This window comes from Sideroxydans lithotrophicus ES-1, from assembly GCF_000025705.1.
Taxonomy (GTDB): Bacteria; Pseudomonadota; Gammaproteobacteria; order Burkholderiales; family Gallionellaceae; genus Sideroxyarcus; species Sideroxyarcus lithotrophicus.
Window position 1 is genome coordinate 2,382,769 of the sequence record NC_013959.1, and the last position, 55,510, is coordinate 2,438,278.

The window sequence follows — 55,510 nt, forward strand, 5'->3', positions numbered from 1 at the left end:
CCAGCAACAAGATCGGCAACCAAAGGAAACGACGCATCAGGGAATGAACCGCTTCATCACCGCCTTGAGCGCTTCGCTGTCGGGATTGGCTTTCGCGCTGTCCGTCCATATCTTGCGTGCGCCGGCTTTATCGCCATGCATCCACATCACCTCACCCAGGTGGGCCGCGATCTCCGGGTCGGGATTCGCCGCAAACGCCCGGTTCAGGAATTTCAGGCTTTCGTCCAGGTTGCCCATCAGGTAATAGCCCCAGCCCATGCTGTCGGTGATCGCCGCGTCGTCCGGCTCGAGCTGGTAGGCCTTCTCCACCAGTTTCATCGCTTCCTTGATGCGAACTTTGCGATCAAGCAGGCTGTAGCCCAGCGCGTTGTAGGCATGCGCATTGTCCGGAGATATCTTCATCAACTTGCGGATCAGCTTTTCGAACAGCTCCACCTTGTCCAGCTTGTCGGCCGCCATCGCTGTCTGATACAGCAAATCAGGATTCTCCGGGAATTTCTTCAGTCCCTCCGCCAGCACCTGATAGCTTGTTTCGTATTTCTTGTTCTCGCGCAGCAACTGCGCATCGATCATGATCAACTGCACGCGTTGTTCATCGTTCTTGGCCACCGCACGGTGCAATGCATCCAGCGCCTCGTCCAGCTTGCCTGCCTTGTCCAATAACGCGACCTCGCGCAGGCGGGCGGCATAGCCATATTCGCCCTCCTTCACCAGACGGTAATGCTCCAGAGCAGCCGCATCGTCTTTTCTTGCCTCGTTCAGCTGGGCGAGATAGTAATGCACCGTGCTCTCATCCCTGCCGCCCTTGTTGAGTGCCTGCTGCAGCTCCTTCTCGGCGCGGTCGTATTCGCCCATCTGCATGGAGATCAGCGCCACGGCAAAAGCCAGGTCGGGACTGTCGGGTCGATCGTCGAGCAGGCGCTGGAACTCGTCGCGTGCAGCGGCGAATTGTTTCTGGTTGAGCAGCGCACGAGCGTAGTACAGGCGCAGCTCCCTGTTTTCCGGATGTGCATCCAGAAACTTCTTCAGCAGATCCAGCCCTTTTTGCGGCTCGCTGTTCAGATACAACTGAGCTTCGAACACCGCCGCCACATCCCAGTCCGGGCGCAAGGTCACAGCCCTGTGTATTTCCGCCAGCGCCAGGTCCTGCTTCCCTGCCGCCGCTGCAGCTTGCGCCACTGCCCAATGCCCTTCCGCCACATCGGGGTACGGATGGGTCACTGCTATCGTCCAGGCCAGGATGGCGGATTTGTCCTGCGTGCCATGGGCGGCCATCGGATAGGTACTCGTGAATGTGCGCCCTGCGCTTGCCGGGTCGGCCCGCAGCACCTCATCCAGAAGCGGGCGAGCCTCCTGCAGCTTGCCGCCGCTCAGCAACAGGGAAAGGTACAGCTGTTTCGCCAGCGGCGAGGCGGGTTCCAGCTCTTCCCACAACTTGAAGGATTCCACCGCAGTGTCGTAGTCGCGTGACTCGTATGCCAGTTGCGCGGCACGCCTGGCCACACGCGGATCGCGCGTTGTCTTGGCCAGATCGAGATAGGCTTGTGCCGCCAGTTTCGGCTGGTTGCGTTGTGCTGCGATATCGCCCAGCAGGAATTCGTACAGCATGTTGTCGGTCATCGCTACCTTGGGCAAGGCAAGCTTGGGCGTTTCGACGATCTGGTCCAGACTCGCCCGGCTGGCTGGAGTCGGCGTAGTGGCGGCAACCTGTTGCGGCGCGTGTGCACATGCGGCCAGCAATGGGATAAGTGCGAGGGCAAAATTGCGTCTGGGAAATTTCATCATATCGACTTGTCTGTGGCAGGGTGACATATTAGCCGAACTCTACCCGTATCGGGCAACGCCTTACTCGGCAGTAAGCGGCTGCTCGCCCTTGATGCGCCGTTCTTCGGAGAATGCAGGCGAAGCCGTAACAAGCTAAAGCTAAATCAACTTCGACAATCAGGATTGAAATTATTTCTTCAAGGTTATCCGGTTCTTAACTTTGGCCGGTTTGTCGTAGCCCCACCAGCCGCCGCCCAGCGCTTGAAACAATGCAACCGCGTCGCCAAAGCGGTTGGTTTGGGCCTGCACCAGATTGATGATGGCAAGTTGTTCGTTCTGTTGCGCAACCAGCAAACCCTGGAAATCCACCGAACCTGCTTCATATTGATTGCGCGTCTGTTCGCCCATTTTGCTCGCAACCTGTGCAGCCTTTGAAGCCGCCTTTAAGGCTCGATCGTCGGATTGGATGACGTAAAGGATATCCGCGACGTTCTGCAACGCAGCCATCACCACACTGCGGTATTGCGCGCCCGCCAGAATCAAATCCTGTCTGGCTACCCGCGTTTTGGTGCGCAACGCCGCATTGTCAAAGATGTGATTCGAGCCTTTGGCGGCCAGATCGAAAAAACTGCCTCCGTTCTTGACCATCCATTTCGGTGAAGATGCCATCCCGCCAATCGCGCCAGAAACGGTGAACTGCGGCATCATCCTGGTAATGTTCACGCCGTACCGCGCACTAACTTCATGCAGTTGCATCTCTGCCATACGCACATCGGGACGTTGCTCGACCAGTCTGGACGGCAGACTCAACGGCAATTCTTGCTCCAGATGCAGCCCATCCAGGATGATCGCCTCATCGATATCCTGATCGAGATCGTGATCCATATCCTGGGCAGAAGTGTTGCCTGCCAGCGCATGCATCAGATCGCGCGTCTGCTCCAATTCCTCCTGCAGCGGCGCCAATTCCCGTTGGGCCAGCGCAGAAGTCATCTCCTGCTGCCTCACATCCAGTTCTTTGACATAACCGAGTTTGAGCTGATTGCGCACGATCTCCAGCGCTTGCTGATCGAGACTTACGATCCTGAGTTGAGCCTCGATCTGCGCACGCAACGAAGCTTCCTGTATGGCAGCGGCAACCACGTGGGAGGCAAGCGTGATATAGGTTCCGTCGGTCCGAGCTTGTGCGGATTCCACCTGCCCGTGATTCGCCTCGAACATGTCGGGCATATAGCCCACTGTCAGTTGTACGGCTTGGAAGCTGTAATAAGCCGGGCCTTCGCGTTTTACCCCCCCATTGGAATCGGCCTGAATGACCGGCCCATTATTTTCCTGCCCGGTCGAGCCACTACCAAAGCTGCGGGCCATTTTATTGCGTGAAGGGGGATAACTGGCGCTGACCTTGGGATAGAAAAAACCCTGTTGCGCTGCCGCGTATTCCTTGGCCCGCTGCAACGCAGCCTGCGCAGCTTCGAAATCCGGGTTCGTCTTGAAAGAACGCTTGATCAAGGTATCGAGTTGTGGCGACTGAAACAGCTTCCACCACTCAGCGGAGATATCTTCGGCCGAAACGAATCTCTGCGGCACCCCAAGCTGCACTTTTGCCGATGCGCTCTCCTGCATCGATGATGGCGCCGCATGAGGAGCAGATGAGAGTACTTCAGTCCGCTTGGTAACCAGTCCGGATGTGCAGCCACACAAGGTAGCCAACAGACAAAGCGGTATCAAATTTTTTTGCAGTTTTTTCAAAAACTCACCCTGAAAACCAGTCGAAACATTACCGGGAACAGATGAAACCTGAATAGTGTGGCTTGGGATTCTATCCGAGTTTTGATAAATATCTTGGATATTCTCTCGAACCCAGCAATCACAAGTTCTTCACTCAGCAATAATTTTCATTGGATACACGTATTCCCAAACATCCCCATCTACTGATCCATCCATATGCCATCGATATCGTAACTTACCCAGCAAAGAGATGCGCACCTGTCCAACCACACTGATATGGGAATAACCATCGCAGCTTTGGTGCGGCGCCGGTTATTGGGTTATATTCCGTTCAACCCACACATTTTGAACGCCGCTTTCTGCGATGAATGCTCCCATCACCCTTTCCGCCCATGATCTGACGCGCCGCCACGACAACCGGCTGGTGGTGGACAACGTGTCGCTGGAGTTGCGCCGCGGGGAAGTACTGGGTCTGCTGGGACACAACGGCGCCGGCAAGAGCACCACGCTGCAGATGCTCACCGGCGCATTGCCGCCGCATAGCGGACAGATCACGGTGTGCGATTTCGACTTGCGGGACCAGCCGATGCAGGCCAAGGCCTGCATCGGCTTCCTGCCGGAGCACCCGCCCTTGTACCGTGACATGCGTGTCGACGACTACCTGCTGTTCGCCGCCCGCCTGCACCGCATACCCCCAGCCAAACTCGCCGATGCGCTGGCACTGGCCAAACAGCGCTGCGGTTTGCAGACCAGCGGCAGGAAGATCATCGGCACGTTGTCCAAAGGCTACCAGCAGCGGGTCGGCATCGCGCAGGCCATCATCCACGATCCAGCCGTGGTGGTGCTGGACGAACCCACGGTCGGCCTCGATCCGGCACAGATACGCGACGTCCGCGCGCTGATCCGCGAACTCGGCGACAGCAATAGCGTGATCCTTTCCACCCACCTGCTCAACGAAGTGGAGAGCCTGTGCGACCGTGTGGTCATCCTGCAGAAGGGCCGCCTGATCTACAGCGGCAGCAGTGCCGAGATGCTGTCGAATGGCAATATGGAAGAAGCCTTCCTGCTCATCACCGAAAACGAGGATGCCACCGCATCATGATCCTCACCATCGCGAAAAAAGAATTCCGCAGCCTGTTCGCCGCACCATCCACCTGGTGGATGCTTGCGCTGATGCAGTTCCTGTTCGCCTGGTTCTACCTCGGGCGCATCGACGATTACCTGCGAGTGCAGACGCAAATGGCGCAGCTCGACAATGCGCCGGGTGCGACGATCTCGGTTGCCGCCCCATTGTGCAGCGTGCTTGCATTGATGCTGATGATGCTGGTCCCGCTCTTCACCATGCGCCTCATCGCCGAGGAACGCCGCAACCAGACCTGGGTGCTGCTGCTCACCTCGCCCGTCTCGGCGACGCACATCGTGTTGGGAAAATTCCTCGGCCTGCTGCTGCTGCTCGTGCTCATCGTTGCGGGCAGTGCCGCCATGCTCGCGACCTTGCTGCTCGGCACGCATGCCGACATCGGCCTCATGCTCGCCAACATCCTGGGCGTGCTTCTGCTCGCCGCCAGCTACGCCGCACTGGGCTTGTATTTCTCTGCGCTGAACAAACAGCCCATCATCTCCGCGACCAGCACGCTGGGAGTCTCGTTCGGTCTGTGGCTGATCGAGATGAGCGCCAGCGATAACAGCAGTTTCCTGCGCGCTGTCTCGCCGAATTCGCATTTCCAGAACCTGAACACGGGATTGATCAACAGCGCCGACCTGATCTATTTCACGCTGTTCATCGCCACCCTGCTGTGGCTGACAATACGTCACCTGAACGACGAACGGCGCAACGCATCATGAAACGGTTTTTACCCCTGCTCAAACGGATCGTTACGCTGCTGCTGGTACTGGCGACCGCAGGTGCATTGTTCCAGCTGGCCGCACGCTACCCGGCGCAATGGGACGTCACGCAGAACGCGCTGAACAGCCTGGAACCCGGCAGTGTGGATGCCTTGGCGCTGCTGAAAGGCCCGGTGAAGATCACGGTATATGCCACCGAACGGGATGCGCAAGTCGGCGATATGCGCAAACTGATCCGCGACTTCGTCTCGTTGTACCAGCGCTACAAACCGGACATCTCGCTGAGCTTCGTCGACCCGGTGAAAGACCCGGAAGCGATGCGCAAGGCCTCGATCCAGGGCAACGGTGAAATGGTGGTGGAATATGCCGGGCGCAGCGAGCACATCACCACGCTCAACGAGCAGACGCTCTCCAGCGCCCTGCTGCATCTGGCGCACACCAAGGATCAGCTATTGATGTATCTGAGCGGTCATGGCGAACGCAAGCTGGACGGCATCGCCAACCAGGATCTGGGCGAGCTCGGCAAACGTCTGCAGCAACTCGGTTATCGCACCTCCAGCCTCAATCTGGCGCTGGCGCAGGATGTGCCGTCGAACGTCAGCCTGCTGGTGGTCACCCAGCCGCAAACCAGACTGATGCCGGGCGAAGTGAAAAAACTGCTGCGCTACATCGACAATGGCGGCAACTTGTTGTGGCTGGTGGATGCCGAATCGTTGCGCGGACTGGAGCCGCTGGCCGAGAAACTTTCCCTGACCATCATGCCCGGCATCGTGATCGACCCTGCCGCGCAGGAGATGAATGCGCCGCTCAACTGGGTGCTGGGCGCAGGCTACCCGCCGCATGCCGTGACCCGCAACTTCGACCTTATTACGGTCTATCCCGATGCTCGCGCATTGAGTGTCGAACAGAACGATAGCTGGCAGGCGCACACACTGGTTGAGGGCGCGTCGCGCGGCTGGGTCAGCGATCACGGGATCGGCAAGAGCTTCGACAAGAACCGCGACATCCCGGGACCGGTCAATCTGGCTGTCGCTCTGCATCGCAACATCAACGATCGCGAACAGCGCATCATCGTGGTGGGCAACGGCGCATTCCTGTCCAACGTCTATTCCGGCAACGGCGGCAACCTCGACCTCGGCATCAACATGGTGAACTGGCTGGCAAATGAAGAGCGCCTCATCACCGTACAGCCGCACGCGGCGAAAGACGGCAAGATCGTCCTGAGCAAACGGCAGCTCACCGCGATCAGCGTGACTTTGATCGTCGCATTCCCGCTGCTGCTTGTCGGTGCAGGCGTGTTCCAATGGCGGCGCAGGAAGCGCTAGGCGATGCCCGAATTACCGGAGGTCGAAACCACCCTGCGCGGCATCGCGCCGCATCTCAAGCAACGGCGCATCGTTGATGTCGTCATCCGCAATCCCGACCTGCGCTGGCCCATCCCCGGAAATCTGCCCGAGCTATTGCGCGGCCACATCGTGCAGGATCTGCAGCGTCGCGCAAAGTATCTGCTCATCTCATTCGGTCACGGCACTCTCATCCTGCACCTTGGCATGAGCGGCAGCTTGCGTATCCAGCCACTCGACACCTCCGCAGAGAAACACGACCACTTCGATCTGGTCATGGATAACGGCCAATTGCTGCGTTTGCGCGATCCTCGCCGTTTCGGTGCAGTGTTGTGGCACCAGGGCGATGTCGCGCAACACCCGCTGCTGGCATCGCTCGGTCCCGAACCGCTGCTGGCAGGGTTCGATGCCGACACGCTTTATGCAGCCACAAGGAAGCGCAAAGCGGCGATCAAGCTGGTCATCATGGACAATCATGTGGTGGTCGGCGTGGGCAACATCTACGCCAACGAAGCGCTGTTCCGCGCCGGGATCAGGCCGCAACTGGCCGCAGGCAAGATCAGCAAGGAACGCTGTGCGCGTTTGACCGTGACCATCAAGGAGGTGCTGCGAGCGGCGATCAGGAAGGGCGGCAGCAGCTTGCGCGACTACGTGGATAGCAACGGCAAGCAAGGCTACTTCCAGCAGCATTATTTCGCTTATGGACGGACAGGAGAACCCTGCCGCGTATGCGCAACACCCATCAGGCAGATACGCCAGGGACAGCGCTCGACTTTCTATTGCCCCCGCTGCCAGAAGTGAGTCATTTCAGGCCTTGATGTTGCAAATAGGCAGCCAGCTTCTTGTCGGAAAAAGCGATATGGCTGAGCAGCCAGTCCTTGACTGACTGCAGCACCAGCAGTTCGCGTCCCTCGCTGATCTGCTCCTTGAACCGCTGAGCCTCATTCAGCAGTTGCGCATGCTCCAGTTCATGATCTCTTTGTTCCGGGTAATTGTAGGTGAGCATGTAGCGGTTCTCGGTATCGAAATGGTGCCTGGTCGCCACCAGCAACTCATCCAGCATCTGCTGGATGGACTCCATCGATTCGTCGCGTTTCAATGCTTCGTTCAGGCGATTGACCAGATAGGCCAGGTTGCGATGCTGTTCGTCGATCTCGCCCACACCCACCAGCATGCTTTCATCGAAGAGGAACCACTGGGATTCACTGCCAAGTGAAGACTTGCCTCTGTAAAACGTATAGGTGTTCTTGCCGTGGCGCTTGCTCTCGTACATCGCCTGATCGGCCGCAGTCATCAGATTGTCCATCGCGCTGCCATGGTCGGGATAGATGCTGATGCCCACGCTTGCACCCACGGTGCACTCGCGCCCGTCTGAAAGCGTGATGCTCTGGGCGAACGCCTGCACGATCTTCTCCGCCACGCCTTTTGCCTGTAGCGGATCATCCAGGTTCCCCAGGATGATGGCGAATTCGTCCCCGCCAAAGCGCGCCACCGTGTCCACTGCGCGCACACAGGCCAGGAAACGCTGGGCCGCCATCTTCAGCACATTGTCCCCCGCCTCGTGTCCATACAGGTCATTGACTGCCTTGAACCCATCCAGATCGGCGAACAGCAACGCCACATATTTGGCATCGCGCTTGGCCTGCGACATGGCTTGCGCCAGGCGGTCGAACAACAGGGCACGATTGGGCAGGCCGGTCAGCTTGTCGTGATAGGCCATGAAGTTGATGGTCTTTTCCGTCAGCTTGCGCTCGGTGATGTCCTGGATGGCGCTGATGACAAACTCTGGCACTCCCTGTTCATCACGCACCAGTTTCACCTGCACGCTTCCCCACAGCACCTTGCCATCCTTCTGAAGGTAGCGTTTCTCGATCTTGAAATCGGAAATCTCGCCGGCGAGCATCTGTTTCACCAGCGTAGCACCGGGTTCCATATCGTCGGGATACGTGACCTGCTGCCAGTCAAGGTGTTTGGAAGAGACTTCGTCCCTGCTGTAGCCGAACATGTTGCACCATGCATCGTTGACTTCGATGAACTCACCCGTGAGCGAGTTGCGCACCATCGGCAACGCAGTATGCTCGAAGGCAGTGCGGAAACGCTTTTCGCCTTCCATCTTCAATGCATCTGCCCGAACCCGTTCTTTCAGAATGGCCGCTTCTGCTTCCGCCAGATCGCGCCGGCGCCATTGCCGGAACCAGGCGGCAATCAGTCCCGACGTGAACAGGAACAGCAATCCTGCCAGCCATCGGACCTGATCGACCATCCGGTAGGCCTCTGCTTCGTCTATCTTGGAGACCAGCACCCATGGCGTTCCTGCGATTTCACCGGCGTAAGAAAATACCGGCCGCCCCCGATGGTCGTTCGCCCCCTCGATCAGTCCCTGCTTGCCGCGCAGCGCGATGGCAACCGCCAGTCCTGGCGTACTCAAAGGCAACCGGTAACCCAATGGCGGATCGTCACGATCGCGCAGCTGGTTCAGATACAGAACGTCATTGCCTTCTGCGCGCACCAGTTGTGTATCTGCCGTCTCGCTCCCACCGGGCCTGCTATCCACCAGAGGCAACAGATAACTCGCAGGATCCTCGACCAGATAGACCGCTCCTGCGTAGCTCAAACCTTCATGCAACGGGCTGATGAACCCCATTTCGACGGCATTGGATGGGGGCCGATCACGATGCAGATCGACGAATCTGAATTGGCCGGACTCGACGGCACGCCGTGCTTCAATTCCGATCTCTTTATCGTCAGCAAACAGATCCCCGACGTTCAACAGCACGCGGCCGGTTGAGTCGTATAGCACGATGGCACGGAAATGATGGGCATTCAGAAATGACTGCAGGCGATCGACGATGAGCCTGCGCCTGACCGGATCTTTGGCCCCACCGCGGATCCAGCGTATCGCCTCGCGGGAAAAGAATGAATTGTCGGAAAGTGTTTTTACATCGGATTCGTGCTCGTGCAGCCAATCGCCGATCTGGCTGGCCTTGATGGAACCGATCGCCACAACGTTCTGCTGAGCAACATTCTTTAGTCCGGCACGCAAGTTACTGAACAGATGATCACCCATCAGCAAAGCAACGATCACCAAAATCACAAAGGCCGATATTGGATAGATGGCAAAATGATCTGAGCTTGACCTGCCGCTTTGAGAGTCCATGTAGACTTTTATCGTTGTTATGAGGTACCAGATCCTCCGGGGTCAACATTACACTGGTCCAGCATGGATTTGAAGCATCGCAAAGACAAAAGCCCGCAGCTAATGCGGGCTTTAAGTGTGTCGGCAAACGTGATTCTTTCGCTTTACGCCTTGGCAGCCATCAGCTTTTCATACTTGGCCTGCAGCTGCTCCTTGGTTTCCACATGCGCGGGGTCGTGCGGAATGCAGTCGACCGGGCATACTTCCACGCATTGCGGCGTATCGTAGTGGCCTACGCATTCGGTGCACTTGTTGGGATCAATGATGTAAATTGTGTCGCCCTGCGAGATGGCTCCGTTCGGGCACTCAGGTTCGCATACATCGCAGTTGATACATTCGTCAGTAATTATCAGTGACATTTCCACTCTCCTTATCGTTGATATTTTTTTTCCAGTTCCGCCATGACCAGCGGCGAAACGAACTTGCTCACATCCCCGCCGAAACGCGCAATCTCGCGCACGATGCTGGCTGAGATGAAGGTATATTGCTCGGCCGGCGTCAGGAACAGGGTCTCGACATCCGGATGCAGCGCCCGGTTCATGCCCGCCATCTGGAATTCGAATTCGAAATCCGATACCGCACGCAATCCGCGCAATACCACACGGGCATTCTGTGCACGCACGTAGCTCATCAACAGCGTGTCGAAGCCCTCGACCTTGACGTTGTCGAAACCGGCGAACACCTCGCGCGCCATTTCCACCCTTTCTTCCAGCGTGAACAGTGTCGCGCTGCGACTGGCGGCCACGGCCACCACCACTTCGCCGAACAGCCCGGCGGCACGACGCACCACATCCTCATGTCCGCGCGTGATGGGATCGAAGGTTCCGGGGTAAACCACTTTGATCATGCTTGCACACGCTCCAATAGTTGATAATGCACAACGCCAGCTCTGGCGCGCTTGACCACTCGCCAGGCATCGCCCGGATCGAGGACCATCCCGCTTTCCATATATATCTTTCCGTCTTGCGCCAGACTGTTTTCCAACAGCGGAAGTAGTTGGGACAGGAAATCGCTCTTAAAAGGGGGATCGAGAAAGATCACATCGAACAAGCCGTTATCTTGCCGGGCGAATTTTAGCCCATCCTCACAACGCAAGGCTACATTGCCGAGCCCTAATTTTTTGGCATTTGCCTGCAATGACTGGAATACGGGACGGCTGGCCTCGACCAGCAGCACCTGTTCTGCGCCGCGGGAAGCCGCTTCGAAACCCAGTGCACCGCTGCCGGCGAACAGGTCCAGACAGCGTTTGCCATAGAGTGTCTGCCCTAACCAATTGAACAAGGTTTCGCGCACCCTGTCTGGAGTCGGACGCAGTCCCTCGGCATCGGGAAATTCGATCAGGCGGCTGCGGTGCGTGCCGCCAATGATGCGAACCTTGTTTATTTCGCCGCTCCCGCTTTTTCCTCGGACGGTGCCATCTCCGCGCGACCGGTGGTTGGTTGCGGATTTGCTTCAACAGGAGCACCCACGATCACTGTCGCCAATGCATCAGGGTCGATACGGCGCTTGAAGGCATCGTGTATCTGTTTTGTCGTCACCTTGTTCACTTTGTCAGTGAAATCGTCCAGGTAGGTCAGCGGCAGTTCGTAGAAACCGATCACGCTCAAGTAGTCGAGTATTTTCCTGTTGCTGTCGATGCGCAGCGGAAAGCCACCAGTGATGTTCTGTTTGGCAGCACGCAGTTCTTTCTCGGTCACACCCTTATCGATGAAAGTGCGCAGCGTCTCGCGCACCAGGCGCAGCGATTCGTCGGCCTGTTCTTTCTTGGTTTGCAAGCCGATCTGGAATGCGCCCGGTTGCTGCATCGGCATGAAATAGCTGTATACACTATAGGCCATCCCGCGTTTTTCACGCACTTCGTTCATCAGCCGCGAGACAAAACCGCCGCCGCCCAGTATGTAGTTGCCGACATACAGCGGGAAATAATCCTCGTCGTTTCTCGCGATGCCTGGCGTGCCAATCAGGATATGGCTCTGGGTAGCCGGATGGGGAATGCGCTGTTCACTGGGTTTGATACGGATCAACACCGGCGCTATCTGCGCGCTTGCACCTCCCGCAGGCAGATTGGCCGTCAATTGTTGCGCGATGGCTTCGGCCTGCGCGCGCGTCACGTCGCCCATCAAGGCGACCACTGCGTGCCTGGCGCTGTAGTGGTCGTGATAAAAACTTTCCAGTTCGTCGCGCTGTATCTTTTCCACATCGGCGACTTCCATATGCCAGCCATAGGGATGGGCTCCGAACACTGCTTTGCCGAATGCCTTGTCCGCGATGCTCTCGGGGCGCGTCTCTTCCTCTTTCAAGGAAGCGATCAGACGGGCCTTCTCCCGCGTCAGGATAGTCTCGGGAAACAGTGGTTGTTGCAGGCAACTCCCCATGATGTCCAGCGCTGCGTTGCGTTCTGCCGCACTGCTCAACGTGCGCATGGTCAGTCCGGCACGATCCGGATCGAATTGCCCGCCCATCTGTGCGCCGATGTCAGCCAATTTGCGCGAGATATCATCTTCGCTCAAGCCCTGAGCCCCCAGGTCGAGCATGCCAAAGGTGAGGCTGGACACCCCGACCTTGCCCGCGACATCGAAGCCGCTGCCCGCCGGGAATGACACCGCCACATCCAGCATCGGCAGGCCGTGGTCCTCGACGAAGTACACGCGGGCGCCGCTGGGGGCATGCCAGTGCTGGATCTGCGGCGTGGCGAACGCGCCAGTCGCCACGCACAACAGAACTGCCGTAGTAAGGAATCTAGTGAACATGCGCTGCTCCTGCTGGAATATGTTGGGGTCTGCCGGAGAGCGGTTGCGGGTCGAGCGTCGCAACCGTCAACTGGTCATCGTTGAATATCTCACGCGCCACATCCTGCACCTGCTGCGCGGTGACTGCCTGCAACTTTTGCAGCATCACAGGGATATCCTTGTACGAGAGGCCGTCGCTCTCCATCTGGCCGATCTGCATCGCCTGGTAGAACACCGAATCACGCTTGTAGACTTCAGCCGCCATCACCTGCGCCTTGACGCGCTTCAGCTCATCGGCATTCACCCCATCGCGCACCAGCAACGCCATCTGTTCGCGCAAGGCTCGCTCCACATCTCCCACCGTCTTGCCTTCACTGGGCGTGCCTTCGAGCACGAACAGGCCGGGGCCACGCGCCACACTGTCGTAACCCGCATCCACATCGATCGCCACTTGCTGGTCGCGCACCAGCGCTTTGTTCAGCCGCGCAGAACTGTTGCCGTCCAGCACGCCAGCCAGCATTTCCAGGGCATATGGTTTCCAGTCTTTCCCGGCATCGCGCAAGGTCGGCGCGTGATAGGCCATGATCAGATAGGGCAGCTCTGCCGGCGCCTTGACCACGATACGCTGGATGCCGAGCTGTTTCGACTCACCCACCGCTTTGCGAAACGGCAATTTCACGGCAGGTATTCCGCCGTAATAACGCTGTGCAAGCGCAAACACGTCGTCAGCCTTGACGTCGCCAGCGATGACCAGTGTCGCATCATTGGGGGCATACCATGTCTTGTACCAGTTCAATGCATCGGCTGCCGTCATGTTCTGGATATCAACCATCCAGCCGATCACCGGATTATGGTAGGGATGTTCCGGGAACGCCGTCGCCATCAGCTTCTCGTTCATCAGCGCATGCGGGTCATCGTCGGTACGCCAGCGGCGCTCTTCCATCACCACCTTGATCTCTTTGTCGAATTCTTTTTTCGCCATCTGCAGGTTATGCATACGGTCGGATTCCAGGCGCATCGCCAGCGGCAGCCTGGATTTGTGCAACTGCTGGAAATACGCGGTGTAATCGTAGCTGGTAAAGGCGTTCTCCCGTCCTCCTGCCGCCGCGATGATCTTGGAGAACTGCCCGACCGGGACGTCTTTGGTGCCTTTGAACATCATGTGTTCAAGCACATGGGCCACGCCAGTGGTGCCGGTACGCTCGTCCATGCTGCCTACGTGGTACCAGACCTGCTGCACCACCACCGGCGCCCGATGGTCTTCCTTGACGATGACCTTGAGTCCGTTGCCCAACGTCTTTTCATATATGGCATCCGCGTGCGCAACGGACGAAATTTGAAGCAATAGTGCGATGACAATTAATTGGATTCTCATTACCTTATCCCATGGATGCGCAATTCGGCATAAAATGAACGCGCATTATGCGACATTTCATCCACACCAGAATACCCTTGCATGTTTAGTTTCCTGAAAAATACTCCAGCCTCCGCCGAATCGAAAAGCTGGCTGTCCCGGCTGACAGGCAGCCTGGCGAGGACAGGTGGACAGCTCTCGTCTTTGCTGGTTCCCGGCGGCAAGATAGACGATGAGCTTTATGAAGAGCTCGAAACCATTCTCATTACTGCAGACGTGGGCATGGATGCCACGCGCTCGCTGCTGGCAGATGTGCGCCGTCATGTGAAGGAACAGCGCCTGACCGAGGCCGGCCAATTGAAAGAAGCGCTGGCGCATGCCTTGCTCAAGCTTCTGCAGCCGTTGGCAAAACCGCTCGATGTCGGCGCATCCCGGCCTTTCGTCATCATGCTATGCGGCGTCAACGGTGCCGGTAAAACCACTTCCATCGGCAAACTGGCCAAGCATTTCCAGAATCAGGGCAAGTCGGTGCTGCTGGCGGCAGGCGACACTTTCCGTGCCGCAGCACGCGAACAACTCATGGAATGGGGAAGGCGCAACGATGTCACCGTCATCGCCCAGCAGAGCGGCGATGCTGCCGCAGTGATCTACGACGCCGTGCAGGCAGCGCAAGCACGCGGCATCGATGTGGTATTGGCCGACACCGCCGGGCGCCTGACCACCCAGGCGCACCTGATGGAAGAGATCAAGAAGGTGAAGCGTGTCATCGCCAAGGCGCTGCCCGGTGCGCCGCATGAAGTGCTGCTGGTGCTGGATGCCAACACCGGGCAGAACGCGCTGTCGCAGGTCAAATCCTTCGATGATGCGTTGCAGGTGACCGGCCTGGTGCTGACCAAGCTTGACGGCACCGCCAAGGGGGGCGTCATTGCAGCCATCGCCAAGGCACATCCCATCCCCGTGCGATTCATCGGCGTTGGTGAAGCGCTGGACGATCTGCGGCCTTTCGTGGCCGAGGATTTCGTTGCCGCATTGCTGGGCATGCAGGTATGACACAACATAACACCGGCCATTTTCGCGGGGGCAGTGAATGATCAAATTCAATCAGGTATACAAGCGATACCCTGGCGGGCATGAGGCGCTGAAGAATCTTTCCTTCGAAGTCGCCGAGGGCGAGATGGTATACCTCACCGGCCATTCCGGCGCTGGCAAGAGCACGCTGCTCAAACTCGTCGCCGCCATCGAAAGACCTAGCAGCGGAGGGGTGCTGGTCAAGGGACAGAACATCCGCTCCATCAAGTCTGCCGCCATCCCGCATCTGCGGCGCAATATCGGATTGATCTTTCAGGACCACAAGCTTCTGTTCGACCGTAGCGCCTTCGACAACGTGATGCTGCCATTGCAGATATGCGGCTTTGACCATCGCGAAAGCGCCAAGCGCGTACGTGCGGCACTGGACAAGGTCGGCCTGCTCGACCGCGAAAAAACCAACCCCATTGCGCTCTCCGGCGGCGAACAACAGCGCCTGTGCATCGCCCGCGCCATCGTGAACCGTCCCACCATCCTGCTGGCGGACGAACCCACCGGCAATCTCGATACCGAGTATTCGAATGAGATCATGAACATCTTTAAATCATTCCACCAGGTCGGCGTCACGCTGCTCATTTCCACCCATGATGAGGGCATCCTGCGCCAGTTCCCGGCACGCGCATTGCATCTCAAAAAAGGTGAACTGCAGGCCGCTGTTGCCGGCTCGGGACAAGCATGAAAACACTCATCGAACACCTGCGTGTGCTGCACCATACCCTGCGCCGGCTGTTGCTTACCCCGAACGCCACACTGCTCAACATCCTCATCATCGGCATCGCCCTGAGCCTGCCGGTAGGCGGTTATGTGCTGCTGAAGAGCGCGCAAAAACTTGGCTCTCAAATAGCGGGCACGCCGCAGATCAGCGTGTTCCTCGCCAGTGGAACCAGTGCCAGCGACATAGGGCACATCGGCGAAAAACTCAAACAACACGCCGGAATCAAGCGCATCGAATTCGTTTCGCGCGATATGGCACTGAAGAAACTGCAGCAAACCACCGGCTTGGCGGACGTGATCAATAGCCTGTCGCAGAATCCGCTGCCGGATGCTTTCGTGATCTACCCCACTGACGGCGATCTGGCGTCACTGGAGTCCTTGCGCAACGAATTGAAGACCTGGCAGCATTTTGATTATGTGCAGCTCGACTCCGCCTGGATACATAAACTTGAAGCGTTGCTGGACTTCGGTCGTATGGCGGTCGCTATCCTTGCCGCACTGTTGAGTTTTGCCCTCATCGCAATCACATTCAACACCATCCGCTTGCAGATACTCACACGCCGCGAGGAGATCGAAGTGGCAAAGCTCATCGGAGCAACCGACACGTTCATCCGCCGCCCCTTTCTTTACTTTGGTCTCACACAAGGACTGCTGGGAGGAATAGCGGCATGGCTGCTGGTCGCCGGCAGCCTGCAACTGCTCAACCACCAGATCGGTACGCTCGCCCAACTTTATGCCAGCGATTTCAGCCTGCAACACCTCTCTATTGGCGACAGTCTGGCACTGTTGGGATTCTCGGCCTACTTGGGCTGGCTGGGGGCATGGTTCTCGGTATCGCAACACCTGTGGCAGATTGAGCCACGCTGAACAAACAGCTTGCCGCGCCTAACCCTCCGGGCCGCAATTTGTCGCGCGAACACACATTGGATTACTGGCACAAAATCAGGTATCTTTCTTAAATCAGGCGTTGCACTCAAAACAATAACCAGCAGGCTTGCAAGGGGAGAACCATGGCATACATGGAATGGACGCGGGACCTGGAATCTGGCATTCCGGTCATTGATGCACAACACAAGCGCATCATTGAATTCATCAACGAACTGGATGATGCATGCCAAACCGGCAACACCGAAGAGACCAGCCACGTGATGGAAGGGTTGCTCAATTACACGGTGACCCACTTCGAGTTTGAAGAAGATCTGCAGGAAAAAGCGGGATATCCCTTCCTCAAGGCGCACCAGCGAATACACGAAATTTTCATGAAAAAGGTCTCCGACATCAGAGGGCGAGCCGCCAAGGGAGAGGATGTCGCGCCTGAGCTGTTGCGATTATTGAAGGGGTGGCTGGCAAGCCACATAAAAGGGGAAGACCGGGACTATGTCGAGTCAGTCAAGAAAGTTCTTGATAGTGACGATCAGGAGGTTGCTGGCTGGCTGAACACATTACTCAAGAAATTTGCCAACTGAAAATTGCCACGTTTGTGGCAAACTGCCAATTTCTGCAACAGCCTGCTGGGCGGTGAATTCGCTGCGGAACCTAGCGCCGCAGATTCGAGACATCCACAACCACGGTCTTGCCTGATCTTGCTTGAGCTAGCGGTCTTGCTGCATCCGCAAGCGTGTTTTTCTCCAATACAGCCATGAAGGCCGACCGCCCTTCATACAGCATCGACTTCAGTCGGCAAGCCGAGCTGATCACGCAGTTGTCTGTACTTTCATTGAAGCATTCCAGCAGATCCATATCGGGCTCAGTTTTCCTGACCACATCGCTCAATAATATTGCTTCGGCCGCACGAGCGAGCTTTATCCCACCATTCTTGCCGCGGCTGGTGATGATGAACTCATTCAGCCCGAGGTTATGCACCACCTTTACCAGATGATTGCGCGAAATGTTGTAGAAGTCGGAGATCTCGGTGATCGTGGCCGTTTCCCCCGGCTTGGAAGCCAGGTACAAAAGCACTCGTAGCGAATAGTCTGTGTAAATAGTGAGTCTCACAATATTTAATTTCCGCAGTTTATTAATTCACGCTTGACAAAGAATAATGCCCGAACATAAGATGTATTTGGAATACATATTATGCGCTTTTGAGCTTAACTACACATCAAATGTTAAGAAAGCGTTAAGAATGTATACCATTTTCGTTCTTTAAGTAAAGACCGTTTTGTTTATAAACGGACATTGTAGGCTATCAAAATTTGGAGGGAGTGAGAAATGAGCAGTTTGTACGAACAAATTGGTGGTGAAGGCGCAGTCAACGCTGCTGTGGACATTTTCTATCGCAAAGTGTTGCAAGATGCCCGTATCAAACGTTTTTTTGATGGTGTCGACATGGAGAAGCAAGCCGCCAAGCAAAAAGCGTTTTTGACGATGGCATTCGGCGGACCGCACAATTACACCGGCGAAGACATGAGAAAGGGCCATGCACACTTGGTCAAGCAAGGTCTGAATGATTCGCATTTTGACGCAGTAATGGAAAACCTGGGCGCAACACTGACAGAACTCAATGTTCCCGGCAATCTCATTGCTCAAGCCGCAGCAATCGCCGAAAGCACCCGCAACGATGTTCTAGGCAAATAAGCAGGAATCACATCATGTCCAGTATCACTTATGGCGGGCAGTCATTTCAGTGCAAAGCGCAAGAATCCGTGCTCGACTGCATGACTGCCCATGGTGTGATTATTCCCTCATCATGCCATGCGGGTCTTTGCCAGACCTGCCTGATGCAGGCCGTCAAGGGAAAAGTGCCAGCATCCGCACAAGCCGGGTTAAAAAGCACGCTTGTTGCCCAGAATTTTTTTCTCGCCTGCGCCTGCCACCCCGAGGAGGATATCGAGATAGCCCTCCCCAAAGCTGGCACGGGTAAATTTTCAGCCACTGTCACGGCAATAAAACCGCTGAATACAGAAATCGCCTGCCTGCAGCTGCGTCCAGACATAAAACTGGACTACAAAGCCGGCCAGTTCATCAACTTGTATAAAGACACTTCGACGGCGCGCTCGTATTCCCTGGCGAGCGTGCCGGAAATTGACGAGCACTTGCAATTCCATATCAGGAAAGTACCCAACGGCCTAGTCAGCCAATGGATTCATCAAGGATTGAATGTCGGGGACAACATAGATATTTCGGATGCCTCCGGGGATTGCTTTTACACGCAAGGCCGTCCCGACCAGAATATATTGCTGATCGGGACCGGCTCGGGTTTGGCCCCGCTGTATGGAATCATCCGGGATGCGCTTTTACAAGGGCATCAAGGCTCGATCAAGCTTTATCACGGCAGTGAGACCGTCGCATCGCTCTACCTGTCCAAAGAATTGAGATCTTTGGAGTCGAGCCACCCCAATTTTGTCTATACGCCTTGCATTTCCGGCAATGATGTTCCGCAAGGCTATGCCTCGGGAATGGTGCTTGATGTGGCGCTGAAAGACAATCCGGGACTCACCGGTTGGCGGGTTTTTCTGTGCGGCCATCCCGAGATGGTCAAGGCCGGGAAAAAGCAGGTGTTTTTTGCCGGAGCATCCATGCGCGATATTTATGCAGATCCATTCTTGTCCGCGCCGGTAAATTTGCCGCTTGTGGCTGAACTGCAAACTTGAAACTTGATTCCATCTGGAGTACTTCGGCCGATTTGGCGGCTATTGCAAAATGGCAAGGCGAACTGAAAGTTGGACTTCCTCTTTTGGCCAACTTTGGTTACTCTTCTTGTCAGGCCTCGGCTGATAACCGAATTAACTGAATTTTAACAAGAAAGGTTTATAAATGGATTCCAAGACGCGCACTCTCGTACTCTCGATCATCGCAGCAGTTGCCCTGTGGCTGGTCGGTGGCTTTGTGTTCAACATGTATATTGGGATGATTTGCGTGATGGCTGGCATCGCCCTCGTCGGATTGGCTGCCGGCAACATCATGAATTCGCCGGAACCTGAACATACCAAGGCCCCATAGTATTTTGGTATCAACAATAGATGCCTGATCGACTGCGGACAACTCTACAGCAGATGCACGCAGAAGCCATGTTCATGGCTTCTGCGTAATATCGAAGCCGACACAAGGAATGGGATTCCGGCTGCTTACTCCTCTTGCAGCATCATGGGCATACCCACAATCCCCACTTACATATCAGACTGTTGCAGATGTTTGTTCAGCTCAGTCAGGTCCTGGATGACATCGCGGGAGGCACGCGCATACTCGCTCTTCAGTAGCGCATCCGAACCTGCCAAATCTTTTTCCTGCACCTTTTTCACTATCGAGCCCGCCACAAAATGGAAGTTCGCGTGATCGGAACGTAATTTATGGAAACCTTCATCGTTATGGAAGTAATTGAGCGCCGCGCCATGGATCCATTTTCCCAGCACACATTGATCATCGCGGCAAATCACCATGGGATCCAGCTGCTCTTTTGACGTTCCCTCCAGATAACTCTGCAGGCGCCCCTTCCATTTCATATGCGCATCAATGCATTCGGCTATATTGATCTCGGAACGAATGCTCTTGCGAATGTTCTCCCTGTGTTCTTCATCGTGCTCATCGTGTCCAAACAGTCTCGAAAAAAAACCCATGCTTTTTCCTCCAGTTCCGGTTAACACCAAACACTGACCATACGATTGGTATGGTTATATAACCAAGCCTGATTGGATGAGTCAACGTATTTAAACTGGCTGTCTCACTTCGAGCACAATTTGTTGTTCAACGCCGCTATCTCCCCGCCACCGTCATATTCTCGATCAGTACCGAACCACATTGGCGCGCCCCTTGTACCAGCACATCGTTGCCAACTGCAACGATGTGCTGGTACATCTCCTTGAGGTTGCCGGCGATGGTGATCTCTTCCACCGGATATTGAATCTCGCCATGTTCGACCCAGAAACCTGCGGCGCCGCGAGAATAATCACCGGTGACCTGGTTGACCCCATGGCCTAGCAGCTCGGTGACGAGCAGACCGCGTTGCATCTGGCGCAACAACCCATTGAAGTCCAGCGGGCCAGGTCGCACGACGAGATTGTGGGTGCCACCGGCATTGCCAGTGGTTCGCATACCAAGCTTGCGTGCGGAATAGCTGCCCAGAAAGTAGCCTCGCAGTACGCCGCCTTCCACGATGGTGCGACGTCGGGTTCGCACTCCCTCATCATCGAAGGGGCTGCTCGCCAGTCCACGCTTGATGTCCGGCACATCATCAATGTGGACATGCCCGGAAAAGACGGGTTCATCAAGTTGGTCAAGCAGAAAGGAAGCTTTGCGATACAGACTGCCTCCGCTCACGGCACCGACGAAATGGCCGAACAGGCCGCCCGCAACCGGAGCTTCAAACAGAACTGGGCACTGCATGGTGTCGAGCTTGCGGGCATTCAGGCGACGAACGGTACGCTCGGCGGCGATACGACCGATCTCTTCCACTTTCAGAATCTCACGCGCATTACGCGCCGAACCGTACCAGTAATCGCGTTGCATGGAATCACCCTTGCCCGCGATAACCGAACAGCTGACGCTATGGCGCGAACTGGGGTAACCGCCGATGAACCCCAGACTGTTCGCCTGCACAAATCGCCCCTCGTTGAGGTTGACAGTGACACCTTCGGAGTTGCTGATGCGCCTGTCGGTGCGGAACGCGGCCTGTTCGCATTCGCTTGCCAGCTGAATCGCCTGCTCCACATTGAGTTCCCAGGGATGGTACAAATCGAGATCGGGAAATTCTGTGGCAAGCTGGTCGGCATCGGGCAATCCTGCACAGTCATCCTCTGCGGTATAGCGCGCGATATTGAGAGCCGCATCAATGGTATCGCGCACAGCCTGCCTGGAAAAATCCGAGGAACTGGCATTGCCACGGCGTTGGCCGATATAGACGCTGACATTTATGCCTTTATCCCGGTTGTATTCGATGGTTTCGACCTTCCCTTGGCGTACGGTAACGGCCTGTCCAAAACCTTCGGATACCTCTGTGGCACAGGCGGAAGCACCCTGTTGACGGGCATAGCTGACGATATCTGAAGCGATTTGCTGCAGGATATCTGCTGTATGTGAGACTTTTGAAGCGTTGGCATTCATAAAATTCGGCAGGCTGGTTCGTCGGGAGGCGCTATCATAGCAACATCTGTTGAACCTTACCGACACCATGAACACGCGCCAACGCCATAACGACGAATTGGAAGAGGAACTTCCTCCCAGCAAGACCAAGATCAAGAAGCAGATGCTCGAATTGCAGGATCTCGGCAAGACGCTCACTGCTTTGTCGAATGAGAAACTGCGCGAACTTGATCTGGATGAGAACCTGCTGGAGGCCATTCTGGAGTACAAGCGCATCACCAAATTCGGCGCGCTCAGTCGCCAGCTGCAATATATTGGCCGCTTGATGCGCGACGTGGAACCTGCCCCCATCATTGCCAAGCTGGACGCATGGAACGGCGTATCCCGGCAACACACCGCATGGCTGCACCAGGTCGAACATTGGCGCGACCGCCTGCTGGAGCAGCCGGATGCCCTCACTCAATTACTTGCGGCGCACCCCGAGGCCGATGCCCAGCGTTTGCGAACCCTGATCCGCAACGCACAAAAGGAAAAGGAGGCTGCCAAGCCTCCTAAAAGTTACCGCGAACTGTTCCAGGTACTCCGCGAAATCATTCCCGAACCAAATTGATGCAGACCGCATAAGCCGGAGGCTCGCTGGCCCTTCCCGCACCGCGGGCTCCGCCCCACCGTGTCAGGGCGCACCTCCGACACGTTACTGGCGCAGCCAGCCGTTTGCGGGAGGAGGTGCGTGGCGGCCCTTCCCGCACCGCGGGCTCCGCCCCACCGTGTCAGGGCCGCCCACCCAAGAGTCACCGCGAACTGTTCCAGGTACTCCGCTAAATCATTCCCGAACCGTAGTATAAACCCCCATCAAGGATCGAACGCTTATGCAACCTTGACCATGTGCGGATGTTTCTCTTCGACGATTTTGTCGAGTATCTGCATCACGCTCATGCTGGCTTCTTCGGCGGCATTCATGGCCTCAATGATCTTGTCCTGCACTCCCGTATCGCGTTCCCATTTCTGATCCAGCAGGCCGACCGCCATTTTCACGGAATCGTGCACCTTGCCGTGCGGGACAAGCAGTTGCTTGAACGACGGCATCTCACCGAACACCGTCCTGCCTTCGCCCTCGTACCACTTGCCGAGGCGGCAGTCATGGTGATCGACCTCAACGGCCTTCCTGAACTCATCATTGTCCTTTTGGCCGACCAGCACATAGGAACGTTGCTTGTAAATAATGTGATCGACTTTGACCAGCGAGGCAAAACTCAGATCCTAGGCATAACGCGCTCCGTTCAAAGTAGTGACTGCAGACTCGTAGAAATGTCCGAACTTCTTTTCCAACTGCCCGATCACCCCTTGAGACGAGTTGGCGATCTCGCGCATTTCTTCCGATTCCACCAGCATCCTGGATGCCTCGCCCTGCAGCATCTTCATGATGCGCCCGATGGATTCGGAGGCATTCTTGGTGTTCTCTGCAAGTTTGCGCACCTCGTCAGCCACCACCGCAAAACCCCGCCCGGCCTCGCCAGCTCTGGCCGCCTCGATCGCCGCGTTCAAAGCCAGCAGATTGGTCTGGTCTGCGATCGAATTGATCAGACCGACTGCCTTGTTGATTTCGGAACTGCGGGCGTTCAGTTCAGTGATCGACTCATTGGCATGGTTCACCCGCTCGACGATGCCGGACAAGCGCTTGACCACATCGCTCACGGAAGTGCGGCTTTCATCAGCGTCTTCACGGGTGCGCCTGGACAGGGATGCCAATTGCGCCATGTTGTCAGTGATCACGCGCAGATCCTGCTGGCTCGAAACCAGATTCTTCAGCAGATTGTTGGTGTTGAGTTCATGCGCCCGGGACAGCAGGTGCGAACGCATTGCGCCCAGTTTCTGCTCCGCCATTCCTTCCAGCAGGACATTCTGGTTCTCCAGTCCTTTCTTGAAACCGCCATGCATACCTGTTGGCAGGGCTTCGCGATAAAACTTTCCATCCAGATTGGCACGGAAGCTGGTCCCCTGTTCACGGAAGAAGGTGTTCAATTGATCCAGCATGTCGTTCACGCTCCAGCACAACATGCTGATTTCGTCATGAGTTCTGGATATCCCGGTCACCCGTCCATTGAACTTGCCTTGGGCTACTTCGTCCACCACCGCCTTCAATTGCGCCACCGGCCTCATCCACTGGCGCACCAGTCTTTGTCCCCAGGCCGACATCCCGATGCTGATCACGAGAAAAGTCACCATGAATATATCCACCCCGTTCAATGCGAAACTGGTCAGGATGATCACCAGCGTGATGGCCGAGAACGACCATAACAGCACGGAGAACTTAAATTGCAAGGACGAGTTCGTCATAGCTGAGTCCTTTCTCGTTCAATATATCGACCAACACCTTGGTTGCCGCGGCGATGGCATTTGCAGCGCCTGCCTTCTTCTCCGCTTCCAGCATGGCGGCATATACCGCGCTTGCCGTCTGCACACCGCTCTGTTTGGGTTTGCGGCGAACCGAGAAATATCCCGAGATGTTGCCTGCAGGATCGAAGACCGGGGTGACGTTGGTGAAAACCCAATAGAAGCCGCCATCCTTTGACATGTTCTTGACGTAAGCGAAGCACTCCTCGCGGTTCTGTATTTTGTCCCACAGCAGTTTGAACACGGCACGGGGCATATCCGGATGACGGATGATATTGTGTTGCGAGCCCAGCAGCTCAGTTTCGCTATAACCTGAAAACTCGATGAAGATGCGGTTACAGTAAGTGATGATTCCTTTCGGGTCGGTCATGGAAACGATAAAATCATCGTCACGCATGACTCGTTCGACGGATGTCGGTGTGATGTGTCTTTTCATTGCTCCCCCAAACTCTTTTGTTTTTATAAGCACATAGATATATTAGCGGCATATCTTCTGATTAACTTAGCATAAATCCTAATTCCCAACCCCTTTAATCTAAAACTGGATCAATGACGGAAATGCCCCCTATTCTCCCCAATATCACCCTTGAAACAGGCAAAGAACCGAAACACAGTATCATCTGGTTGCATGGGCTGGGGGCGGATGGCGAAGACTTTGTGCCCATCGCAGAAGAACTGGAACTCCCTGTCGCTGTACGCTATATATTTCCGCACGCCCCTATGCGCCCCGTAACCATCAACGGCGGCTATGTGATGCGCGCCTGGTACGACATCCTGACCGGCGCAGCTTCAGCGGAAATATCTGCCAATATCGGCAGGCGGGAAGACTCCGAAGGTATTCGTGCATCGCAAATCCAGATCGAAGAATTGATCGCTCAGGAGAGGCAGCGAGGAGTGGCAGCAAAGAATATCTTCCTGGCCGGATTCTCGCAGGGTGGAGCTGTCGTACTGCATACCGGATTGCGCCACCCCGAGCAACTGGGTGGGATATTGGCGCTCTCCACATATCTGCCGCTTCCGCAGACACTGCAAGCTGAAGCAGATGCCTGCGCCAAAGTCACGCCCATATTCATGGCGCACGGGCATGGCGATCCGGTCATTCCCTATGCTTTCGGCAAAGCTTCTGCCGATATGTTATCGCGGCAGCACTATGAACTGGAGTGGCATGGCTACGACATGCCGCATGCAGTGTGCCCCGAAGAGATCCGCGACATCGAACTATGGCTGGCGCGCAGGCTGTCCGGCTGACAGCCTATTCTGCCGTGACATCCTGTTCCATCAGGCGAAAACGCGCGAGATCATAGTCCTCGCCGTTTTCGACCAGCGATAGCGGCAGCAACAGATATCCCTTGCCGCTCAATTCCATGTTCAGACTACGGCTCAGCGAAAAAGCGTCCGGCTTCATCAGCAGCCAGGCTTCCCCGCTGGTGTCGCCGGGCCTGCTCAGATACAACGCGAGCTGGCCTCCCTCATCGACGACATCGCCCCTGTCCGCCAGTGCGACACCGACGATCTGCGGGCTCAATACCTCCACGCCGATGTGCAGGTTGTTGTCCCCATCCCGGCTCAGCCGACGCACGATACCTGCCCCCCAGTGCCTGATGTTCTCCGGCTTGCTGCCGATCAAGGAGCCGACCTTGACACCTTCTGCCCGGGCGATTGGAACAACGCTGCGAAAACCAGTGGCGCTGATATCCTCCACCTCCCAAGTTTCCCCTGAATCCGGATTGAAGAAATTCAGGCCCGCATCCGCATGCTCCAGCATTTGATAGAAACCGTTAGCCACTTTCAGGCTCACGCTGATCTTGCGGCGTGGATTGCGCCGCGTCGGAGGGGGCTGAGTCAGGCTTCCGATGAGTCGGCGCAGAATATCGCGCACCATTTCGGCTTCGTAAGTCGTCCCGACCAGATTGACATCGTCCGGAACGATGCCCTTTTCCAGCGTTTTGAGCACGCCGTTCAACTTCGGCAGCGCATCGGTCGCCACAAAGAAGCGCAACGACGAGTGCAGGGTGGTATCGCTGGCCAGCCGCATCGGCGGCGTTGGCTGGGAAAGGTCGAAAACGAACAAGCCATTGGCGTTGTATTGGTCAAACACCGTCAGTTTCTCGCCCGCATAAGCGATCAGGCGCTCGGTGACATGTTCCTGCAAAGGGCTCAGTACGCCTGCGCTTACTCCGTACCACGTCAGCAAAGTTGCGAATTCCTGGGTCACCGAGGTATTGCCCGGCACCCCGGCATATAAAGGCACGGCATGGTGCTGATATCGGTGCCTTTCAGCATGTGCATAGAAATCGGAAAGATGTTGCCACAGATCGGATTCGACCAATGAGTAACGCGCCACGGCCAGCTTGAGCCTTCCGCCCAGGGCGGCAATACCTCGCGAACTCAATAATGCCATGTCCATCTTGATGGCTGAAGCACCGCGCGCACCGTTGCTCAATCGCATCAGCACGTCATGATGAGCGAGTTCGCTCTGTGTGTAGAAATCCGTCAGCGTCGTCCAGAGACGGTTTTCCTGGAATTTGGACAACGCTTGCACGGTGAAGTAATCACGCAACAGTTTGCGCACATACGGCTGCGCAGCCTCATCCAGCATGCGCAGTACGGCGAACTCGTGATCCAGACGGAAGCCATCGGCCAATTCGATGATCGATTCGATCCAGCCAGTCAATTCCTGCACCGCTTTGAGCGCATCGTTCTTCGGTATCTCCTCCAGCACTTGTTGCGCCGTTTTGATTTCCGCCAGCGGGTGATCCGATTTCTTGCCAAAAATTCCCAACATCGCGACTCCCGCGTTTGTATCCTGTGTATGGGCCATAATATAAGCATAAATCAACCGCATTGACCATATGTCAATCGGCCTATATCACTGTTAATACACTATGATTCCGCTATTACGGCAAGACGTTTCATTCCCTCAGGTTGATCAGGCATTGCTCTCGCCAAACGGATTGCTTGCAGCCGGTGGCGACCTTTCATCCACGCGACTGCTTGAAGCTTATCGCCACGGTATATTCCCCTGGTTCAGTGAGGGTGAACCCATCCTGTGGTGGAGCCCGGATCCGCGCATGGTATTGTTTCCAAAAGAGTTCAACATCTCCCACTCATTGCGCAAGATCCTGCGCAATGGCCGTCACGTAGTCCGCTTCGACAGCGCCTTCGAGCAAGTGATGCGCGCCTGCGCTGCACCGCGCGAAGGCCAGTCGGGCACCTGGATACATGAGGAGATGATCGCCGCCTATTGCGAGTTGCACCGCATGGGTTATGCACATTCGGTGGAAACCTGGCTGGACGGCAAGCTTGTTGGCGGCTTGTACGGGATGGCGCTGGGCAGGATGTTCTATGGCGAATCCATGTTCAGTCGCCGGACGGACGCTTCCAAGATCGCGCTCGCCCATCTGGCTGCGCAGCTCACAAGGTGGAATTTCGGCATGATAGATTGTCAAATGAACACGCCGCATCTGGCATCGCTCGGCGCGCGCGAGATACCGCGCAAGGAATTCATCGCCCGCCTGCAAGACTTGATAAACTATACGCCGGTAACCGACTGGCGTTTCGACGACGATCTTTACACATGAGCCTGCTCAACGACATCCCGCTTTCAGCTTTGCATCTCTATCTGACTGCGCCTTATCCATGCAGCTATCTGGATGGACTGGAAGCGCGTTCGCAAGTGGCCACCCCCAGCTTCCTCATCTCCACGCCCGTATATTCCGAACTGGTGCGTCATGGCTTTCGCCGCAGCGGCACGTTCACCTACCGTCCGCGTTGCGATACCTGCCGTCAGTGCGTACCGGTACGCGTGGTGGTCGCCGACTTTACGACCACCCGCTCGCAACGCCGCAGCTGCAAACACCATTACGACCTGAAAGCGACGATACATGCGCTGCAGGACAAGCCGGAATATTTCGAGCTGTACCGCCGTTATCAGGATGCTCGCCACCGCGACGGCGGCATGGACGACGACAGCCCCGAGCAATACCGCAACTTCCTGCTGCAAAGCCATGTGGACACGATGCTGGTTGAGTTCCGCGACAACGGCGCGTTGCGCATGGTCAGCGTGATCGACGTACTGCAGGATGGATTGTCTGCGGTGTATACCTTCTACGACCCCGATGTCCCGCATGCCAGCTTCGGCACGTATAACGTATTGTGGCAAATCGAGTTGTGCCGCAAGTTGCAGCTGCCCTTCCTTTATCTCGGCTACTGGATAGCAGGAAGCCGCAAGATGGCGTACAAGGCCAACTTCCAGCCGCTGCAAGGCTTGCAGGACGGCGCATGGCAGACGATCTTGCAGAACGATCGTCCATGAAGACCCGCCTGGCCGCGCTGATCCTCGCCCTGCTGTCTTTGCCCCCCCTGGCGCTGTCGCTCTCGGGTCGGGAATGGGATGTGCCGGTCGCCATCGCCGGTCCGTTCTTGCTGCCAGCGATATTCAGCACACTCGCCCTGCTCGCCTTTGCCACCCTGCTCGACACACTCACCTTTCATCGCACCGGCCACAGCCTGCTGCATTCGCAGCGCAGCTATCTGCTGTGGAATTGCGTCGCGGGCGCAGTAGCGGGAACCCTGCTCGCATATCTGAACCTGTTCGCTGGCACATGGTTCACCCCCGCAGGCTCCGTCACCCAGGCGTTATTGTTCGCAGCCCTGTGCGGCACCGTCCTGTTGCCAGCCATCCTGATCACACGCCTGTGGCTGGCCGGGCTGCCCGGAGTCGTCAGATTGAGCACACGCAGATTCGCCCTGCCTGCCATTCCGCCCGAAATGACCGCAAAGCTTCTATTGCTGGCAGCGCTGACCGGATTGATTGCCGGAACGATCTGGATCGACCGCCTGAGCTGGCTGTTCTGGCTTGCTCCGCTATTGCTGCTCGCCGCACTGCAATTGCTGTGGCATGAGAGCACCGTCTTCTCCGGACTGGCGCAGGGAGACTGGAGCCGTGTATTGCTGGGAACCATCTCCGGAATCGTGGCTGGCAGTATCGCCCTGGCAGCTTATCGTTTGAGCGGAGGCGCGATCTATCTCGCCGCGAGCACATGGCAACTGGTCGCAGGCTTGTCCGTCTTCGGCCTGTTGTGCCTGCAGATCGGCGATGCCCTCGCCGAGGGCTGGCGCGGCAAGAATCGCTCCGATATATTCAAAAAGAAACCGTTCCCCATACCTGTCGTTTCCAAGAAAGACCAGTAATGTCCATGTTCCAGTTGTTCCGCCCCGCCCTGTTCGCGCTTGATGCCGAGAGCGCGCACCACGCCACCATCGCAGCGCTCAGGAAGACCTCTTGCCTCGGCGTCACTTCGCTGCTGTTCAGCCGTCCGGCGAACGACCCGCGCACGGTGATGGGCCTGACCTTCCCCAACCCGGTGGGATTGGCGGCCGGCCTCGACAAGAACGGTGAAGTCATCGACGCGCTCGCCGCCTTCGGTTTCGGCTTCATCGAGATTGGTACTGTCACGCCGCGCGCACAGCCCGGCAACCCGAAGCCGCGCATGTTCCGCCTGCCGCAGGCGCAGGGCATCATCAACCGCATGGGCTTCAACAACGAAGGCGTGGATGCGCTGATCGAGAACGTGAAGCGCGCGAGATACAAAGGCATCCTCGGCATCAACATCGGCAAGAACGCCGACACGCCGATCGAGAAGGCGGCAGACGATTACCTCATCGGCCTGCGCAAGGTGTACGCCCATGCCAGCTATGTCGCGGTCAACATCTCCTCGCCCAACACCAAGAACCTGCGCCAATTGCAGGGCGGCGACGAACTCGACGCACTGCTCGCACAACTCAAGGCGGAACAGGAAAAGCTCGCGCAGCAGCACGGCAAATACGTGCCACTGGCCGTGAAGATCGCCCCCGACCTCGACAGCGAGCAGGTCAAGCAGATCGCCGCACTGCTCATCAAACACCGCATCGACGGCGTCATCGCCACCAACACCACCCTCTCGCGCGAAGGCGTGGAAGGCCTGCCGCACGGCAACGAAACCGGCGGTTTGAGCGGCGCGCCGGTGCGCGAGAAGTCCACCGCCGTCATCCGCCAGCTCGCCGCCGAATTGAACGACACGTTGCCCATCATCGGCGTGGGCGGCATCCTCAAGGGTTCGGATGCTGTCGAGAAGATGCAAGCGGGTGCGGCACTGGTGCAGGTGTACAGCGGACTGGTGTATCGCGGGCAGGAACTGGTGACGGAGTGTGCGGCGACGATTCGTCTATCCAAGCAGGGAAAATGATTTGGGCTTGAGCCAGGGCCCTTCTGACTTTCCGGTGAAAAAATGCGGGTAGCCTCGCCCCCGATTCTCTGTACCCACACGGTTTTACCCTGCCAGCGCTCTCGTTTTTACACCTTTTTTACCCCCGCGCTGGAATAATCCAGCCGCATGAAATACTTCTCTGTTCTCGCCGCAACTCCGCGCAGCCTGTTTGGACGCATGCTGTGGGCCGTTGCCGCCTGCGGCATCGCCACATTGTTGGCATGGCCCTGGCGCGGCCTGCTCGATCCGGCGAATACGGCGATGCTGTATGTGCTGGCGGTGGCCTTGGTGGCGGCGCGCGCGGGCAAGGGGGCAGCGATCGCAGCAGCGCTGCTCGGCTCGGCGCTGCTCGATTTCTTTTTCATCTATCCGCACTTCACCTTCACCATCGGCGATGCGCAGCACATCGTGACGGTGGCTGTGATGCTGGCGGTGGCACTCATCATCGGCAACCTGACGTTGGGCCTGCAACGCGAAAAGGAGGCTGCGCTGGAACGCGAACGGCAGTCGCGCGCGCTGTACCAGCTCGCCAGCCAGTTGGCGGGTGCATTGACGCTGGAACAGGTGGATGAACTGACCCGCCGTTTTTTGCGGGAGACGCAAGCCTGCCACGGCCTGCTGCTGATGCGCCACGGTGAGGATGCGCTGCCCGTGGCGCAGGAACAACAGCCGCTGAGCGGCAAACCCTATTACGCGGCACAGAGTGCGCTGCACCAGGGCGCAATGCAGGCCACGCTGGACGAACCTGGGCAGTGGCTGTTCCTGCCGCTGCACGGCTCGACCTACATTCGCGGCGTACTGGCACTCTCCGCTTCCGGCACCGAGTTGCTGAGCAATGAACGACGCCCGCTATTCGAGGCCATCGCCGCCCTGCTCGCCGCGTCGGTAGAGCGCCTGCATTTCGTCGAGGTGGCGCAGCGCGCACAGTTGCAGATGACCGACGAACGCCTGCGCAGCAGCATCCTCTCCGCGCTGTCGCACGACATCCGCACGCCGCTCACCGTGCTGTACGGCATGGCCGATACGCTGGCGCAATCGGCATTGCCGGATGCGCTGCACGAGATGGCGGATGCGATGCGCCAGCAGACCCTGCGCCTGAACAGCATGGTGTCCAACCTGCTGGACATGGCCAAGCTGCGCGCGGGCGATATCAAGCTCAATATGGAGTGGCAACCGGTGGAGGAAGTGATCGGTGCGAGCATCAAGCTGCTCGGCCCGGCGCTGGCGCGCCATCCGGTGAATGTGATACTGCCGCCCGACATGCCGCTGCTGCGCTTCGATGCGGTGTTGATGGAGCGTGTGCTGTGCAACCTGCTGGAGAACGCCGCCAAGTATGCTCTGCCCGGCTCGCCCATCCGCATCGCGGCAAAGGTCGACAAAAAGCTGGCCTGCATCTCGGTATGCAACGACGGTTCGCAATTCCCGCCCGACCGGCTGGAGGACCTGTTCGAGCTGTTCGAGCGCGGCGATGCCGAATCGAACGTGCCCGGTGTGGGACTGGGTCTCGCCATCTGTCGCAGCATCGTGACCGCACACGGCGGCTGCATCCATGCCGACAACGACAACGGCGCCTGCGTGACCTTCACCTTGCCGCTGGGCGAGCCGCCCGTGATCGAGCTGGAGTTTGAACATGAGTGAACCCGCCATCCTGCTGATCGAGGACGAGGCGCAGATACGCCGTCTGGTGCGTGCCGCGCTGGAGGAAGAAGGCTACCGCGTGCTGGAGTGCGGCACACTGAAGGAGGGGTTGTCGCAACTGCACGCCGACAACATTCAACTGCTCATCCTCGACCTCGGCCTGCCCGACGGCGACGGCATCGCCTTCATCCGCGAGCTGCGCACGCAGTTCGCGCTGCCGGTGCTGGTACTCTCGGCACGCTCGGCGGAAGGCGAGAAGATACGCGCGCTGGATGCTGGTGCCGACGATTACCTGACCAAACCCTATTCCACCGGCGAGCTGCTGGCGCGGGTGCGCGCTCAGCTGCGTCGCGCACCACAGGAAGGCGCGACTGTCGAGACCCAATTCCGCTTCGGCGACATAGAGGTCGATCTCGCGCAGCGCAACGTCACGCGCAAAGGCGCAGCCGTGCGTCTCACCCCCATCGAATACACCCTGCTGTGCGCCATGCTGGCGGCTCCCGGCAAGGTGTTGACCTACCGCCACCTGCTGCGCACGGTGTGGGGCAACGCCTTTGTCGAGAGCAACCATTACCTGCGCATCTATGTGAGCCACCTGAGGCAGAAGCTGGAAGACGATCCGGCGCAGCCTGAACATTTTTTGACTGAAACCGGGATCGGTTACCGATTCCAGCCTTGAAGGAGAGCGCATCATGAGTCAGCAACACAAAGCCGGCACCGGCGCACTGGCACTGGCCGCGCTCGGCGTGGTGTATGGAGACATCGGCACCAGCCCTTTATACGCATTCAAAGAGGCATTCTCCGGCACGCATGCGCTTGCGGTCACCGAATTTAACGTGCTGGCGACGTTATCCTCGATGTTCTGGGCGATGATGCTGATCATCTCCTGCAAATACGTGTGGATCATGCTCAAGTTCGACAACGACGGCGAAGGCGGCGTACTGGCCTTGACCGCACTGGCGAACCGCTCGGCCAAGGGCGAAGGCCGCCTGAAGCTGATGATCGTCACAGCCGGCATCTTCGCCGCAGCCCTGTTCTACGGCGATGCACTCATCACGCCGGCGATCTCCGTCCTTTCCGCCGTCGAAGGTCTCAGCGTTGCCACCCCGGCCTTCGAGAAGTTCATCATCCCGATCACCGTAGGCATCCTCGCCGGTCTGTTCTTCATCCAGCGACATGGCACCGGCAGCATGGGCAAACTGTTCGGCCCGATCACGCTGCTCTGGTTCACTGCCCTGGCCGTGCTGGGTGCGCTCAGCATCGCGCAAACGCCCTCCGTATTGAATGCCATCAATCCCGTGTATGCCATCGACTTCGCACTGACGCATCCCGCAGCCATGTTTTTGCTGCTGTCTGCGGTGTTCCTGGCACTCACCGGCGGTGAAGCGCTTTACGCCGACATGGGGCATTTCGGGGCCAGGCCGGTGCGGCTGGCCTGGTACGGGCTGGTCTGTCCGGCGCTGCTGATCAACTATTTCGGGCAAGGAGCGCTGGTATTGCGCTCGGCAGAGGCGATCCAGAATCCGTTCTACCTGCTGTCTCCCGACTGGTTCCTGCTGCCGCTGGTCGCGCTGGCCACCGCGGCCACGGTGATCGCATCGCAAGCCACCATTTCCGGCGCCTATTCGATGACGCTGCAGGCCATGCGCATGGGCTATCTGCCGCGCCTGTTCATACAGCATACCTCCGACTCGCAGCGTGGCCAGATATACATCCCCGCGGTGAACTGGATGATGATGGTCGGCGTCATCGTGCTGGTGTTTCAGTTCGGTTCCTCCAGTGCCCTGGCATCCGCGTATGGCATCGCGGTCTCCGGCACCATGATCATCACTACCCTGCTGACCATCTCCATCGCATTGATGATGCCGGGACGTGCACGCATACTGATGTTGCCGGCATTGCTGATATTCGTGCTGCTGGAACTGATGTTCTTCAGTTCCAATCTGACCAAGGTCGCCAGCGGGGGCTGGATGCCGCTGGTGCTCGGCCTGTTCCTATTCCTGCTGCTGTCGACCTGGAAACGCGGCAGCACGCTGATCGCGGAACAACGGCGCAAGCTCGACATCCCGATGTCGATGTTCATCACCGGGACGCAACCAGAAGTTCCGCGCGTGCCGGGCACGGCGATCTACCTGACGGCCGATCCGACCTTCGTGCCCAGCGCGCTGTTCCATAACCTCAAGCACTTCAAGGTGCTGCATGAGCAGACGCTGTTCCTGCATGTGGTGACCGAAGACGTGCCATACATTGAACTGAAACATCGGTTGAAAGTGACCCAGCTCGCAGCCGGCATGTACGATATCGCAGTCCACTTCGGTTTCCGCCAGGAAGCCGATATCCCCTCTGCGCTGGAAGGGCTGCCTGCACACGGCATAGAACTCGAGCCGATGAACACGACCTTTTTCATCGCCCGCTCCAACGTCGTGGACGGCCCCGGCGGCATGTCGGCCTGGCGCTGCGCGCTGTTCTCATGGATGACGCGCCAATCGGAGGGCGCCGCCAGCTTCTTCAACCTGCCGGCCAACCAGGTGGTTGAACTCGGCACCAAGGTCATGCTGTAACGGTGCTGAGAAGAAGCAGTTATATCGATATAGCCCGACGACGGTTGAAGCAGTACCTGATTCGGCGGATAATCGCATTCCCTCTAGGAGTGCAGGTTGTATGACCGACTATTTACTCATCCTCGTCAGTACGGTGCTGGTGAACAACATCGTGATGGTGAAGATCCTCGGATTGTGCCCGTTCATGGGTGTGTCCAAGAAACTGGAAGCCGCCATCGGCATGGGTGCGGCCACGACCTTCGTGCTGACGCTGGGTTCCGGTGCCAGCTATCTGATCCAGCATTACCTGCTCGGCCCCGATCTCGCTTACCTCACCACGCTGTCGTTCATCGTGGTCATCGCCGGCATCGTGCAATTCACCGAGATGGCGATCAAGAAGACCAGCCCCGAGCTGTATCAGATCCTCGGTATCTACCTGCCGTTGATCACCACCAACTGCGCGGTGCTTGGCATCCCCCTGCTCAACGTGCAGGCCAAGCATGATTTCATGCAGTCGTTGCTGTTCGGCTTCGGCGGTGCGGTCGGTTTCACGCTGGTGATGATCCTGTTCGCCGGCATCCGCGAACGCCTGGAAGGCGCCGACGTGCCCGGGATATTCAAGGGCTCGGCCATCGCCATGGTCACTGCCGGATTAATGAGCTTGTCATTCATGGGGTTCTCGGGCCTGGTGAAATGATCTCTGCACTCTGGGTGATGGTCGGCATCTCATTGCTGCTTGGCGCGGTATTGGGCTATTCCGCGATCAAGTTCAAGGTCGAGGGAAATCCGTTGGTGGAAAAGATCGACGCCGTGCTGCCGCAGACGCAATGCGGCCAATGCGGCTACCCCGGCTGCAAGCCGTATGCCGAAGCGATCGCCAAAGGCGAAGCCGGCATCAACAAATGCCCGCCGGGCGGGGAGGAAGGCATACGCAAACTGGCCGACCTGCTCGGTGTGGAATACGTGCCGTTCGGCGAAGGAGTCGCTCCCAAGGGCAAAGCCGTCGCGTTCATCGACGAACAGACTTGCATCGGCTGCACCTTGTGCCTGCAAGCCTGCCCGGTGGATGCGATCGTCGGCGCGGCGAAACAGATGCACACCATCATCGCCTCCGAATGCACCGGCTGCGAGTTGTGCATCGCGCCCTGCCCGGTGGATTGCATCAGCATGCTGCCCATCGGCGAAGACATCTCCAACTGGAAGTGGCAATACCCGACCATTCCCATCGTAGAGGTCGCCGCACGATGAGACCGTTGTTCAAATTCCATGGCGGCATACACCCGCCCACGCATAAGGCAGAATCGACCGGCAGCCCCATCGCGCAGGCCGCCCTCCCGTCCAAACTGGTCATCTCCCTGCACCAGCATGTAGGCAACCGCGCAGTACCGGTGGTTCAGGTCGGCGAGCGCGTGCTCAAGGGGCAGATCATAGGGCGCCCGGAAGGACGCCTTTCCAGTGCGGTACATGCCTCGACATCGGGGACGGTGAGCGCCATCGACATGCAACTGGTCGCCCACCAGTCCGGCCTGCCCGACCTGTGCGTCACTCTCGTCCCGGACGGCAAGGAAGAATGGATACCGCACAGCGGAGTGGACTACAAGCAGGTCGCACACACCGACCTGCGCCATATGCTGCGCCAGGCCGGCGTCGTCGGCTTGGGTGGGGCGGTGTTCCCCAGCGACATGAAATCGTATTCGCACAAGCACAAGATCAGGACGCTGGTACTCAACGGCGCCGAGTGCGAGCCTTACATCACCTGCGACGACATGCTGATGCGCGAACGTGCCGGCGACATCCTGCGCGGCGCGGAGGTGTTGCGCGAACTGCTCTATGCGGAAGAGGTGCTGATCGGCATCGAGGACAACAAGCCGGAAGCCATCGCCGCGATGCAACAGGCCGTGCTCGGCGACAAGCATGCACACATGGAGGTGATCGCCGTCCCCACGCTGTATCCGGGCGGCGGCGCCAAGCAGCTGATCCGCGTGCTGACCGGCATCGAAGTCGCCGCTGGCGTGCGTTCCACCGAAATGGGGGTGCAGTGCTTCAACGTCGCCACGGCCTACTGTGTCTGGCGTGCGATCACGTACGGTGAACCGCTGCTGTCGCGCATCGTCACCGTGACCGGCAACGTGGAACATGCGCAGAATTTCGAGGTGCTGCTCGGCACACCAGTGGACGAACTGGTCGCACAGGCCGGCAGCAAGCCTGATACCGAACGTCACATCATGGGAGGCCCGATGATGGGTGTGGACCTGCCCTCGGGTTCTGTCGGCGTGACCAAGGCGACCAACTGCATCATCGAGGCCTCGTCCAGGCTGTTCCCGCCGCCTCCACCCGCGCTGCCCTGCATCCGCTGCACGCGTTGCGCCGATGTCTGCCCGGCCGAGCTGCAACCGCAGGACCTGTACTGGTTCGCCAAGGCCAAGGACTTCGGCAAGGCGCAGGAATACCATCTGTTCGACTGCATCGAATGCGGCGCCTGCGCCTATGTCTGCCCCAGCCAGATCCCGCTGGTCCAGTATTACCGCTTCGCCAAGAGCGAGATCTGGCAGCGCGAACGCGAGGCCCAGGCTGCCGAACTGGCACGCGAGCGCCACGAATTCAGGCTGACGCGCATCGAGCGCGAGAAACAGGAAAAAGCGGAGCGCCTGGCGCAAAAAGAAAAGGCAGCACTCGCGGCAAAGACTGCAGCCCCTGCGCCGACACCGGAACCGGCGGCGGTCGCCAAGGCGGCCACCGACCCCGACGATACCTTGCAGATGCGCATCGATGCTGCCGTTGCCCGCGCCAAGGAGCAGGCCGCCGTCGCACAGCCGAAGAACACCGATACGCTGACTCCCGAACAGCAAGCCGAGATCGCCGCGATCGAAGCGCGCCGGGCCAACATACGCGAGATGGCAGCCCATGCCGGAGCGGACGATGAACCGCCTAAATCCAATCAAGGATAGATAACGACCATGTGGAGCTCACCTTTCATCACCCAGCCCAGCAGCGTCAGCCAGATCATGCTGCGCGTACTGCTCGCACTGATCCCTGGCATCGCGCTGTATGTCTGGTATTTCGGCCCGGCAATCCTGGTCTCGATCGTACTGGCTTCGGCCACGGCGCTGGCGACCGAGGCGGCGATGCTCAAGCTGCGCCAGCGCCCGCTCAAGCCTTTCCTGACCGACAACAGCGCCTTGCTCACCGCCTGGTTGCTGGCGCTTTCCATTCCCCCGCTTGCGCCCTGGTGGCTGGTGGTGGTCGGCACCGCCTTCGCCATCGCCGTATCCAAGCACCTGTACGGCGGCCTGGGCAACAACCCGTTCAACCCGGCGATGATCGGCTATGCCGTGCTCATCATCTCCTTCCCGGCACATATGACGCATTGGCTCACGCCGCACGCCCTGGCAGGCACCGAACTGACCTTCGGCGAACAATTGGACTACATCTTCAACAGCGTGTTGCCAAAAGGACTGTCGCTGGACGCCGTGACCATGGCGACGCCGCTGGATACGCTGAAGACGCAGCTGCATCTCGGACTGTCGGTAGATAACATACGCGACATGCCGATCTATGGGCGCCTTGCCGGTAAAGGCAGCGAGATGGTGTCTATCGGATTCGCCATCGGCGGCATCTATCTGCTGCTCACCCGCATCATCTCCTGGCACCTGCCAGTGGCGTTCCTGGCCACCCTGTTCGCCACCGCAGGCATTTTCCACCTGCTCGATCCGGCGCATTACGTCACGCCGCTGTTCCACTGGTTCTCGGGTGCCGCGATGCTGGGAGCGTTCTTCATTCTTACCGACCCAGTCACTTCGCCGACCACCACCAAGGGCAAGCTGTACTTCGCTTTTGGCGCCGGCTTGCTGACCTATCTGATCCGGGCTTTTGGCGGCTTCCCCGACGGCATAGCCTTCGCCACCTTGCTGATGAACATCTGCGTGCCGCTGATCGACGCATGGACGCAGCCCAAGGTGTTCGGCAAGAAAGGTGGCGGCAAATGAAACGCATCGCACGCTCCACCCTGCAGACCGCCATCAACCTGGTGTTCTTCGCCGTTATCGGCACCGCAATACTGGCCTCGGTCTTTTTCATGACGCATGACAAGATCGTGAAAAGCGAAGAAGCCGAGAAACTGAAGCTCATCATGCAGATCGTACCTCCGGCGTTGTTCGACAATGACATCATCCAGGACACCTTGAGCATCCCTGCCAGCGATCTGCTGGGTACCGATGAAGTCACTACCGCTTACCGCGCCCGTCTCAAGGGTGAGCCATCTGCCGTGGTGCTGAGCGCGATCGCGCCGGACGGCTATGGCGGCAAGATATCGCTGATCCTCGCCGTGAAAGCCAGTGGCGAACTGGCCGGCGTGCGCGTGGTCGCACACAAGGAGACACCGGGACTGGGCGACTATATCGAGCTGCCGAAGAGCCCGTGGATCAAGGGGTTCGACGGAAAATCGCGCGAGGTGTATAAAGACGCTGACTGGAAAGTGAAGAAAGACGGCGGCAAATTCGATTACATGGCGGGGGCGACCATCACCCCGCGCGCGGTAGTCAAAGCCGTGCACAAGGCACTGGTCTATTTCGGCGAGAATCGCGACCAGCTATTTGCGCCGGATGAAGCAAGGAAGGAGAAATCGAAATGAACCTTCAGGAATACAAAGACATTGTACATAACGGCCTGTGGAAGCAGAATCCCGGCGTGGTGCAATTGCTCGGCCTGTGCCCGCTGCTGGCAGTCAGCAGCACCGTGGTGAACGGGGTGAGTCTCGGCCTTGCAACATCGCTGGTGATGGCGCTGAGCGGTGCTTCCATTGCGCCGATTCGCAGCTATGTGCCGAACGAGATCCGCATCCCGGTGTTCATTCTCATCATCGCAGTGCTGGTCACCGTGGTGCAATACCTGATGAATGCCTACATGTATGGCCTTTATGTCGTCCTCGGGATATTCATCCCCCTCATCGTCACCAACTGCATCGTGCTGGCACGGGTGGAGGCGTTTGCATCGAAAAATAATGCGCTTTCTTCCGCATTGGACGGTTTTGCCATGGGACTGGGCCTGACCGCCGTGCTGGGTGTGCTGGGCGCCATGCGCGAACTACTGGGCAAAGGTACGTTGTTCTCCGGCATCGATCTGGCGCTGGGCGATGTAGCCAAGGACTGGGTGCTGCACATCATCCCGAATTACAAAGGCTTCCTTATCGCCATCCTGCCGCCAGGCGCTTTCATCGGCCTCGGCCTGCTGATCGCCGGGCGCAACTGGCTGAACTTGCGTGCGGCGCAAAAACGTCAGGGCCCGACCGCTGTGCCCGCACCGGTTGACGGCGGCTGCTCGCCAGCGATGCATTGAACGGACGATGAATCCCGCAAAACGCCGCGAGATATTCCTGCGCCTTCAAGCCGCGAACCCCCACCCCACCACCGAACTGGAACACGCCTCGCCGTTCGAGTTGCTGGTGGCAGTGATCCTGTCGGCGCAAGCCACCGACAAGAGCGTCAATATCGCCACGCGCGAACTCTTTCCCGTCGCCAACACCCCGCAAAAGTTCCTCGATCTGGGCGAGGTCGAGCTGCGCGAATATGTGCAGCGCATCGGCCTCTACCAGACCAAGAGCAAGCACATCATCCAGATGTGCCGCATCCTGCTGGAACAGCACGATGGTCAGGTGCCGCAAACGCGGGCAGCACTGGAAGCCCTGCCCGGCGTGGGCCGCAAGACCGCCAACGTGATCCTCAACACCGCCTTCGGCCAGCCGACCATCGCTGTGGATACTCACATCTTCCGCGTCAGCAACCGCACCGGCCTGGCGCCCGGCAAGGACGTGACCGAGGTCGAAAAGAAACTGTTGAAGTTCGTGCCGGATGAATTCAAACTCGACGCCCACCATTGGCTGATCCTGCACGGCCGCTATGTATGCCAGGCGCGCAAACCGAAATGCGGCGCATGCATCATCGAAAGTTTGTGCGAATATAAAGAGAAGGTGTTCTGATGTTCAACCCGAGCCGCGACGAGGCGAGACTCTTTCTGTTCGAATCCTGGCGCAAACGCCGCACAGGGGAACTGCTCACTCCGCTGGAAGACCTCACTGCCCAGCTGATCGACAAGCATCCCGAATATCACACCTTGTTCGACGATCCGGAACGCAATCAGGACAAGGATTACGCCCCGGATGGCAACGTGGTGAATCCCTTCCTGCACCTGATGATGCACCTGACCATCGAGGAGCAGATATCCATCGGCCAGCCGCAGGGCATCCGCGAGCAGTTCGTGCGCCTGACCCGGAAATACGAATCTGAACATGAAGCGCAGCATGCGATCATGGATTGCCTGGGCGAGATGATCTGGCAGGCGCAGCGCAACAAGACGGCCCCGGATGCAGCGGTCTATATCTCATGTCTGGAGAAGCAATAATGCGCTTGAGCAAGATCGTGACCAGAACCGGCGACGATGGCAGCACCGGGTTGGCAGATGGTACGCGCGTCGCCAAGGACTGCCCCCGTATCGCCGTCATCGGCAGCGTGGATGAACTCAACAGCCATCTCGGCGTGCTGCTCGCCGAAACGCTGCCGGAAGCTGTGCGTGATGAGTTATTGCGCATCCAGAACGACCTGTTCGACTTGGGTGGCGCCCTTGCCTCGCCCGGCGCACCGTTCGATGTTGCCAAGCTCGCCCGGCTGGATGCCGCCATTGCCCACTACAACGCCGATCTGCCGCCGCTCAAGGAATTCATCCTGCCGGGCGGTACGCGCGCTGCAGCACTATGCCATGTCGCCCGCACGGTGGCACGGCGCGCCGAACGCGACATGTTCCATCAGCTACAGAGCGAGACAGCCCCGCAAGAGGGACTGAAGTATCTGAACCGGCTTTCGGATCTGCTGTTCGTGCTGTGCCGCGTCCTGAATCGCTCAGCCGGACAAGCCGAGACGCTGTGGCAGCGCTAACCATCGACTTGGCTGGTGTATTTTGACAGCCTAGTCGAATGGCTATGCAAAGCTAACCATCGACTTGGCTGGCGTATTTTAACGGCCTGGCCGAAAGGCCATGCAAAGTCAGGGCTGGGGTGAAGGCGGGGGAGTCTTCGGTTTGCGCAAACCAAGCAGCCACATGACGTAGCCGGACAGGCAGTAGCCGAAGAACAGCAGGAACAGGTTCAAAGGCGGATTCTGCGCCACGAAGATGAAGAACAGCGCGAACAGGAAAATGACGATGAACGGCACGCTCTTGCGCATGTTGAACGATTTGAAGCTGTAGTATTTGAGGTTACTCACCATGCTCAAGCCTGCGAAAACGGTCAGCAATGCGGCATACCAGCGCAGCTCGAATCCGGTGAAGCTGTTGTCCAGCATCACCCAGACAAAGCCCGCCACCAGCGCTGCCGCTGCTGGACTGGGCAGTCCCTGGAAGTAACGCTTGTCGACCACGTCGATATTGGTATTAAAGCGGGCCAGGCGCAACGCCGCCCCGGCGCAATAAATGAAGGCAGCGAACCATCCCCACTTGCCCAAGTCACGGAACGCCCATTCGTACATCAGGATGGATGGTGCCACGCCAAACGAGACCATGTCGGACAGGCTGTCATATTCGGCACCGAATTCGCTTTGCGTGTGCGTCAGGCGCGCCACACGACCGTCCAGGCCATCCAGCACCATGGCGATGAAGATGGCTACGGCAGCGAATTCGAATTTGCCGTTCATCGCCTGCACGATGGCATAGAACCCGGCGAACAGCGCAGCAGTGGTGAACAGGTTGGGCAGCAGATAAATGCTGCGCCGACGTAAGTCCATGTGCTTGCGCTGGTTCAGTTCGGTCATGTTCAGAGTTTTGCCAGGATAGTGGTGGTGGCGGACACTTTATCACCGATAGCCACCTTGACGGTAGCCGTCAGCGGCAAGTAGACATCGACGCGCGAACCGAAGCGGATGAAACCGTAACGCTGGCCGCGCGACAGCACGTCGCCCGCCTTGATGTAGCACAGGATACGGCGCGCGATCAGGCCCGCCACCTGCACGAAAGTCACGGTCTGGCCATCGGTCGTCGTCAGCACCACCGCATTACGCTCGTTCTCGGTGGAAGCCTTGTCCAGGTCGGCATTCACGAACTTGCCGGGGAAATATTCGATCTTTTCCACTTTGCCATCGACCGGACTGCGATTGGAGTGGACGTTGAACACATTCATGAACACGCTGACCAGAATGGCATCGCGCTTGGCATATGGATCTTGCGTCCGCTCCACCTTGATGACACGCCCGTCGGCCGGGGACAGCACGATCCCGGTTTCCTGCGGTATCTCGCGTGCCGGGTCGCGGAAGAACTGCAGCACGAACACAAAGATGATCCACAAAGGTATCGACCAAGTCGCGCACCAGACGGTGGCAGCAACGGCCAGCACCAGGGAAATGGCCAGGAACGGCCAGCCCTCGCGGGCGATGATAGGGTGTGGATAGTTGTTCATAGGATTCTGGATTTGGGATTTTGGATTTAGCCAGCAAGATTGAAGATTTGAAGGAGTTCCCTCAAATCCTCAATCCCAATTCCCAAATCCTAGTTCTTCGATTGATCGACCAGCTTGTTCTTGCCGATCCAGGGCATCATGGCGCGCAACTGCCCGCCCACCACTTCGATCGGGTGTACGGCATTCAAACGGCGGCGCGCAGTCATTTCCGGATAGTTGGTGCGGCCTTCCAGGATGAACTGCTTGGCGTAGGAACCGTTCTGGATGTTGTTCAGGCATTCCTTCATCGCGGCGCGGGCCTGGTCGCCGATCACGCGCTGACCGGTGACGTACTCGCCATATTCCGCGTTGTTGGAGATGGAGTAGTTCATGTTGGCGATGCCGCCTTCGTACATGAGGTCGACGATCAGCTTCAGTTCGTGCAGGCACTCGAAGTAGGCCATTTCCGGAGCATAACCGGCTTCGGTCAGGGTCTCGAAACCGGCCTTGACCAGTTCCACTGCGCCACCGCACAGCACGGCTTGTTCGCCGAACAGGTCGGTCTCGGTCTCTTCGCGGAAATTGGTCTCGATCACGCCGCCCTTGGTGCCGCCGTTGGCAGCCGCGTAGGACAGCGCGATATCCTTGGCCTTGCCGCTCTTGTCCTGGTACACGGCGATCAGCGTGGGCACGCCGCCGCCCTTCAGATATTCGGAACGCACGGTGTGGCCCGGGCCTTTCGGGGCGATCATGATCACGTCCACGTCGGCGCGCGGCACGACCTGGTTGTAGTGCACGTTGAAGCCGTGTGCGAATGCCAAAGCTGCACCCGCCTTCATGTTGGGAGCGACTTCGGTGTTGTAGACTTCGGGGATATTCTCGTCCGGCAACAGCATCATCACCACGTCGGCGCCTTTTACCGCGGCGGCAACTTCGGCGACCTTCAAACCGGCACCTTCGGCCTTCTTCCAGGAAGCACCGTTCTTGCGCAGGGCAACGGTCACGTTGACGCCCGATTCTTTCAGGTTCTGCGCATGGGCATGGCCTTGCGAGCCGTAGCCGATGATGGTCACTTGCTTGCCCTTGATCAGGGACAGGTCTGCGTCTTTGTCGTAATAAACTTTCATGTTGGCCTCGTCGAAAAAATCAGTTTGGTAGTTAAATAAATATCCGGATCAAAGTTTCAGAATGCGGTCGCCGCGACCGATGCCGGATGCACCGGTACGCACCGTTTCCAGGATCAAGCCCTGATCGATCGCCTGCAGGAATCGATCCAGCTTGTGCCCAGTACCGGTCAGCTCGATGGTATAGGTCTTGTCGGTGACGTCTATGACGCGGCCACGGAAGATGTCGGTCATGCGTTTCAGTTCTTCGCGATCGTCGCCTGCCGCACGCACCTTGACCAGCATCAGCTCGCGCTCGATATGGTCGCCGTCGGTCAGATCCATCACCGTCACCACATCCACCAGCTTGTTGAGCTGTTTGGTGATCTGCTCGATCACTTCGTCGGAACCGCTGGTGACGATGGTCATGCGCGACATGGTCGGATCCTCGGTCGGTGCCACGGTGAGCGATTCGATGTTATATCCACGCGCCGAGAACAATCCCGACACACGTGACAGTGCGCCCGCTTCGTTCTCCATCAGCAATGAGATGATATGCCGCATCTTACAAATCCTCCGCCAGGATCACTTCGGACAAGCCCTTGCCGCCGGGGACCATCGGATAAACGTTCTCGGTTGAATCAGTGCGAAAATCCAAGAAGACCAGTCTGTCCTTGAGTGCGAAGGCTTCCTTCAGCGCGCCCTCGACATCGGACGGCTTCTCGACCAGGATACCGACATGCCCGTAGGCCTCTGCGACCTTCACGAAGTCCGGCAACGCATCCATATAGGAATGCGAGTAGCGGTTGCCATGGAAGAATTCCTGCCACTGGCGCACCATGCCCAGGTAACGATTGTTGAGTGCGATCACCTTGACCGGCAGGTTATATTGCTTGCAGGTGGACAGTTCCTGGATGTTCATCTGGATGCTGCCTTCGCCCGTCACGCAGGCCACGGTCGCGCCCGGGTGCGCCAGTTGCACGCCCATCGCCGCAGGCAGGCCGAAACCCATCGTGCCCAGGCCGCCGGAATTGATCCAGCGGCGCGGCTGATCGAACTTGTAATATTGCGCCGCCCACATCTGGTGCTGGCCCACATCGGAAGTCACAAAGGCATCGCCGTGCGTGATCCGGTGCAACGTCTCGATCACGAATTGGGGTTTGATGATTTCGGTCGAATTCTTGTATGACAGCGAATTCGCGCCGCGCCATTCGTCGATCTGTTTCCACCAGTCCTTCAATGCCGCCGTGTCGGGCTTCTGCTTGCTGCTGTTCAGCACCGCCAACAGGTCGGACAGCACGTCCGCCACATTGCCCACGATGGGTACGTCGACCTTGACACGCTTGGAGATGGAGGCCGGGTCGATATCGATATGGATGATCTTGCGCGGCACCGAATTGAAGTGCGCCACGTTGCCGATCACGCGGTCGTCAAAACGCGCCCCCACTGCCAGCAGCACATCGCAATTCTGCATGCCGAGGTTGGCCTCGTAAGTGCCGTGCATGCCCAGCATGCCGACGAATTGCTTGTCGCTCGCCGGATAACCGCCCAAGCCCATCAGTGTGTTGGTGCAAGGCACGCCCAGCAGGCGCACCAGTTCGGTCAATTGCCTGGCCGCATCCGACAGGATCACGCCGCCACCCGCATACACCATGGGGCGCTTGGCTTCCAGCAATAATTGTGCTGCACGCTTGATCTGCCCGATGTCGCCATGGGTCTGCGGATTATAGGAACGGATGCTGACTGTCGCAGGATACGAATATTCCGCCTTCTGCTGCGACACGTCCTTGGGAATGTCCACCAGCACAGGCCCCGGTCGCCCGCTTTTCGCCAGATAGAACGCTTTCTTCAGCGTACTGGCGATATCCTTGGCATCCTTGACCAGGAAATTATGCTTGACACAGGGACGGGTGATGCCGACCGCATCGACTTCCTGGAATGCGTCTTCGCCGATATAACTGGTCGGCACCTGGCCACTGATCACCACCAGCGGAATGGAATCCATGTAGGCGGTGGCGATCCCGGTGACCGCATTGGTCACGCCCGGACCGGAGGTCACCAAGGCTACGCCGACCTTTTCCGTAGAACGTGCATAGCCGTCCGCCGCGTGTACGGCCGCCTGTTCGTGGCGTACCAGCACGTGCTTGACCTGTTCCTGCTTGAACAGCTCATCGTAGATGAAAAGCACTGCGCCGCCCGGGTAGCCGAATACATATTCGACACCCTCTTCCTGCAAACAGCGGATGGTTATTTCTGCGCCTGTCAGTTCCATGAACCCACTACCCTGATAAAACAACGAAAGACCGGGCAAGATAAAGGCTGGCGGTGTTTTGGTCAACCCCTGCAACGCGTCAGGAACGGCAAAATCCCTAAGTAATGCAGGAATTTGCTAGTATGCGCGCCGAATATTCCGGAGCCACCGATCTGTCTACGCCACAGCAACTTTCCGAATTCCTTGCACAGGCAGAACGGCGCGCCTATAAACAGGCGCAGTTCGCTGTACGCGACGAACATGCGGCTCTCGATATCGTGCAGGATGCCATGATGAAGCTCGCCGAACGCTATGGTGACCATCCCGCCGAAGAGTTTCCCATGCTGTTCCAGCGCATCCTGCAGAACACCATCAGGGATTATTACCGCCGGCAGAAAGTACGCTCGTTCTGGACCACGCTGATGTCGGCACTGACGCCCCAGCACGATGTGGAAGATTTCGACCCGCTCGACACCCTGCAGGATGAGGACAATGAGAGTCAGCCGGCGCATCCCGACGAAGCGCTGGCACAATCCCAGTTGATTGAGATAATTGAAGAAGTTTTGGATAAACTCCCTGCTCGTCAACGCGAAGCCTTCCTGCTGCGTTATTGGGAGGAACTGGATACATCGGAAACAGCTGCAGCCATGGGCTGCTCGGAGGGCAGTGTCAAGACCCATTGCTCGCGAGCCACTCACGCGCTTGCCGCCTTGCTTAGAGAAAGGGGGGTAGACCTATCATGAAAAACAGATTGACTAACAAAGATATCGGGCATCTGCTGAATCTATCCGCCAATCAACTCGATCGGGATATTGCGAATAGCCTCTACGCTGCGCGACAGCAGGCCTTGCAACGCCAACGGGCTTCCACGCCAATCTGGACGAACCAGAACGGTTTGCTGCATGGACATCTGCGACTTTCCCCGCGTGCGCTCAACTGGGTCATTGCGGCTGTTGTGGTCAGCCTGTTGGCAATCAACCTGTCCTACTGGAATCGCATGGTCGAGCGCGACCACAGCGATATCGATATCGCCATCCTGACAGACGATTTGCCGGTCGACATGTATGTCGATACAACGAACACGGACTGATTGATGCCTTTTTTGCTCAGGAATATCTTTGCCCTGCTGTTTGTTGCAGTATCCTGCCTGCCGGTCGCAGCCCTCGCCCAATCGTGGGCGAGTCTCACCCCGCATCAAAAAGACGCGCTCGCCCCACTGGCAGACACTTGGGACACCCTGTCGGAAAAACAGCATGTGAACTTCCTGTCGATCGCCAGGCGCTATCCACGGCTCAGCCCGGAGAAGCAAAAACGCCTGCACGCGCAAATGACCAAATGGAGCAAACTGACGCCTGAGCAGCGCGACCATGCCAGGGCAAAATACCGGGCTTTCAACAAGGTACCGGCAGAACAGCGCGAAGCTGTGAAAAGGATGGTGCGCGAGCAACAAGCGCAAGCCGCAAGCGGCGTTCCGCCAGCACCTGCCTCTCCCTGACCAGCCCCAGCCCGCAGTCAGGCATCCCGGCAACTGTTCCAGCAAGCGGCTGCTGCGCAGCGCAGCCACTACCTGCGCTCGGTACGCCAGAGCATCCCCATGGCCAGCGCAAGGAACAGCCAGCTCATCGCAGTCGCGCTCAATAGCGGTGACCAGTCATTCAAGGCTCCGACATTGGCAAACAGCCGGCCAACGAAGTGGAAGCTCAGGCCCAGCACTATCCCCATGAATATCTTGCCGCTGATGCCACCCTCCCGGCGCTGGTAGGCAGAGAAAGGCAATGCCAGCAACATCATCACCAGCACGGCTAACGGATAGACCAGCTTGTTCCACATCGCGATCTCATAACGCGAGGTCTTCTGATGATTCTCGCGCAAATGCATGGTGTACTGATACAGGTTCCAGGCCGACATCTGTTCAGGCACCACCAGCAGCACGCTGAGGATATCGGGATTCAGCGAAGTGTGCCATTCCGCACGAGGACGGTTGTCGGTGGTGGCGCCCTGCTTGCTGAAAAGCGTCTGCCGCACGCCGTCCAGTTGCCAGCGATCCTCATCCAGATAAGACGCATGCTCAGCCGAGGTGATGCTGCGCAAATGATAAGTTGCATCGAACTCGTAGATGCTGACATCCAGCAATGAAGTATCGGGCAGCATGCTTCTCACGTTGATGAAGCTGCGCTCGTCCTTCGCCCACACACCCGACCTGAACTCCTTGACCGAGACCTTCAAGTTCTGCGCTTTCATTCGCAGCTCCTGGGCCATGCGCTCGCTCGGCGGCGCGATGACCTCACCGAACAGGAAACACAGCACCACCAGCGGCAGGCCGATCTTGACCAGCATAACTATCATCTGTTTGAGCGAAACACCCGAACTGCGATACACGGTCAATTCCGAGCTCGCCGCCATCTGCACCAGCGCGAAGATGGTACCGATCAATACCGCGACAGGGAAGAGTTCATAGATATGTCCGGGAATGGTCAGCGTCACGAACAGCAGCACATAACCCAGACGGTAATCGCCGCGCCCCATCGAATTCAGCTCGTTGACCAGATCGAGCAGGGCGAACAGCATGATGAGCGCGGCGAACACCAGCGCGACGCTGGCATATATCTCCCGCCGCAGATAACGGGTCAGCAACCTCATCGTTTCAACCTGCGCCACGAAGAAGCAGACGAGCGATGGTAGAACAACACCAGCATCACGCCGAACATCAGCAAATGGATACCCAGCAGGCCTGCTGACGGGCTGATCTTGCCGCGCGCGACCCAGGAATTGGTCACGCTGATCATGTTGTTATAGAACATATAGATCACCATCGCGGCGATCAGATTGAGCGAGCGCCCGGCGCGCGGATTCACATAACTCAAAGGGATAGCCAGCAGGGACAGGATCAGCGCACTGAGCGGCAACCCGATGCGCCATTCCAGTTCCGACAAATTCCATGCGGTCGGATTCTGCAGCAGATAAAGAGTGGAAAAGGCCTGAAGGTGAGGCAAATCTTCCCGCAATTCGGCAGGTTCGATGCGCATCGCGTAACGCTCGAACTCGACGATCCTGAAATCAGCCCGGCCGGGAATGCCCTCATAACGCGTGCCATTCAGCATCACCAGGAAGCGGTCGCCGTTCGGTGCGGTCTCCTGGTACCCTTCCTTGGCGACCATCGTACCTTCCTTGCCGTTCTGGGTGGATTGCACGAAGATGTTGCCGACGCGTTTTTTCTGCGAGTCGACATCTTCCAGGAAGAACACGCGGTCCGCCTGCTTGGATTCGCGGAACACCCCCGGTGTCGCGGCGGACACATCGTCGCGGCTGTCCAGCCTGCGCTTGAATTCGTCCGCCTTGGACAAGGCCCACGGCGACAATACCAGGCTGAGCAGCGCGATCAGCAGCGTCACCGGGATGGCGTAGCCCAGCACCGGTCGTATCCAGCGCGTCAGCCCGATACCGGAAGTGAACCACACCACCATCTCGCTGTCGCGGTAACTGCGCGACAGCGTCAGCAGCACTGAAAGGAACAGGCTGATGGACAGCAGCACCGGCAGGTAATTGAGCGACGTGAAGCCCAGCATCGCGAGCACACCGTCCACCGCCAGCATGCCGCTGACCGACTCACCCAGCAGACGGATCAGCTGGGTGAACACGACGATGCCCAGCAGGATAGAGGACACCAGCAATCCCGTGCTGGCGAACTCGCGCACCAGCGCCCAGTAAAAGATGCCGTGCGGACGAGGCTTCTTTGACTTTTGTGGCAGGGATTGCGGATAATCCGTCATCGGAGACAATTCTGAGATTAATGAGGAGAGGCGCGTGGAATTTAGCATAAAACAAGGCAGTCCGGAAAAACTGAAGAGCGGCTGCGTCGTGGTCGGCGTATCCGATGGCGGCAAATTGTCGAAGGCCGCACAAGTGCTCGACAAGGCTGCCAAGCACGCGCTCAGCGACCTCATCGCCCGCGGCGACATGAGCGGCAAAGCCGCATCCACCCTGCTGCTGCACAAGCTGCCGGGCGTCGCAGCCGAGCGCGTGCTGCTGGTCGGCCTGGGCAAATCCAGCGAACTGAACAACAAGACCAGCACCGAGATCCTGGAATCGGCTTTCAGCGCATTGAACAAGACGCCAGCCAAGGATGCGACGCTTTACATCGTCGACGAGGGCGTGGGCAAGGATGCCGCCTGGGTCGTCCGGCAAGCCGTGTTCGCCGCCGCCGAACAGGCGTTCCGCGCCGACGGCATGAAGAGCAAGCCGGCCAAGGCCGCCACGCTCAAGCACATCACCTTCGCCACACTCGACAAACCGGCTGCAAACCTGAAGACCGCACTCGACCAGGCAGCCGCCACCGCACGCGGCACGGAACTCACCAAGACGCTGGGCAACCTGCCCGGCAACATCTGCACCCCGACCTACCTCGCCGCCAAGGCACTCGCCCTGGGCAAGTCGCACAAGAGCGTCAAGACCACGGTGCTGGATGAGAAAGCCATGCAGAAACTGGGCATGGGCTCCCTCCTTTCCGTCACGCGCGGCAGCACCCAACCGGCCAAGCTGATCACCATGGAATACTACGGTGCAGCGAAGACGCAGAAGCCCATCGTGCTGGTCGGCAAGGGCATCACCTTCGATACCGGCGGCATCTCGCTCAAACCGGGCGCCGAGATGGACGAGATGAAATACGACATGTGCGGTGCCGCCAGCGTGTTCGGCACCCTGCAGGCCATTGCCGAAATGGGGCTCAAACTCAATGTGGTCGGCGTGATCCCGACTTGCGAGAACATGCCTTCCGGCGAAGCTACCAAGCCGGGCGACATCGTCACCAGCATGTCCGGCCAGACCATCGAGATATTGAACACCGATGCCGAAGGCCGCCTGATCCTGTGCGACGCACTGACCTACTCGAAGAAGTTCAATCCCGACACCGTCATCGACATCGCCACGCTCACCGGAGCCTGCGTGATCGCATTGGGCCATGTCGCCAGCGGCATGTTCAGCAACGAAGACAAACTGGCCAAGGAACTGATCGCGGCGGGGGAACAGTCGCACGACCGCATCTGGCAACTGCCGCTGTGGGAAGACTACCAGCCGCTGCTGGACAGCAACTTCGCCGACATGGCGAACATCGGTGGCCGCGCGGGTGGCACCATCACCGCCGCCTGTTTCCTGGCGCGCTTCACCAAGGACTACCGCTGGGCGCACCTCGACATCGCGGGCACGGCCTGGCTATCCGGCAAACAAAAGGGCGCAACCGGCCGGCCGGTGCCCCTGCTGACGCAGTATTTGATCAACCGCACAAACGGCAAATGATTTAGCCACAGAGCACACAGAGATCACAGAGAAGGATGCGGAGGGGGTTCTCTGTGTGCTCTGTGGTCTCTGTGGCTAACTGGTTTTGAATATGACCAAAGTAGATTTCTATACCGGCAGCGAAGACAAGCTGCGCACCGCCTGTCAGCTGAGCCACAAGGCGATGCAGAACGGCCTGCGCGTGCTGCTGCACGCACCCGACGAGGCCACTGCCGACAAGCTGGACCAGCTGCTGTGGCATTACCCGCCCACCGCATTCATGCCGCACTGCCATAGCCATGAAGCGGATGCCGCCACGCTGCCGGTGGTCATCGGCCGCGACGAGGCATTTCCTCATTCCGAGCTGCTGATCAGCCTGCACAACGCCTGCCTGCCGTTCTTCAGCCGCTTCGAGCGCGTCATCGAGATCGTCAGCCAGGATGACGCCGATGCCAAACTGGGACGCGAGCGCTATGTCTTCTACAAAGACCGCGGCTACGAGCTGCGCCACTTCGACCTGCGCAAGACATGAAGTCGCGCACCATCAACCCCGACCTGTTACCCATCCTGACCGAAACGGCGGACGGCACCGTGATCGACCTGCCGACATTGACGGAAGCTCTCGGCGCGCAACTCGCCACAGCGCAGCGAGCCTTCCCGTTGACCGACGAACAATGCATGCAATTGGCTGAGCGGCTCTTCCCCCAACTCGAAGCGACGCTGCGCGAAACCATCGGCTCACGCTCAGAAGCGCGCTGGGAAAAATCCATGCAGCAAGTGCGCGTCATCCTGCCCAGCCTCATTCGCGACGCCGTGCAAATGCCCGGTTAGACGCCAGCGCTGCGCTCCTGCTCGCCGCGCCGAGCCTGTATAATCCCGCCCTCTTTGAACCACGCATTCTCCGAAAAGACCGCAATGGAACTCGCAAAAAGTTTTGACCCGAAAGACATCGAAGCCCGCTGGTATCCCACCTGGGAAAATGCCGGCTACTTCAAGGCCGGACTCGACGGCTCGAAGAAAGAGAATTTCTGCATCCAGCTACCGCCGCCCAACGTCACCGGCACGCTGCACATGGGCCACGGCTTCAACCAGACGCTGATGGATGCGCTCACGCGCTACCACCGCATGCGCGGGGACAACACGCTGTGGCAACCGGGCACCGACCACGCCGGCATCGCCACGCAGATCGTGGTCGAACGCCAGCTCGACGCACAAGGCAAATCGCGCCACGAACTCGGCCGCGAGAAGTTCATCGAAAAAGTGTGGGAGTGGAAGGAATACTCCGGCAACACCATCACCAAGCAGATGCGCCGCCTCGGCACCTCGCCCGACTGGTCGCGCGAACGCTTCACCATGGACGAAGGCCTGTCGCGTTCCGTCACCGAGACCTTCGTGCGACTGTTCAACGAAGGCCTGATCTACCGCGGCAAGCGCCTGGTGAACTGGGACCCGAAACTGCACACCGCAGTGAGCGACCTCGAAGTGGTGCAGGAAGAAGAAGACGGCTTCATGTACCACATCCAGTATCCGCTGGCGGACGGCTCCGGCCATCTGGTGGTCGCCACCACCCGCCCCGAGACCATGTTGGGCGACGTGGCGGTGATGGTGCATCCCGAGGACGAGCGCTATCGGCACCTCATCGGCAAACAGGTGAAACTGCCGCTGTGCGACCGCACCATTCCCGTCATCGCCGACGAATACGTGGACAAGGAGTTCGGCACCGGCGTGGTCAAGGTCACGCCCGCACATGACTTCAACGACTATGCCGTGGGTCAGCGCCACAAGCTGGAAATGATCTCCATCCTCACGTTGGACGCGAAGATCAACGAGCACGCGCCCAAGCAATATCAAGGCATGGACCGCTTCGCCGCGCGCAAGCAGATCTGCGCCGACCTCGAAGCCGCCGGCCTGTTCATCAAGGCCGACAAGCACAAACTGAAAGTGCCGCGCGGCGACCGCACCGGCGTGGTGATCGAGCCGATGCTGACCGACCAGTGGTTCGTCGCCATGAGCAAGGCGGGCCCTGAAGGCAAGAGCATCACCGAGCAGGCGCTGGAATGCGTGAGCTCCGGCGAGATCAGGTTCCACCCCGAGAACTGGGTCAACACCTACAACCAGTGGCTCAACAACATCCAGGACTGGTGCATCTCGCGCCAACTGTGGTGGGGCCACCAGATCCCCGCGTGGTACGGCGTGAACGGCGAAGTGTTCGTCGCGCGCGACGAAGCCGAAGCGCGCAAGCTCGCAGACAAGGCCGGTTACGCCGGGCAGCTTGATCGCGACAACGACGTGCTCGACACCTGGTTCTCTTCCGCGCTGTGGCCGTTCTCCACGCTCGACTGGGAGATGGGTAAACCGTTCGATGCGCAGAACCAGTTCGTGAAGCAATACCTGCCCTCCTCCGTGCTGGTCACCGGCTTCGACATCATCTTCTTCTGGGTGGCGCGCATGGTGATGATGACCAAACACATCACCGGCAAGATCCCGTTCAGGGATGTGTATGTGCACGGTCTGATCCGCGATGCGGAAGGCCAGAAGATGTCCAAGTCCAAGGGAAATGTCTTGGATCCCATCGACCTCATCGACGGCATCGACCTCGACTCGCTGGTAAAGAAGCGCACCACCGGCCTGATGAACCCGAAAGATGCGGAGAAGATCGAGAAGCGTACGCGCAAGGAATTCCCCGAAGGCATCACCGCCTTCGGCACCGACGCACTACGCTTCACCTTTGCCTCGCTGGCCTCGCCCGGTCGCGACATCAAGTTCGACATGCAGCGCTGCGAGGGTTACCGCAACTTCTGCAACAAGCTGTGGAACGCCACGCGCTTCGTGCTGATGAACTGCGAAGGCAAGGATGTCGGCCAGAACGAGTCGCTGCCGCTGGAATTCTCCGCCGCCGACAAGTGGATGATCGGCGAATTGCAGAAGGCCGAGGCCGAGATGGCGGCGCACTTCGCCGACTACCGCTTCGACATGGCTGCGCGTGCGGTGTACGAACTGGTGTGGAACACCTACTGCGACTGGTATGTGGAACTCGCGAAAGTTCAACTGGCGTTCCCTCACCCCAACCCTCTCCCGGAGGGAGAGGGGGCAATTGAGGAAAGCAATCCTTCAATTCTTGCGCAGCAGCGCGGCACCCGCCGCACCCTGGTACGCGTGCTGGAGACCATCCTGCGCCTGGCCCACCCGATCATCCCGTTCATCACCGAAGAATTGTGGCAATCGGTCGCACCGATGGCGAATGCCAAGGGCGACAGCATCATGCTGCAAGCCTATCCCAAGGCCGACAGCAGCAAGATCGACACTGCCGCCATCGCGCAGATCGCGCTGTTGCAGGAACTCGTCACCGCCTGCCGCAGCCTGCGCAGCGAGATGAACCTGTCGCCCGCCGCGCGCGTGCCGCTGATCGCCGCCGGCGATGCGACGGTGCTGAATGCGCTCGCGCCTTACATCAGCAGCCTCGGCAAGTTGAGCGAAGTGCAGGTGGTCGCCGAATTGCCGGAAGGCGATGCGCCGGTGTCCATCGTCGGCAACTTCAAGCTGATGCTGAAGGTGGAGATCGACGTGGCGGCGGAACGCGAACGCCTGGACAAGGAGATCGCACGCTTGAGCAACGAGATCACCAAGGCACAAGCCAAGCTCGGCAACGAGAGCTTCGTCGCACGCGCCCCGGCGGCAGTGGTGGAACAGGAAAAGAAACGTCTGGAAGAGTTCGCCGCGACGCTGGTGCAGTTGCAGGCGCAGCGGAAGAAGATCGGCTAAACCACCTTGCCCGCAGGCCAATAGAAACGGCAACCTTCAGGCATGTAGCCCGAAGACTGCCGATTCCAGGTGACTTTCACGATAAATGCCTGAAGAACGCCTGTTTACAAGGC

Annotated in this window: 59 protein-coding genes and 1 pseudogene (1 of these 60 cut by a window edge); 36 read left to right on the top strand and 24 right to left on the bottom strand. The window is 58.3% G+C overall.

What is annotated here, in order from left to right; genetic code table 11:
* The 3 genes from lolB to SLIT_RS11790 form a co-directional block, all read right to left on the bottom strand.
* Positions 1-37 carry the 5' end (the start) of a lipoprotein insertase outer membrane protein LolB gene (gene lolB, locus SLIT_RS11780; RefSeq protein ID WP_013030481.1) on the bottom strand. 515 nt of this gene lie to the left of the window's left edge, so only the first 37 of its 552 coding nucleotides appear in the window; the start codon lies at positions 35-37; its stop codon lies off the left edge, out of view.
* Positions 37-1,785 (bottom strand): tetratricopeptide repeat protein, encoded by a 1,749-nt coding sequence (locus SLIT_RS11785; protein ID WP_049871004.1) that lies wholly within the window; start codon positions 1,783-1,785, stop codon positions 37-39. Before SLIT_RS11785 ends, lolB begins: the two co-directional genes overlap by 1 nt.
* Before the next feature lie 168 nt (positions 1,786-1,953).
* Entirely contained in the window at positions 1,954-3,510 is a 1,557-nt protein-coding gene (locus SLIT_RS11790; RefSeq protein WP_013030483.1) for an efflux transporter outer membrane subunit, read from the bottom strand.
* Positions 3,511-3,853: 343 nt separating this feature from the next.
* Here SLIT_RS11790 and SLIT_RS11795 point away from each other — a divergent pair, with 343 nt between their 5' ends.
* Genes SLIT_RS11795 through mutM form a run of 4 tightly spaced genes read left to right on the top strand, consistent with a single transcriptional unit; the run spans position 3,854 to position 7,478 of the window.
* Entirely contained in the window at positions 3,854-4,591 is a 738-nt protein-coding gene (locus tag SLIT_RS11795; protein WP_013030484.1) for an ABC transporter ATP-binding protein, read from the top strand.
* The gene (locus tag SLIT_RS11800; RefSeq protein WP_013030485.1) at positions 4,588-5,334 is read left to right on the top strand and encodes an ABC transporter permease; all 747 of its coding nucleotides are present in this window, start codon (positions 4,588-4,590) and stop codon (positions 5,332-5,334) included. The genes SLIT_RS11795 and SLIT_RS11800 overlap by 4 nt, the downstream gene beginning before the upstream one ends.
* Positions 5,331-6,659: a GldG family protein gene (locus SLIT_RS11805; RefSeq protein ID WP_013030486.1), complete on the top strand. Its 1,329-nt coding sequence runs from the start codon at positions 5,331-5,333 to the stop codon at positions 6,657-6,659. Before SLIT_RS11800 ends, SLIT_RS11805 begins: the two co-directional genes overlap by 4 nt.
* 3 nt (positions 6,660-6,662) lie before the next feature.
* Positions 6,663-7,478, top strand: a complete 816-nt coding sequence (gene mutM, locus SLIT_RS11810) for a bifunctional DNA-formamidopyrimidine glycosylase/DNA-(apurinic or apyrimidinic site) lyase (RefSeq protein ID WP_013030487.1) — start codon at positions 6,663-6,665, stop codon at positions 7,476-7,478.
* Position 7,479: 1 nt separating this feature from the next.
* Here the strand turns inward: mutM and SLIT_RS15365 are convergent, their stop codons facing one another.
* The 6 genes from SLIT_RS15365 to SLIT_RS11840 all read right to left on the bottom strand — a co-directional run bounded on the left by SLIT_RS15365 (position 7,480) and on the right by SLIT_RS11840 (position 13,977).
* Positions 7,480-9,762 carry a bacteriohemerythrin gene (locus SLIT_RS15365; RefSeq protein WP_190272133.1) on the bottom strand — a complete coding sequence of 761 codons (2,283 nt, stop codon included), beginning with the start codon at positions 9,760-9,762 and terminating at the stop codon, positions 7,480-7,482.
* 215 nt (positions 9,763-9,977) lie between these two features.
* Entirely contained in the window at positions 9,978-10,232 is a 255-nt protein-coding gene (locus SLIT_RS11820; RefSeq protein ID WP_013030489.1) for a YfhL family 4Fe-4S dicluster ferredoxin, read from the bottom strand.
* An 11-nt stretch (positions 10,233-10,243) separates the two neighbouring features.
* On the bottom strand, positions 10,244-10,720 hold the full coding sequence (gene coaD, locus SLIT_RS11825) for a pantetheine-phosphate adenylyltransferase (protein WP_013030490.1): 477 nt from the start codon (positions 10,718-10,720) through the stop codon (positions 10,244-10,246).
* Positions 10,717-11,256: a 16S rRNA (guanine(966)-N(2))-methyltransferase RsmD gene (gene rsmD / locus SLIT_RS11830; protein WP_013030491.1), complete on the bottom strand. Its 540-nt coding sequence runs from the start codon at positions 11,254-11,256 to the stop codon at positions 10,717-10,719. Before rsmD ends, coaD begins: the two co-directional genes overlap by 4 nt.
* A complete protein-coding gene (locus tag SLIT_RS11835; RefSeq protein ID WP_013030492.1) occupies positions 11,253-12,623 on the bottom strand; it encodes a M16 family metallopeptidase in 1,371 nt (456 codons plus the stop codon). The genes rsmD and SLIT_RS11835 overlap by 4 nt, the downstream gene beginning before the upstream one ends.
* On the bottom strand, positions 12,613-13,977 hold the full coding sequence (locus SLIT_RS11840) for a M16 family metallopeptidase (protein ID WP_013030493.1): 1,365 nt from the start codon (positions 13,975-13,977) through the stop codon (positions 12,613-12,615). Before SLIT_RS11840 ends, SLIT_RS11835 begins: the two co-directional genes overlap by 11 nt.
* An 81-nt stretch (positions 13,978-14,058) precedes the next feature.
* Here SLIT_RS11840 and ftsY point away from each other — a divergent pair, with 81 nt between their 5' ends.
* The 4 genes from ftsY to SLIT_RS11860 all read left to right on the top strand — a co-directional run bounded on the left by ftsY (position 14,059) and on the right by SLIT_RS11860 (position 17,222).
* Entirely contained in the window at positions 14,059-15,006 is a 948-nt protein-coding gene (ftsY, locus tag SLIT_RS11845; protein ID WP_013030494.1) for a signal recognition particle-docking protein FtsY, read from the top strand.
* A gap of 37 nt (positions 15,007-15,043) precedes the next feature.
* Positions 15,044-15,721: a cell division ATP-binding protein FtsE gene (gene ftsE, locus SLIT_RS11850; protein WP_013030495.1), complete on the top strand. Its 678-nt coding sequence runs from the start codon at positions 15,044-15,046 to the stop codon at positions 15,719-15,721.
* Complete coding sequence (gene ftsX / locus SLIT_RS11855; RefSeq protein ID WP_013030496.1) at positions 15,718-16,623, top strand: permease-like cell division protein FtsX; 906 nt, start codon at positions 15,718-15,720, stop codon at positions 16,621-16,623. The genes ftsE and ftsX overlap by 4 nt, the downstream gene beginning before the upstream one ends.
* A 143-nt stretch (positions 16,624-16,766) precedes the next feature.
* Positions 16,767-17,222, top strand: coding sequence for a bacteriohemerythrin (locus tag SLIT_RS11860; RefSeq protein WP_013030497.1), 456 nt, complete (start codon positions 16,767-16,769; stop codon positions 17,220-17,222).
* Between the two features lie 70 nt (positions 17,223-17,292).
* Here SLIT_RS11860 and SLIT_RS11865 read toward each other — a convergent pair whose 3' ends face one another.
* Complete coding sequence (locus SLIT_RS11865) at positions 17,293-17,751, bottom strand: Rrf2 family transcriptional regulator (RefSeq protein WP_013030498.1); 459 nt, start codon at positions 17,749-17,751, stop codon at positions 17,293-17,295.
* 216 nt (positions 17,752-17,967) lie between these two features.
* Here SLIT_RS11865 and SLIT_RS11870 point away from each other — a divergent pair, with 216 nt between their 5' ends.
* The 3 genes from SLIT_RS11870 (at position 17,968) to SLIT_RS11880 (ending at position 19,698) form a co-directional block, all read left to right on the top strand.
* Positions 17,968-18,333 (top strand): group I truncated hemoglobin, encoded by a 366-nt coding sequence (locus SLIT_RS11870; RefSeq protein WP_013030499.1) that lies wholly within the window; start codon positions 17,968-17,970, stop codon positions 18,331-18,333.
* Between the two features lie 14 nt (positions 18,334-18,347).
* Positions 18,348-19,349 carry a 2Fe-2S iron-sulfur cluster-binding protein gene (locus tag SLIT_RS11875; protein WP_013030500.1) on the top strand — a complete coding sequence of 334 codons (1,002 nt, stop codon included), beginning with the start codon at positions 18,348-18,350 and terminating at the stop codon, positions 19,347-19,349.
* 163 nt (positions 19,350-19,512) lie between these two features.
* Positions 19,513-19,698, top strand: a complete 186-nt coding sequence (locus SLIT_RS11880; protein WP_013030501.1) for a hypothetical protein — start codon at positions 19,513-19,515, stop codon at positions 19,696-19,698.
* 167 nt (positions 19,699-19,865) lie between these two features.
* Here SLIT_RS11880 and SLIT_RS11885 read toward each other — a convergent pair whose 3' ends face one another.
* Entirely contained in the window at positions 19,866-20,312 is a 447-nt protein-coding gene (locus SLIT_RS11885; protein WP_013030502.1) for a CZB domain-containing protein, read from the bottom strand.
* A gap of 136 nt (positions 20,313-20,448) precedes the next feature.
* Positions 20,449-21,795 (bottom strand): metalloprotease PmbA, encoded by a 1,347-nt coding sequence (gene pmbA / locus SLIT_RS11890; protein ID WP_013030503.1) that lies wholly within the window; start codon positions 21,793-21,795, stop codon positions 20,449-20,451.
* A gap of 67 nt (positions 21,796-21,862) precedes the next feature.
* Here pmbA and yjgA point away from each other — a divergent pair, with 67 nt between their 5' ends.
* A complete protein-coding gene (gene yjgA / locus SLIT_RS11895) occupies positions 21,863-22,384 on the top strand; it encodes a ribosome biogenesis factor YjgA (RefSeq protein WP_013030504.1) in 522 nt (173 codons plus the stop codon).
* Between the two features lie 257 nt (positions 22,385-22,641).
* Here the strand turns inward: yjgA and SLIT_RS15370 are convergent, their stop codons facing one another.
* The 4 genes and pseudogenes from SLIT_RS15370 to SLIT_RS11905 form a co-directional block, all read right to left on the bottom strand.
* Complete coding sequence (locus SLIT_RS15370; RefSeq protein ID WP_083775042.1) at positions 22,642-23,031, bottom strand: CZB domain-containing protein; 390 nt, start codon at positions 23,029-23,031, stop codon at positions 22,642-22,644.
* Positions 23,032-23,034: 3 nt separating this feature from the next.
* Complete coding sequence (locus SLIT_RS16345) at positions 23,035-23,808, bottom strand: methyl-accepting chemotaxis protein (protein ID WP_317623672.1); 774 nt, start codon at positions 23,806-23,808, stop codon at positions 23,035-23,037.
* A pseudogene (locus SLIT_RS16350) lies at positions 23,803-24,111 on the bottom strand (HAMP domain-containing protein); the annotation flags it as partial. The pseudogene SLIT_RS16350 and the gene SLIT_RS16345, both read right to left, overlap by 6 nt.
* Positions 24,086-24,604, bottom strand: coding sequence for a PAS domain-containing protein (locus tag SLIT_RS11905; protein ID WP_013030505.1), 519 nt, complete (start codon positions 24,602-24,604; stop codon positions 24,086-24,088). The gene SLIT_RS11905 and the pseudogene SLIT_RS16350, both read right to left, overlap by 26 nt.
* Before the next feature lie 122 nt (positions 24,605-24,726).
* On the opposite strand from SLIT_RS11905, the gene SLIT_RS11910 reads away from it, so the two are divergent.
* Positions 24,727-25,416 (top strand): alpha/beta hydrolase, encoded by a 690-nt coding sequence (locus tag SLIT_RS11910; RefSeq protein WP_013030506.1) that lies wholly within the window; start codon positions 24,727-24,729, stop codon positions 25,414-25,416.
* 4 nt (positions 25,417-25,420) lie between these two features.
* Here the strand turns inward: SLIT_RS11910 and SLIT_RS11915 are convergent, their stop codons facing one another.
* Entirely contained in the window at positions 25,421-26,953 is a 1,533-nt protein-coding gene (locus SLIT_RS11915) for a cyclic-di-GMP receptor FimW-related protein (RefSeq protein ID WP_013030507.1), read from the bottom strand.
* 100 nt (positions 26,954-27,053) lie between these two features.
* Here SLIT_RS11915 and aat point away from each other — a divergent pair, with 100 nt between their 5' ends.
* The 16 genes from aat (at position 27,054) to SLIT_RS11995 (ending at position 41,520) form a co-directional block, all read left to right on the top strand.
* Complete coding sequence (aat, locus tag SLIT_RS11920; RefSeq protein ID WP_013030508.1) at positions 27,054-27,749, top strand: leucyl/phenylalanyl-tRNA--protein transferase; 696 nt, start codon at positions 27,054-27,056, stop codon at positions 27,747-27,749.
* Positions 27,746-28,483: an arginyltransferase gene (locus SLIT_RS11925; RefSeq protein WP_013030509.1), complete on the top strand. Its 738-nt coding sequence runs from the start codon at positions 27,746-27,748 to the stop codon at positions 28,481-28,483. Before aat ends, SLIT_RS11925 begins: the two co-directional genes overlap by 4 nt.
* Positions 28,450-29,361, top strand: a complete 912-nt coding sequence (locus SLIT_RS11930) for a hypothetical protein (RefSeq protein WP_150103004.1) — start codon at positions 28,450-28,452, stop codon at positions 29,359-29,361. Before SLIT_RS11925 ends, SLIT_RS11930 begins: the two co-directional genes overlap by 34 nt.
* Positions 29,361-30,395: a quinone-dependent dihydroorotate dehydrogenase gene (locus SLIT_RS11935; RefSeq protein ID WP_013030511.1), complete on the top strand. Its 1,035-nt coding sequence runs from the start codon at positions 29,361-29,363 to the stop codon at positions 30,393-30,395. Before SLIT_RS11930 ends, SLIT_RS11935 begins: the two co-directional genes overlap by 1 nt.
* 147 nt (positions 30,396-30,542) lie before the next feature.
* On the top strand, positions 30,543-32,054 hold the full coding sequence (locus SLIT_RS11940) for a DUF4118 domain-containing protein (RefSeq protein ID WP_013030512.1): 1,512 nt from the start codon (positions 30,543-30,545) through the stop codon (positions 32,052-32,054).
* On the top strand, positions 32,047-32,733 hold the full coding sequence (locus SLIT_RS11945; RefSeq protein WP_013030513.1) for a response regulator: 687 nt from the start codon (positions 32,047-32,049) through the stop codon (positions 32,731-32,733). Before SLIT_RS11940 ends, SLIT_RS11945 begins: the two co-directional genes overlap by 8 nt.
* A gap of 13 nt (positions 32,734-32,746) precedes the next feature.
* Positions 32,747-34,615 carry a potassium transporter Kup gene (locus SLIT_RS11950; RefSeq protein ID WP_013030514.1) on the top strand — a complete coding sequence of 623 codons (1,869 nt, stop codon included), beginning with the start codon at positions 32,747-32,749 and terminating at the stop codon, positions 34,613-34,615.
* Between the two features lie 100 nt (positions 34,616-34,715).
* Complete coding sequence (rsxA, locus tag SLIT_RS11955) at positions 34,716-35,291, top strand: electron transport complex subunit RsxA (protein WP_013030515.1); 576 nt, start codon at positions 34,716-34,718, stop codon at positions 35,289-35,291.
* The gene (gene rsxB / locus SLIT_RS11960; RefSeq protein WP_013030516.1) at positions 35,288-35,842 is read left to right on the top strand and encodes an electron transport complex subunit RsxB; all 555 of its coding nucleotides are present in this window, start codon (positions 35,288-35,290) and stop codon (positions 35,840-35,842) included. The genes rsxA and rsxB overlap by 4 nt, the downstream gene beginning before the upstream one ends.
* Complete coding sequence (rsxC, locus tag SLIT_RS11965; RefSeq protein ID WP_013030517.1) at positions 35,839-37,542, top strand: electron transport complex subunit RsxC; 1,704 nt, start codon at positions 35,839-35,841, stop codon at positions 37,540-37,542. Before rsxB ends, rsxC begins: the two co-directional genes overlap by 4 nt.
* Before the next feature lie 9 nt (positions 37,543-37,551).
* Entirely contained in the window at positions 37,552-38,580 is a 1,029-nt protein-coding gene (rsxD, locus tag SLIT_RS11970; RefSeq protein WP_013030518.1) for an electron transport complex subunit RsxD, read from the top strand.
* Positions 38,577-39,224, top strand: a complete 648-nt coding sequence (gene rsxG, locus SLIT_RS11975; protein WP_013030519.1) for an electron transport complex subunit RsxG — start codon at positions 38,577-38,579, stop codon at positions 39,222-39,224. Before rsxD ends, rsxG begins: the two co-directional genes overlap by 4 nt.
* A complete protein-coding gene (locus SLIT_RS11980) occupies positions 39,221-39,928 on the top strand; it encodes an electron transport complex subunit E (RefSeq protein ID WP_013030520.1) in 708 nt (235 codons plus the stop codon). Before rsxG ends, SLIT_RS11980 begins: the two co-directional genes overlap by 4 nt.
* Before the next feature lie 7 nt (positions 39,929-39,935).
* A complete protein-coding gene (nth, locus tag SLIT_RS11985; RefSeq protein WP_013030521.1) occupies positions 39,936-40,568 on the top strand; it encodes an endonuclease III in 633 nt (210 codons plus the stop codon).
* Complete coding sequence (locus SLIT_RS11990) at positions 40,568-40,990, top strand: DUF1841 family protein (protein WP_013030522.1); 423 nt, start codon at positions 40,568-40,570, stop codon at positions 40,988-40,990. Before nth ends, SLIT_RS11990 begins: the two co-directional genes overlap by 1 nt.
* Complete coding sequence (locus SLIT_RS11995) at positions 40,990-41,520, top strand: cob(I)yrinic acid a,c-diamide adenosyltransferase (RefSeq protein WP_013030523.1); 531 nt, start codon at positions 40,990-40,992, stop codon at positions 41,518-41,520. Before SLIT_RS11990 ends, SLIT_RS11995 begins: the two co-directional genes overlap by 1 nt.
* Positions 41,521-41,628: 108 nt before the next feature.
* Here SLIT_RS11995 and pssA read toward each other — a convergent pair whose 3' ends face one another.
* The 5 genes from pssA to SLIT_RS12020 all read right to left on the bottom strand — a co-directional run bounded on the left by pssA (position 41,629) and on the right by SLIT_RS12020 (position 46,385).
* Positions 41,629-42,390 (bottom strand): CDP-diacylglycerol--serine O-phosphatidyltransferase, encoded by a 762-nt coding sequence (gene pssA / locus SLIT_RS12000; RefSeq protein ID WP_013030524.1) that lies wholly within the window; start codon positions 42,388-42,390, stop codon positions 41,629-41,631.
* A 2-nt stretch (positions 42,391-42,392) separates the two neighbouring features.
* A complete protein-coding gene (locus SLIT_RS12005) occupies positions 42,393-43,031 on the bottom strand; it encodes a phosphatidylserine decarboxylase (RefSeq protein ID WP_013030525.1) in 639 nt (212 codons plus the stop codon).
* Positions 43,032-43,120: 89 nt separating this feature from the next.
* Positions 43,121-44,137 carry a ketol-acid reductoisomerase gene (gene ilvC, locus SLIT_RS12010; protein WP_013030526.1) on the bottom strand — a complete coding sequence of 339 codons (1,017 nt, stop codon included), beginning with the start codon at positions 44,135-44,137 and terminating at the stop codon, positions 43,121-43,123.
* 48 nt (positions 44,138-44,185) lie between these two features.
* Entirely contained in the window at positions 44,186-44,677 is a 492-nt protein-coding gene (gene ilvN / locus SLIT_RS12015) for an acetolactate synthase small subunit (protein WP_013030527.1), read from the bottom strand.
* A 1-nt stretch (position 44,678) separates the two neighbouring features.
* Complete coding sequence (locus SLIT_RS12020) at positions 44,679-46,385, bottom strand: acetolactate synthase 3 catalytic subunit (RefSeq protein ID WP_013030528.1); 1,707 nt, start codon at positions 46,383-46,385, stop codon at positions 44,679-44,681.
* A gap of 122 nt (positions 46,386-46,507) precedes the next feature.
* Here SLIT_RS12020 and SLIT_RS12025 point away from each other — a divergent pair, with 122 nt between their 5' ends.
* From SLIT_RS12025 to SLIT_RS12035, 3 genes are read left to right on the top strand one after another with little or no spacing between them, the layout of a single operon-like run.
* Complete coding sequence (locus tag SLIT_RS12025) at positions 46,508-47,107, top strand: RNA polymerase sigma factor (protein WP_013030529.1); 600 nt, start codon at positions 46,508-46,510, stop codon at positions 47,105-47,107.
* On the top strand, positions 47,104-47,454 hold the full coding sequence (locus SLIT_RS12030) for a DUF3619 family protein (RefSeq protein WP_013030530.1): 351 nt from the start codon (positions 47,104-47,106) through the stop codon (positions 47,452-47,454). Before SLIT_RS12025 ends, SLIT_RS12030 begins: the two co-directional genes overlap by 4 nt.
* Positions 47,455-47,457: 3 nt before the next feature.
* Positions 47,458-47,859 (top strand): DUF3106 domain-containing protein, encoded by a 402-nt coding sequence (locus SLIT_RS12035; RefSeq protein ID WP_013030531.1) that lies wholly within the window; start codon positions 47,458-47,460, stop codon positions 47,857-47,859.
* Positions 47,860-47,927: 68 nt separating this feature from the next.
* Here the strand turns inward: SLIT_RS12035 and lptG are convergent, their stop codons facing one another.
* On the bottom strand, positions 47,928-49,004 hold the full coding sequence (lptG, locus tag SLIT_RS12040; RefSeq protein WP_013030532.1) for an LPS export ABC transporter permease LptG: 1,077 nt from the start codon (positions 49,002-49,004) through the stop codon (positions 47,928-47,930).
* Positions 49,001-50,134, bottom strand: a complete 1,134-nt coding sequence (gene lptF, locus SLIT_RS12045) for an LPS export ABC transporter permease LptF (RefSeq protein ID WP_013030533.1) — start codon at positions 50,132-50,134, stop codon at positions 49,001-49,003. The genes lptG and lptF overlap by 4 nt, the downstream gene beginning before the upstream one ends.
* Before the next feature lie 34 nt (positions 50,135-50,168).
* Between lptF and SLIT_RS12050 the strand changes: the two genes are divergently transcribed.
* From SLIT_RS12050 to SLIT_RS12065, 4 genes are all read left to right on the top strand, one after another.
* A complete protein-coding gene (locus SLIT_RS12050) occupies positions 50,169-51,656 on the top strand; it encodes a leucyl aminopeptidase (protein WP_013030534.1) in 1,488 nt (495 codons plus the stop codon).
* A gap of 91 nt (positions 51,657-51,747) precedes the next feature.
* Positions 51,748-52,167, top strand: a complete 420-nt coding sequence (locus SLIT_RS12055) for a DNA polymerase III subunit chi (RefSeq protein ID WP_013030535.1) — start codon at positions 51,748-51,750, stop codon at positions 52,165-52,167.
* Entirely contained in the window at positions 52,164-52,466 is a 303-nt protein-coding gene (locus SLIT_RS12060) for a hypothetical protein (RefSeq protein ID WP_013030536.1), read from the top strand. The genes SLIT_RS12055 and SLIT_RS12060 overlap by 4 nt, the downstream gene beginning before the upstream one ends.
* Positions 52,467-52,550: 84 nt before the next feature.
* Positions 52,551-55,397, top strand: coding sequence for a valine--tRNA ligase (locus tag SLIT_RS12065; RefSeq protein WP_013030537.1), 2,847 nt, complete (start codon positions 52,551-52,553; stop codon positions 55,395-55,397).
* Positions 55,398-55,510 lie beyond the last annotated feature (113 nt).

What these genes read in the sequence shown, in the direction of transcription:
- SLIT_RS11785 (WP_049871004.1), bottom strand. Translation starts at nt 1,785, where the DNA reads ATGATGAAATTTCCCAGACGCAATTTTGCCCTCGCACTTATCCCATTG.
- SLIT_RS11795 (WP_013030484.1), top strand. Translation starts at nt 3,854, where the DNA reads ATGAATGCTCCCATCACCCTTTCCGCCCATGATCTGACGCGCCGCCAC.
- SLIT_RS11800 (WP_013030485.1), top strand. Translation starts at nt 4,588, where the DNA reads ATGATCCTCACCATCGCGAAAAAAGAATTCCGCAGCCTGTTCGCCGCA.
- SLIT_RS11805 (WP_013030486.1), top strand. Translation starts at nt 5,331, where the DNA reads ATGAAACGGTTTTTACCCCTGCTCAAACGGATCGTTACGCTGCTGCTG.
- mutM (WP_013030487.1), top strand. Translation starts at nt 6,663, where the DNA reads ATGCCCGAATTACCGGAGGTCGAAACCACCCTGCGCGGCATCGCGCCG.
- SLIT_RS11820 (WP_013030489.1), bottom strand. Translation starts at nt 10,232, where the DNA reads ATGTCACTGATAATTACTGACGAATGTATCAACTGCGATGTATGCGAA.
- coaD (WP_013030490.1), bottom strand. Translation starts at nt 10,720, where the DNA reads ATGATCAAAGTGGTTTACCCCGGAACCTTCGATCCCATCACGCGCGGA.
- SLIT_RS11835 (WP_013030492.1), bottom strand. Translation starts at nt 12,623, where the DNA reads ATGTTCACTAGATTCCTTACTACGGCAGTTCTGTTGTGCGTGGCGACT.
- SLIT_RS11840 (WP_013030493.1), bottom strand. Translation starts at nt 13,977, where the DNA reads ATGAGAATCCAATTAATTGTCATCGCACTATTGCTTCAAATTTCGTCC.
- ftsY (WP_013030494.1), top strand. Translation starts at nt 14,059, where the DNA reads ATGTTTAGTTTCCTGAAAAATACTCCAGCCTCCGCCGAATCGAAAAGC.
- ftsE (WP_013030495.1), top strand. Translation starts at nt 15,044, where the DNA reads ATGATCAAATTCAATCAGGTATACAAGCGATACCCTGGCGGGCATGAG.
- ftsX (WP_013030496.1), top strand. Translation starts at nt 15,718, where the DNA reads ATGAAAACACTCATCGAACACCTGCGTGTGCTGCACCATACCCTGCGC.
- SLIT_RS11860 (WP_013030497.1), top strand. Translation starts at nt 16,767, where the DNA reads ATGGCATACATGGAATGGACGCGGGACCTGGAATCTGGCATTCCGGTC.
- SLIT_RS11870 (WP_013030499.1), top strand. Translation starts at nt 17,968, where the DNA reads ATGAGCAGTTTGTACGAACAAATTGGTGGTGAAGGCGCAGTCAACGCT.
- SLIT_RS11875 (WP_013030500.1), top strand. Translation starts at nt 18,348, where the DNA reads ATGTCCAGTATCACTTATGGCGGGCAGTCATTTCAGTGCAAAGCGCAA.
- SLIT_RS11880 (WP_013030501.1), top strand. Translation starts at nt 19,513, where the DNA reads ATGGATTCCAAGACGCGCACTCTCGTACTCTCGATCATCGCAGCAGTT.
- SLIT_RS11885 (WP_013030502.1), bottom strand. Translation starts at nt 20,312, where the DNA reads ATGGGTTTTTTTTCGAGACTGTTTGGACACGATGAGCACGATGAAGAA.
- pmbA (WP_013030503.1), bottom strand. Translation starts at nt 21,795, where the DNA reads ATGAATGCCAACGCTTCAAAAGTCTCACATACAGCAGATATCCTGCAG.
- yjgA (WP_013030504.1), top strand. Translation starts at nt 21,863, where the DNA reads ATGAACACGCGCCAACGCCATAACGACGAATTGGAAGAGGAACTTCCT.
- SLIT_RS16345 (WP_317623672.1), bottom strand. Translation starts at nt 23,808, where the DNA reads ATGCTGGATCAATTGAACACCTTCTTCCGTGAACAGGGGACCAGCTTC.
- SLIT_RS11905 (WP_013030505.1), bottom strand. Translation starts at nt 24,604, where the DNA reads ATGAAAAGACACATCACACCGACATCCGTCGAACGAGTCATGCGTGAC.
- SLIT_RS11910 (WP_013030506.1), top strand. Translation starts at nt 24,727, where the DNA reads ATGCCCCCTATTCTCCCCAATATCACCCTTGAAACAGGCAAAGAACCG.
- SLIT_RS11915 (WP_013030507.1), bottom strand. Translation starts at nt 26,953, where the DNA reads ATGTTGGGAATTTTTGGCAAGAAATCGGATCACCCGCTGGCGGAAATC.
- aat (WP_013030508.1), top strand. Translation starts at nt 27,054, where the DNA reads ATGATTCCGCTATTACGGCAAGACGTTTCATTCCCTCAGGTTGATCAG.
- SLIT_RS11925 (WP_013030509.1), top strand. Translation starts at nt 27,746, where the DNA reads ATGAGCCTGCTCAACGACATCCCGCTTTCAGCTTTGCATCTCTATCTG.
- SLIT_RS11930 (WP_150103004.1), top strand. Translation starts at nt 28,450, where the DNA reads ATGGCAGACGATCTTGCAGAACGATCGTCCATGAAGACCCGCCTGGCC.
- SLIT_RS11935 (WP_013030511.1), top strand. Translation starts at nt 29,361, where the DNA reads ATGTCCATGTTCCAGTTGTTCCGCCCCGCCCTGTTCGCGCTTGATGCC.
- SLIT_RS11940 (WP_013030512.1), top strand. Translation starts at nt 30,543, where the DNA reads ATGAAATACTTCTCTGTTCTCGCCGCAACTCCGCGCAGCCTGTTTGGA.
- SLIT_RS11945 (WP_013030513.1), top strand. Translation starts at nt 32,047, where the DNA reads ATGAGTGAACCCGCCATCCTGCTGATCGAGGACGAGGCGCAGATACGC.
- SLIT_RS11950 (WP_013030514.1), top strand. Translation starts at nt 32,747, where the DNA reads ATGAGTCAGCAACACAAAGCCGGCACCGGCGCACTGGCACTGGCCGCG.
- rsxA (WP_013030515.1), top strand. Translation starts at nt 34,716, where the DNA reads ATGACCGACTATTTACTCATCCTCGTCAGTACGGTGCTGGTGAACAAC.
- rsxB (WP_013030516.1), top strand. Translation starts at nt 35,288, where the DNA reads ATGATCTCTGCACTCTGGGTGATGGTCGGCATCTCATTGCTGCTTGGC.
- rsxC (WP_013030517.1), top strand. Translation starts at nt 35,839, where the DNA reads ATGAGACCGTTGTTCAAATTCCATGGCGGCATACACCCGCCCACGCAT.
- rsxD (WP_013030518.1), top strand. Translation starts at nt 37,552, where the DNA reads ATGTGGAGCTCACCTTTCATCACCCAGCCCAGCAGCGTCAGCCAGATC.
- rsxG (WP_013030519.1), top strand. Translation starts at nt 38,577, where the DNA reads ATGAAACGCATCGCACGCTCCACCCTGCAGACCGCCATCAACCTGGTG.
- SLIT_RS11980 (WP_013030520.1), top strand. Translation starts at nt 39,221, where the DNA reads ATGAACCTTCAGGAATACAAAGACATTGTACATAACGGCCTGTGGAAG.
- nth (WP_013030521.1), top strand. Translation starts at nt 39,936, where the DNA reads ATGAATCCCGCAAAACGCCGCGAGATATTCCTGCGCCTTCAAGCCGCG.
- SLIT_RS11990 (WP_013030522.1), top strand. Translation starts at nt 40,568, where the DNA reads ATGTTCAACCCGAGCCGCGACGAGGCGAGACTCTTTCTGTTCGAATCC.
- SLIT_RS11995 (WP_013030523.1), top strand. Translation starts at nt 40,990, where the DNA reads ATGCGCTTGAGCAAGATCGTGACCAGAACCGGCGACGATGGCAGCACC.
- pssA (WP_013030524.1), bottom strand. Translation starts at nt 42,390, where the DNA reads ATGACCGAACTGAACCAGCGCAAGCACATGGACTTACGTCGGCGCAGC.
- SLIT_RS12005 (WP_013030525.1), bottom strand. Translation starts at nt 43,031, where the DNA reads ATGAACAACTATCCACACCCTATCATCGCCCGCGAGGGCTGGCCGTTC.
- ilvC (WP_013030526.1), bottom strand. Translation starts at nt 44,137, where the DNA reads ATGAAAGTTTATTACGACAAAGACGCAGACCTGTCCCTGATCAAGGGC.
- ilvN (WP_013030527.1), bottom strand. Translation starts at nt 44,677, where the DNA reads ATGCGGCATATCATCTCATTGCTGATGGAGAACGAAGCGGGCGCACTG.
- SLIT_RS12020 (WP_013030528.1), bottom strand. Translation starts at nt 46,385, where the DNA reads ATGGAACTGACAGGCGCAGAAATAACCATCCGCTGTTTGCAGGAAGAG.
- SLIT_RS12025 (WP_013030529.1), top strand. Translation starts at nt 46,508, where the DNA reads ATGCGCGCCGAATATTCCGGAGCCACCGATCTGTCTACGCCACAGCAA.
- SLIT_RS12030 (WP_013030530.1), top strand. Translation starts at nt 47,104, where the DNA reads ATGAAAAACAGATTGACTAACAAAGATATCGGGCATCTGCTGAATCTA.
- SLIT_RS12035 (WP_013030531.1), top strand. Translation starts at nt 47,458, where the DNA reads ATGCCTTTTTTGCTCAGGAATATCTTTGCCCTGCTGTTTGTTGCAGTA.
- lptG (WP_013030532.1), bottom strand. Translation starts at nt 49,004, where the DNA reads ATGAGGTTGCTGACCCGTTATCTGCGGCGGGAGATATATGCCAGCGTC.
- lptF (WP_013030533.1), bottom strand. Translation starts at nt 50,134, where the DNA reads ATGACGGATTATCCGCAATCCCTGCCACAAAAGTCAAAGAAGCCTCGT.
- SLIT_RS12055 (WP_013030535.1), top strand. Translation starts at nt 51,748, where the DNA reads ATGACCAAAGTAGATTTCTATACCGGCAGCGAAGACAAGCTGCGCACC.
- SLIT_RS12060 (WP_013030536.1), top strand. Translation starts at nt 52,164, where the DNA reads ATGAAGTCGCGCACCATCAACCCCGACCTGTTACCCATCCTGACCGAA.
- SLIT_RS12065 (WP_013030537.1), top strand. Translation starts at nt 52,551, where the DNA reads ATGGAACTCGCAAAAAGTTTTGACCCGAAAGACATCGAAGCCCGCTGG.